A 55,899-nucleotide genomic window follows, 5' to 3' on the forward strand; every position below is an offset into this window, starting at 1 on the left:
AATGGACGGCCAACCCGATGTCGGTCGCCTGGTATGTCGTGCCCTGTTGCCTGCTCAGCGCGGGCGCGGCAATCGCGTTCAACGAGCGACGTGCTGAACGCTGAATATCGGAACGATGCGCCAGCATGCTCCGATGCCGACACGCTTCCCGCAAAAACCCGCACTGCGTAGCAACGCCCGAGTGCAAATTGGAGTGCCCTGCTTCGTAAGCGGTCGCAATCGCGGTAAATTTGCCTCGGACATCTCCTGAGGGGCACCCATGGCAGCGCGATCGACATCCTGAACTCGTATGGTCCAATCGCGGCGCCGACGATGCCGTTTATCTCCAACGCGCCTTGCTTGATCCTCGGTTCACCACGCTGCTCGACGCAGCTCAGGAATTCGGGATCGCCCGGCTCGAACAGGAATGGGACAAATTGGCGGCCTCGCCAAGCAAGGAGGTTCAACGCGCACAGCCAGCGACAATCCGTATGTTGAGGAACATTCGCCATGGATTCGAGCAAGCTTCGCGTTGATACGCGTGTGGTCCGGGAGCAATTGGATGGTCACCCGCTTCTCCCAAATCCCGAATGCAGCAGAGCCGGTTGCCTCATCAAAGCAACCGGCTCTTGCCCGAGTGAATAGCCGGCCCCCACGGGCCTCTGGCTGTGCGGTCAGTATCGATGCGGCTCGTCATCGTCGCGATGATGGCGAATGCGACGTTCGTGTTCGTGAAGCCAAGGGTCGCGATCGCGTGGGTGGTCGCGACGCCATTCGTCATGCGCCCAATAGCGGTGACCATCCCAGTACCGGTCGTTATGCACGCCAATTTCGATACTGGCACCGACCGGGATCAACCGCGCCTGACCATATGCGGATTGAAATGGTGAGTGTTGTGCGAACGCAGTTCCTGTAGCGAACGATGCCCCTGTAGCTGCGACCGAGATCAAAGCTGAATAAATGATGGAACGTGCTTTCATGATAGAGCCCTCCCTGTTCGTTTCAGCCCACCGACGCGCGCGGCCCCATCTGCAGATGGAATGCCCGTCGCCATGGCTTGCAATTCACTCTAGCGGCGATGGTTATGAGGACTTGTGCCAAGTTGTAAGGATAGATTTATCAGGTGCTTAGCCTTTGCGCATGTCTTATGTCCGCTACGTCGGAGCATAAGGGGCTACAGCCGATGCGAGAAGAGAAGTCCCACGGGCTCCGTTAATCCCCGGTTACATCCCCGTCCTTTTTCCCAAATGATGGGATGAAAGACATGTAAGGCGAACGTTAAAACGGCAGACATTCAGATCCGCTTTTTACCCCATGCCGGCGGACAAGCAATTGCAGCCATCCGCACGCAATTTGCAGGATTCCCTTACACGCGCAAACGTTAAAACGCAACGTTCGCGCGAATACAATTTCGTGCGGAACGAATTGTAACGGTTCACCTCGGCGCATTGTCTTGCGCTCAATAAAACGAAGTACAACAACAGGTGGGTGTGGCAATGACGATAAAAAGCAAATTAAGCTTCCTCTTTACTGGATTTCTCTTCGCCGCCGGATCCGCGCACGCACAGACGCTTGCGACGGGCGATAGCCGGGCGGTAACGGAGCCGACTTACCCTGTCGTCTGCAAGACGCTTTACGCGAATTTCTCCAGTTCGATGCGTTCATCGCCGCCGAGCACCGATGATACGAGCCGCATTCAGGACGCGTTAAGTGCATGCGCGGGTACGGGACAAAGCGTGGTGCTTGCACCGTCCGGCTCCGACGACGCCTTCTACACGGGAAGCCTGACGATCAAGGGAGCAGGCCTCGTCATCGGTTCCGGCGCAACGCTGATCGGGAACAACTATGCGAGCAAGGCTAACCTGCTGGCATTCTCGGGCACCAACGCATCGTTGATGGGACCGGGTACGGTCGATGGGCGCGGCGACATCATCTCCGGAACGCCGAGGCTCGTGCAGGCCAGCAAGATTTCTAACTTCATCGTCTATAACATCACGCTGACACAGGCCGCGCACCCGAACCTGTACGTCGAGGGCGGCAACGGGTTTACAGCGTGGGGCGTGTCTATCCGTACACCCGCGACGCGCAAGAACGCAGATGGTATCGACATCGATAGCCTGACCAACGCCACCGTGATCCATTCGACCATCGAAGCCGGCGACGACGGCATCGCCATCAAGACCAATTCCGGAAACATTTCGAACGTCACTGTATCCGACACGAGGCTGTACGGCACCCATGGTTTATCCGTCGGCAGCATCGACAAGAACACGGTCTCGAACATTCTGTTCAAGGACAATTACGTGTACGGCTACGACTTGAATGGCACGCTGTCGACGAACGACAACGGCATCAACGTCAAGACTGGACCGTGTTCGCTGACAGTGAAGAATGTGAGCTACGTCAATACATGCATGATCCATGTCAAGCACATGATCGTCATGGATACGAACTACAACAGTTGCACGACCGGCGGTAGTCCTGCGCTGTCGAACATCTTCGTCAATGGGGCTTACTCGATCCAATCGGTGTCGGGCGCGTATACGAAGATCGCCGGGCTCAACGCGAGTTACCCGGTCGGGGCATATCTGGCCAACGTCAATCTCGATGCCACTGCGCAAAGCGGGGATCAGTATGCCAAGGTTGGTTTATATAACTCGAACGACGTTCCAGCGGGAACGGGCGTGACTACGTCGAACTTTACGACGTCGGGCAGCGTGCCGAGTTGTTCGTTCTAATGCCGTTACTGCATCGGTGACGCTTCTGCAAACGTCATGAGGCGGCGCGGCGAGACGCATCGAAGCATTGCCGCTTCTACGTCGGACTCCCACCAGATTTGGGAGTGAGCAACACGCGCCGTCGACGTCGTATTTGCCGTAGCATTCGGATTCGTAGTTCTCGAATACGGCTTCATGGCTCCCGAACAGACGAACCTGCCTGCTTCAAACGACCGCCAGGCGCTCGAACGAGCGCTTGCCGAGCTGCAAGGATCGGCCTCGCAATTCAGCGCCAGCTGCATTCGCGACGCGCAGGCGCGAATGCGCTACGCCCATGACATTGCGGCAAGCTCAACGGAATTACGCGAGGCGGTCCGCGCCGGGTAGCATATGGCGCCGATGCGGGCTTCAGCGTGCTTTACCCTCGGCCCACGCGGTGACGATAGTGCGCGAACTACTGGACACCCAACGTCGAGCACCTGTGTGGGAAGCACTCGCCGAACTATTCGTCGGCCGGGAGTTACAGGAATACGATTACGTTGCAATTGCTCAGACGCTGCGTGCGTCGGGGTACGGACGCGAAGAACTCGAACGGATACTCAGAGATGAAGTCGCGCCGGCGTTGCGGGGCAACCTCTCGCCATGGGCCGTGCCGGAGATGGAAGGCTGGTCTCAAGAGACCGTGGTAGCAGTCGTACGCGGGTATATGGAACGTCGACCTGGCGGTCTGTCGAGACTGCTGAACCGCCTGTCGGGACGTCGTGCAGTGCCACAAGTTGCCCATGCTCGATGGCTTCGTGTGCTTGCGCGGCTGATCTAAGCGAATCGCCGCTTCGCGTATTCCATTGTCATTTCCAGCGGCCCGCGCGATAAGCTGGCAGATCGCATCGCGCCAGTAATCGGCAAACGCGGGACACTCCGTCCGTAGGATTCATCGCTGCGGTAGCGGCGCGCCTTGCGGCGAGCGCGCCGGACATACCGCCGACTCACTAGACGATCTTCTTGCTCACCTGGTTTTCCTGCTGGTTCAGCGTGCGCCGCTCCTGTTTGGTGATGTGGCCATTGTTCTGGCTTGCCATCATCCGCTCTTCGCGGCGAATTTTCCGGTCGTCCTTGTGGAGCTTGGCCGCCTGAGCGCGCGAGATGTCGCCTTCACGGACTTCATCATGGATGCGGCGATTCTGACCACGCGCGTGAGCGTTGTTGTGGAAAATACAACGGCAGTTGTGCAATCTACAACAGAGCTCGCAAAATCGGGGACGCAGGCGTTGTTGGTTTCAACGGGGGTGCCCAGGCCTCCTCAAATAGTCGTAGCCTTTCCCCTTCGATGAACCTTTCTCTGCATCCCCTATCAGGAGAATCGAAATGGCCAGCAAAAACACGATCTGTCTTTGGTACGACGGCACCGCGTTGGACGCCGCGAAGTTCTATGCCGAAACGTTCCCGGATAGCGCGGTGGGCGCAGTCCGTCGCGCTCCCGGCGACTACCCGGCTGGCACGCAGGGGGATGTATTGTTGGTCGAGTTCACGGTGATGGGCATCCCCTGCCTCGGCTTGAACGGAGGCCCGGGAATCAAGCACAACGAGGCATTCTCGTTCCAGGTTGCGACCGATGACCAGGCTGAAACGGATCGCTTATGGAATGCGATCGTTCAAAACGGTGGCCAGGAAAGCGAATGCGGCTGGTGCAAGGACAAGTGGGGAGTGTCATGGCAGATTACTCCACGCGTTCTGATGGCCGCGATCGCCGATCCTGATCGAGCGGCGGCCAAGCGCGCGTTCGACGCCATGATGGGCATGAAAAAGATCGATATAGCGACAATCGAAGCTGCTCGACGCGGCTGACGTTGCAGCCTCCAAACCGTCCGCACCCGAAGGGGTGCGGAGCAAGCAGTCGGCCAGTCGGCCAGTCAGCCGAAAGTGAAGGCAAATGCGCCGACGCCGGGATCAAGGAAACGAATGTCGAACACGTGTTCCTTCACCACGCCGGACTGGCGCACGAGCTGGTAAAGACGCGTCTGGGTAACAATGCCATTGCCTGCGGGATCGGTGTCCGAACCGTGATTTTCGCCGGGCGCATGTCCATCAATCCTGACTTTAAAACGCACTGGCGTGCGATCGGCACTGGGCCCGAGAACCAGGTGCAAGTCGCGTGCAGCGAACCGATAGGCGATGCTGCCGCCAGCCCGGTTCAGCGTCGTGCGTTCCGCGCCGACAGTCCAATTGCCACCGAGGCTCCATTCGTTCAATCCCGGATCGCTGATCGAGTACTCATAGGCAACGTCCCGCTTCAAGCCGCTACGCGAAACGAAGTTCGATGCTTGTTCGTAGCCGACATAGGTTTCCCCGGAACGCAGGTGCGCGATGTCGGGCGCGGCCTGTTCGCCGCTGGCCTGCGGGGTTGTCAATGCGCCCATCGCGTCGTGCTTGCCGGCTTCCGCCAACAACGATTGGATGATCTTCTCCGTCTTGTCATAGTTTCCTTCGCCGACGAAATGCGCCCGTATCTGTCCTTGCGCGTCGGCGATGTAGAACGCAGGCCATACGTTGTTGTGAAAGGTGTCCCAGACGCGATGCTCGGTGTCGACGGCGATCGGATAGTCGATCTTGAAACGCGCGATCGCCTTTTCGATATTCGCGGTGTCTTTCTCGAAACTGAATTCCGGCGTGTGCACGCCGATCACAACCAGACCCTGATCGCGGTATTTCTCGGCCCAGGCGCGCACATGCGGCAAAGTGCGGATGCAGTTGATGCAGGAGTAGGTCCAGAAATCGACCAATACCACCTTGCCGCGCAACTGTGCCGTATCGAGCGGCGGCGAGTTCAGCCATGTCGTCGCGCCTGCCAGCGAGGGAAGCGCGCCCAGAAAAGGCAGGCCGCTGCGATAGGCCTGGCTTGCGTTGAGACCGCCTCCGGCGGCGTCGGCTACCGGCATGTTCTGGAACGTTGCAGCACCCGCACCCAGTGCGACGAGAGTGGCACCGGCGACCCAACCAAGGCGCTCGCGAAAAAGCTTTCGGAGATAAGACATCATGATGAATTCCCTCGGACGAAGCAGACAAACCGATGCGATCGGCTCGATAACGAGTGACCCGGGCGGGCGGCGATCAGTGCTGCCCGCCCGCGTCATGCAGCGCCGCCGGCCACGGCTTGAATGCTCTTATTTGTTGTCAGCGGCCTCTTCGATCACCTTCGCCACCGCATCGGGGTGCGAGACCATGACCACGTGAGACGCGCCCTGCACTTCGACGACGTCCTTCGCGTGCGCGCGCTTGGCCATGAAGCGCATCGCGTCGGGCGGGATGTTTTTGTCGGCGGTGCCGTACACGAAATAGGACGGCAACTGCTTCCACGCGGAACCATTAGCCGCTTCATTGAGTGCAGCCACCGTCACCGGACGCTGCCCCGCGGCCATCAGCGCCGCATGTTGCGGCGATATGTCAGCGGCAAACTGCTGCGGGAACTGGTCCTGCCGGATATAGAGGTCCTTGCCGCCGTCAGCCAGCGGCACGGGATCGGCAAGCGCATCGCCAAGTGTACTGCCGGGGAACTTGCCCGCCAGGCCGGCGACGGTCTCTCCCGCGTCGGGAGCGAACGCGGCGACATAGACCAAAGCCTTCACTTCGGCATTGCCCTCGGCAGCCTTGGAAATGACCATGCCGCCATAGGAGTGGCCGACCAGCACGATCGGCCCCTTGACGGCACCGATCACGCCGGCCGTGTACTGCGCATCGTTGCCGACGCCGCGCAGCGGATTGGCGACGCTCAACACCGGATAACCTTTGGCGGTGAGGCGCTTCGCCACACCATCCCAACTGCTCGAATCGGCGAAAGCGCCGTGGATCAGCACGATGGTGGGCTTGGCAGCCGTGCCCTGGACGGCGGTGATGGGCATTTCCGCATGCGCCGCCGACGCGAGGGCGGCGAACGCTGTGGAAGTCGCGATCGACATCAGCCATTTCCCGACGTATTTCCTGACATTCATGATGGACTCCTTTCTCGCTTTGCGGTGGCGGCTTATGCCAGGCTGAGGGTCACGCCGATATTGCCGCGCGACATCTTCGAATAGGGGCAGATTTGATGCGCCGCCTCCATCAACTCTTGCGCAACATCGCGCGGCAGACCAGGCAGGCTTACGCTCAAGCGCGCCTGCAGAAGGAAGCCGCCAGCGCCGGTGCCCAGGTCGACTTCGGCATCGACGGCGACGCCGGGGGGCACGCTGATGTTCCGCTCTTTCGCGGCCCGTCCCATCGCGCCGATGAAGCAAGCCGACCACCCGGCTGCGAAGAGCTGTTCGGGATTGGTGCCGTCGCCTCGGCTGCCCGGACGAGACAGCTTGATGTCGAGACGGCCGTCGTCGCTTTTCGCCGCGCCTTCACGGCCGCCGGTGGTGTGTGTCTTGCCGGTGTAGAGGACGTTTTCGATTTTGCTCATGACGCTTCCTTTCAGACGATTGAGTGATTGATTCAGTGAGTCATGGAACGACAGAGTGCAAAGGGATGAATCGGTTGTGCGAGCGGCCCGGTAGGCGAGGCAACGCTCGCGCGCCCATCAGAGGTGATCGACTTCGATCACGGCATCAGCGAACGCGCGCGGCGCTTCCTGCGGAAGGTTGTGGCCGATGCCGCCGGTGATGAGTTCGTGCTTGTACTTGCCCGTGAAGCGCTTGGCGTAAGCTGCGGGCTCTGGATGCGGCGCACCGTTGGCGTCACCTTCCATCGTGATCGTTGGCACCGTGATGGACGGTGACTTGGCCAGGCGCGCTTCAAGCGGGTCGTACTTCGCTTCGCCCTTGGCCAGGCCGAGCCTCCAACGGTAGTTATGGATGGTGATGGCGGTCTGGTCCGGATTGTCGAGCGCGGCGGCGCTGCGCTCGTAGGTGGCATCGTCGAAGTGCCACCGCGGCGACGCGGTTTGCCAGATCAATTTGGCGAAATCGTGGTGGTTCTTTTCGTAGCCGGCGCGGCCACGCTCGGTAGCGAAGTAGAACTGGTACCACCACTGCAGTTCGGCGCTCGGCGGCAACGGTTGCTTGCCCGCATCCTGGCTGCCGATCAGATAGCCGCTCACGGAGACGAGACCCTTGACCCGCTCCGGCCACAGTGCCGCAACGATGTCCGCCGTACGTGCGCCCCAGTCATAGCCGGCGAGGATGGCCTTGTCGATCTTGAGCGCATCCATCAGCGCGACCACATCGGAAGCGAGCGCCGCGGGCTCGCCGTTACGCACGGCATTGGCATCGAGGAAGCGCGTCGTGCCGTAGCCGCGCAGGTACGGAACGATCACGCGATAGCCGGCCTTCGTCAGCATGGGCACGACGTCAACGAAGCTGTGGATGTCGTACGGCCAGCCGTGCAGCAGGATGACGACGGGGCCATCGGCCGGGCCTTCATCGACGTAGCCGACGTTGAGCACACCGGCGTCGATCTGCTTGATCGACTTGAAGGTCGCCCCCCCCTGGTTTGCCGGTACGGTCGCGCTCGGCGGGGCGCTTGCCGGTTGGGCTTGGGCCGTTCCCAGCAGGCCGAATTGCGTGCCCGCGAGGGCGAGGACGGCCGCAGCCAGGCGACTGACGGTGGTGTGCTTGCTCATTTGCTTTCCCTTGTGATGAGAGGTGGTGGTCGAGTGGTGTGGAACGATCGGAGCCATTTCTTATCGCGATAATCATTGTTGCGATAACTGTACACCGCCTCGCAGCCGTTTTCAAGTACGATAATCATTACTTCGATAACTATTTTTGGGGCGACCAGATGAGCACTCGATCCGACGCTCGCAAGCACACGGCCAAGCTCGGCGACTTCATGTGCTTTGCGATCTACTCGACCAACCTCGCGTACTCACGCGTCTACAAGTCCGTGCTGGAGGAGCTCGGCCTCACCTATCCGCAGTACGTCACCATCATTTGCCTGTGGGAAGAGGACAACCAGACGGTCAAGCACCTGAGCGAGAACCTTTTTCTGGAGCCGAGCACGATGACGCCCATGCTGAAGCGCTTGGAGGCGATGGGGTATGTGCACCGCGAGCGCGACACGGAGGACGAGCGCAGCGTGCGGGTGTCGTTGACGGAGGCCGGTCGTCAGTTGCGGGAAAAGGCGTTCGACTATCGCGAGGTGACGGCCAAGGCGGCGGGCCTGTCGCCGGAAGAATTTCGTGTGCTGCAAAAAGCCATCGTGAATCTGCGCACCAATCTATTGAATGCTGCGGCGTCGACCAACACCTAGGGGACTTCGCGAAGCCTGGCGCGCTCAAAGGACGGGCATTGAACGCGTTTGTATGCGATCGCCGGAGCAAACGCTTGCGACGGCTTGCACTAGGCAACGGGACCAAAGGTGAAGAAAATCGAGTGCTGAAACGCAAGTCTTATTGCAGCGGCGGGCGAGAACGGCTCGGGCAAGGGTATGAGGATTGGGGACTGAAGATTTTCCCAGCACTAGAAAGCGAAAAGCCCCGGTGAGACTCACCGAGGCCTAAGACGCCGACCGGGAACTCCCAGTCCACTTGGCTATCATTAGGGGGGTATCGAGCGCGGCTGACAAGCTCCTTGATCGTGCCGCCTGCCAACAACCCTGCGGGCCAAACCTCGCAGGCTCGCAGCCGGCCTCATGACCCATCTTTACGCCACAGGACGACGTTCCGCCTAGAACGGAATATCGTCGTCCATCTCATCCAACCCACCGCCGGCCGGCGCACTAGGACGACTTGCGCCCCCGCCGCTGCGCGCACCGCCACCACCGGCACCACCACCCGAACGCCCACCGCCTCGCTCATTGCTCTCGCGGCTGTATCCACCGTCATCGCCCATCCCACCGCTGCCGCCGCCCGCGCCACCGCGGCCACCCAGCATCTGCATCTGGTCAGCGACGATTTCCGTCGAATACCGATCCTGTCCATCGGTGCCCTGCCACTTGCGCGTACGCAAGCGACCTTCGACATACACGGCCGATCCTTTCTTCAGATATTCATTGACGATCTCGGCCAAGCGCCCAAAAAACACCACACGGTGCCATTCGGTGGCCTCCTTCATTTCGCCGCTCGTCTTGTCCTTGTAGCGATCGGTCGTTGCCAGCCTGATGTTCGCGATGGCGTCCCCGCTCGGCAGATAACGCACTTCCGGGTCGGCGCCCAGGTTACCGACGAGAATGACCTTGTTCACGGATGCCATGTGTTTCTCCAGTTAACTCACGCTTCGCCGCGGCCTGCGGCTTGTACCTTGCGCGGCGGCGTCTTCATATTGGCGGCGATTATAAGCCACCCAAGTACCAGCCCCGAGCACGCAAAGAAGACGGCGTTCGGCCCCGCCGACTTCATGAGCCATCCCCCCACGACACCCCCGAGCGCAAGCCCGATCGATTGCGTGGTGTTATAGACGCCCGCTGCCGCCCCCTTGCGCGTGCCCGGTGCCAGCTTCGACACGAGCGACGGCTGAGATGCCTCGAGAATATTGAAGCCGAGGAAGTAGACGAAGAGTATCGCCGCCACAGTCAGAATCGTATGCGGCGCGGCACCGAGCAGCAATTGGCCGATCAGGATAAGACCGATGGCACCCACGAGTACCGGCTTCATCTTGCCGCGCTTCTCGGCCGCGATGATGGCAGGCACCATCATGACGAACGACAGGCCCATCACCGGCAGATACACCTTCCAGTGCGATGCGACCGGCAGGCCACCGCCCTCGAGAATCCGGGGCACAACGAGGAACAGCGCCGTTTGCGTCGCATGCAGCACCAGCACGCCGAAGTTCAGGCGCAAAAGCTCGACGTTGCGCAGCACCTCCGCAAACGGTGCACGAACGTGCACGGGTTTCGGCGCATCGGGCACGATCCACAGCACCACGCCCACCGCAAGCACAGACAGCACGCCGACGAGCATAAACAGCCCGCTCATCCCCACCAAATGAAAGACGATAGGCGCGCCGACGATCGCAACGGCGAACGAGATGCCAATGCTGCCACCCACCATGGCCATGGCTTTCGTCCGATGTTCCTCGGCCGTGAGATCCGCGATGAATGCGATGACGGCCGACGACACGGCGCCCATGCCCTGAATCACGCGGCCCACGATGATCCAGGCCATCGAATGTCCGATCGCCGCGACGAAACTGCCGATCGCGAAAATCAGCAAACCGGCTGCAATGACAGGCTTACGCCCGAGCTTGTCCGATGCCCATCCATAAAAGATGTAGAGCATCGATTGCGTCACGCCGTATGCACCGAGCGCAATGCCGACGAGCAGCACGTTGTCGCCACCGGGAATCGTCTTCGCGTAGACGGAGAAGACCGGCATGATCATGAAAAGACCAAGCATGCGCAGCGCGAAAATGCCCGCGAGCGCCGCGGTCGCGCGCAACTCGGGCGCGCTCATGCGTGAGGAGGTAACGGAAGCGTTCGACATCGAAGGCGAGCCGGAGATCTGCAGGGGGTCTTGTCTGGGATTCGCCGAAAGCGACGGCATTCACGCCCGCCGGTAACACCTTCTCGCGCGCTGTAAGGACACCGTAACGGCGGTCTGGAAAAGTCGTTATAGTAGCAGGTTTGGCCTTCTCCCTCGCCAGGTTATGGAACAGATTCGCATCCGTGGAGCCCGCACCCACAACCTGAAAAACGTCAATCTCGACCTGCCGCGCCATCAGCTCATCGTGATCACGGGTTTGTCGGGTTCCGGCAAATCATCGCTCGCCTTCGATACGCTATACGCCGAAGGCCAGCGCCGCTACGTCGAGAGCCTGTCGGCCTACGCACGGCAGTTCCTGCAGCTGATGGAGAAGCCCGATGTCGATCTCATCGAGGGGCTGTCGCCCGCGATCTCGATCGAGCAGAAGGCGACCTCGCACAACCCGCGCTCGACGGTCGGCACGGTCACCGAAATCCACGACTACCTGCGCCTGCTTTATGCACGTGTCGGCACGCCCTACTGCCCCGATCACCATATCGCGCTCGAAGCGCAAAGCGTCTCGCAGATGGTCGACGCCGCCCTCGCACTGCCCGAGGAAACGAAGCTGATGATCCTCGCGCCCGTCGTGGCGAACCGCAAGGGCGAACATGCCGAGCTCTTCGAGCAGATGCAGGCGCAAGGCTTCATCCGCTTTCGGATCCGCTCGGGCGGCGGCACCGCCAACGAAGGCACCGCCACGATCTGCGATGTCGATTCCCTGCCAAAGCTGAAGAAGAACGACAAGCATTCGATCGACGTGGTCGTGGACCGCCTGAAAGTGCGCGCCGATATGAAGCAGCGCCTCGCGGAATCGTTCGAAACGGCGCTGCGGCTCGCCGACGGCCGTGCGGTCGTCCTCGAAATGGATACGGGACAAGAGCATATGTTCAGCTCGAAGTTCGCGTGTCCCGTCTGCTCGTATTCGTTGCCCGAACTGGAACCGCGTCTTTTCTCGTTCAACAATCCGATGGGCGCGTGCCCGGATTGTGACGGGCTCGGCCAGATCACATTCTTCGATCCGAAGCGCGTGGTGGCCTACCCGTCGATTTCGCTCGCGGCGGGTGCCGTCAAAGGCTGGGACCGTCGCAACCAGTTTTATTTTCAGATGCTGCAAAGCCTCGCGGCCTATTACGACTTCGATATCGATACGGCGTTCGAAGACTTGCCCGAGAAGACCAAGAAACTGATTCTTTTCGGCTCGGGCAAGGAGACGATCCCGTTCTCGTACATCAACGAGCGCGGCCGCGCGACCGTGCGCGAACACGTCTTCGAAGGCATCATCCCGAACCTGGAGCGGCGCTACCGCGAAACAGATTCGGCCGCGGTGCGCGAAGAGCTTGCCAAGTATCAGAACAATCAGCCGTGCCCGTCTTGCGACGGTTCGCGGCTGCGACGAGAGGCGCGATTCGTGCGGCTCGGCGCGGATGGCCAGGCACGCGCCATCTACGAAATCAGCGGCTCGCCGTTGCGCGATGCGCTCGGCTATTTCCAGACCCTCTCGCTCGAAGGCGCGAAACGCGAGATCGGCGAAAAGGTCATCAAGGAAATCGTCGCCCGGCTCATGTTTCTCAACAACGTCGGGCTCGACTACCTCTCGCTGGAACGCAGCGCGGATACGCTCTCGGGCGGCGAGGCACAGCGCATCCGCCTCGCGTCGCAGATCGGCTCGGGCCTCACGGGCGTCATGTACGTGCTCGACGAGCCGTCGATCGGCCTGCACCAGCGCGATAACGACCGGCTCATCGCGACGCTGAAGCATCTGCGCGATCTCGGCAACTCGGTCATCGTCGTCGAGCACGACGAGGATATGATCCGCATGGCCGACTATGTCGTGGACATGGGCCCCGGCGCGGGCGAGCACGGCGGCATGATCATCTCGCAGGGCACGCCCGACGAGGTGCAGGACGACGCGGCTTCGATGACGGGTCAATATCTCGCGGGTGCGCGCCGCATCGAATTCCCCGATGAACGCAAGGATCCGGACGAGCGGCACCTGCGCATCGTCGAAGCGCACGGCAACAATCTCAAGCAGGTGACGCTCGACCTGCCGGTCGGCCTGCTCACCTGCGTGACGGGCGTGTCGGGCTCCGGCAAATCGACGCTCATCAACGATACGCTCTACAACGCCGTCGCCCAGCATCTGTACGGATCGACGACAGAGCCCGCGCCTTACGAATCGATCGAGGGGCTCGAGCATTTCGACAAGGTCATCAACGTAGACCAATCGCCGATCGGCCGAACGCCGCGCTCGAACCCGGCCACTTACACGGGCGTTTTCACGCCGATCCGCGAGCTTTTTGCCGGCGTGCCTGCCGCCAAGGAACGCGGCTACGACCCGGGACGATTCTCATTCAACGTCAAAGGCGGACGGTGCGAAGCCTGCCAAGGCGACGGCGTGCTGAAGGTGGAGATGCACTTTCTGCCGGATGTCTACGTGCCGTGCGATGTGTGCCACGGCAAGCGCTACAACCGCGAAACGCTCGAAGTCCAATACAAGGGCAAAAACATCAGCGAAGTGCTCGATATGACGGTGGAGCACGCGCACGAGTTCTTCAACGCGGTTCCTGTCATTTCGCGCAAGCTGAAGACGCTGCTCGATGTGGGCCTCGGGTATATCCGCCTGGGGCAATCGGCCACCACGCTATCGGGCGGCGAAGCGCAACGCGTCAAACTATCGCTTGAACTTTCGAAGCGCGATACCGGACGAACGCTTTATATCCTTGACGAACCGACGACGGGCCTGCATTTTCATGACATTGCCTTGCTACTGGAAGTCATTCACCGGTTACGCGATCATGGCAATACTGTCGTAATCATCGAGCATAATCTCGATGTCATAAAAACCGCGGACTGGGTCATCGATCTCGGTCCCGAAGGCGGAGCGGGAGGCGGGCAGATCATCGCGCAGGGTACGCCCGAACAGATTGCGAGATCGAAAGCGAGCTTCACGGGGAAATATCTTGCGCCGCTGCTCGCACGCCGCTAGCGCGGCGTGTTGCGCTGCAACGCACAAGAAATAGGCATCGCGGCCTGAACTGGCTGGAGACGAAAGGCGTCATGGTCAAGCGCAACGAAGCACACGAAGACTTGCCCGTACGGGAGCAGCCGCCGCGTCATGTGCGGCTTACGAGCGACATGAGCCTGCCGAGGCTGTCGGCGGTGGAAATCGGCAGCTACGCCGTCGTGCTGTTCGGCATGTGGGCGGTGATCGAATGGAAGCTGCTGGGCGCGCTGCTCGCCGGCATGCTGGTGTACCAACTCGTGCACACCATCGCACCGGCGATCGAGCGGCATATGTCGAGCCAGCGGGCGCGCTGGCTGGCGGTCGTCATCCTCGCAGTGGTCGTCGTGGGCGGCCTGACGAGCCTGGCGATCGGCATGATCGAGCACTTCGAGCATACGGTGCCCAATATCCAGACTTTGCTCGATCAGGTGATGCAGATCGTGGAGCAGGCCCGCGGGCGCGCTCCCGAATGGATCTCGGCGATGCTGCCGGTCGATGCGGCGCAAATGAAGGAAAAGGCCGGCATGCTCGTGCATACGCACATGGGCCAGCTCCAGCAGGGCGGGAAAAGCGTCGCCCGCGGGTTCGGACATGTTCTCTTCGGCATGATCATCGGCGCGATGATCGCGATCACGACCGAGCGCCACGTTCAGCGGCTGCCGCTCGCGCGGGCGTTCGCGACACGCGTCGCCCGCTTTGCGGATGCCTTCAGACGCATCGTCTTCGCGCAGATCAAGATCTCGGCCATTAATGCCGTGTTCACGGCGCTTTACCTGCTGCTCGCCCTGCCCATCTTTCATCAACGGCTGCCGCTGTCGAAAACGCTTGTCCTCATTACGTTCATCGCGGGGCTTTTGCCCGTCGTCGGCAATCTGATCTCCAATACGCTGATCGTGGCTGTCTCGCTCTCCGTGAGCCTGCCGACGGCTATCGCCTCGCTCGGCTTTCTCGTGGCGATCCACAAGCTCGAGTACTTCCTGAACGCGCGCATCGTCGGCGGACAGATCGAAGCCCGCGCCTGGGAGTTGCTGCTCGCCATGCTGATCATGGAAGCCGCGTTCGGCATACCGGGGCTTGTCGCCGCGCCCATCTTCTATGCCTACATCAAGCGCGAGCTCATCTATTTGCGGCTGATCTGAGACGCTGGCAGCCGCTCACCGGAACACCACGGTCTTCGTCCCGTTGAGCACGATGCGGTGCTCGACATGCCACTTCACCGCACGCGCGAGCGTCACGCACTCCACGTCCCGTCCGATTGCCGTCAACTGGTCGGGCGTCATGCTGTGATCGACTCGCTCGACTTCCTGCTCGATGATCGGGCCTTCGTCGAGATCGGTCGTCACGTAATGCGCCGTCGCACCGATCAGCTTCACGCCACGGTCGAACGCCTGGTAATAAGGCTTCGCGCCTTTGAAGCTCGGCAGGAACGAATGATGGATGTTGATCGCGCGACCCGCGAGCTTCTCGCATAGCGCCGGCGAAAGAATCTGCATGTAGCGCGCGAGCACGACGAGATCGACGTCGCTTCGCTCGATCACTTCATAGACGCGCGCTTCCTGTGCGGCTTTCGCGGCGTCCGTCGATTCGGTCAACGGGAAATGATGAAACGGAATGTCGTAGCTCGCGGCCAGTTGATAAAAGTCCCGATGGTTCGAAATGATCGCGGGGATTTCGATCGGCAGTTGACCCGTGCGATAGCGAAACAGCAAATCGTTCAGGCAATGGCCGATCTTCGACACCATGATGACGACGCGCGGCTTCACCGTCGCATCGTGCACCTCCCAACGCATCGAAAACTGCTCGGCCAGTTCCGAGAAAGCGGTGCGCAGCGCGTCGAGCGCCGGGCCACCGCCCACCTGCTGGAAATGCACGCGCATGAAGAACTCGCCGGTATGGCTATCGCCGAACTGCGCCGAATCGAGGATATTGCTGCCGCGCTCGAACAGGAATCCGGAAACGGCGTGAACGATGCCGGGCCGGTCGGGGCAGGACAGTTTGAGGATGAAGCTGTGTTCGGTCGACATGACCTGCGAACTCCTTTGTTGATCCGATAGCGCGCAGCGCTAAACCGATGAGAGCGGCGGCACGACGAAGAGCGCGTCGATGCCCGCGCAGCTCTCTTCGTCGATCCAGCGGTGCCGCAAGAAACATTCGAGGCTGGCAAGGCTCGCATCCACCGTCATTGCACCTTCCTCGATCCACCGCGCGACTTCATCGACACGCGCGAGACGGTGCTCGCTGACTTCCCCGTCCTGATTGCGCGGCGAGAAGTCCAGCGGCAGCGTCAGGTCGTAGACGAAAATCTGCTCCGACTGCGTGCCCTCGGGAATCGTCTGCAGCACATGTACGCTGCGCCCCGCGACGGCGCGCGAGGCGAGCGCCTCGCCAATGCCGGCCTCTTCCCAGCACTCCTTGGCGAGCGTCGCCTCGATGCCGAGCCCCCACGCAATGCCGCCCGCGACCACGTTATCGAGCAGCCCGGGATCGGTCGCCTTGGTGTCGCTGCGGCGCGCGATCCAAAGCTGCGGCGCGCGATCCGGGTATTTTACGATGCCGTTCAGATGCACCGCATACGTCATCGTGCCGAAAAAGCGCGCGGCGGCGCGTTCGATATAGGCGAGCGGCGGCTCGTCGAACATGTTGCGCACTGCGTAAATCTCGTCGCGCCAGCCTACGATCCGGCCGGCGGCCGCCAGCGCACCGATGACGGCCCCGAGCGCAGCCGAACGCGTATCGGCGTTTTCGTCGAAGCGCGGGGCAAGCGTGACGCGCGCCGCGTCGAGCGCGAAAACGTCCGGCCAGCGCGCGAGCAGCGAGACGTCAGACTCGCGAATCCATCCGACCTGCCGCCCGGCGAGCCAGAACGGTCGATGAGCGCGCGCATCGAAACACCGCGCGGCGGCAATACAAGGCAAGCTCATGGTTCCTCCGTTGCCGCTCAATCGCGCAACGCGACGCGCAAGCCGAGCGCGACGAAAGTCGCACCGGCCAGCCGGTCGAGCCAGACGCCGATGCCAGGCCGGCGCTTGAGCCATGCGCCGATCGCCCCGGCCGATAGCCCGAAAAGCGAAAAGATCACAACCGTCTCGAGCATGAAAACGAGACCGAGCCCGATCATCTGCACGGCCACGCTCGTCGCCGCGCCAGGATCGACGAATTGCGGCAAAAACACGATGAAAAAGAGCGTGACCTTCGGATTGAGCATGTTGCCGAGCACGCTTTGCCGAAAGACGGTCGAAAGCCGCTGCGGCGGCCTCGTATGTGCCTCGCTCAGGCCGCGGCTCGTCAGCGCTTTGACGCCGATCCAGATCAGATATGCGCCGCCCGCAAGCTTGACGAGATGGAACGCGAACGGGGAGGCGCGCAGGAGCGCGGCAATGCCGAACGCGGCAAGCGTCGTATGGAAAACGACGCCGGCCGCAAAACCGAGCGCGGCAACCAACCCGGCCGCCCGCCCCTGCGAGACGCCGCGCGCAATGACTTGCAGATTGTCGGGGCCGGGCGCGACGGTGATGGCGGCCGAAGCCGCGGCAAAAAGCGCGATCTGGTTCATCCGTTGGCTTCCTGTCTAGGTGGAACAGTCGACGGGCGAAGCTGCGGCAGCACACGAGCTCGTGCGCCGAAGCCACGCCGCGCCGGCTCAATGGCCCGAGAATTCGGCAATCGTATAGAGCGGCAGCCCGTTATCGCGCAACAGCTTCGAGCCGCCGAGATCGGGCAGATCGATGATCGCGGCGCCTTCGATCACGTGCGCGCCAAGCCGCTCGAGCAGATTCTTGCCAGCCATCATCGTGCCGCCTGTTGCGATGAGATCGTCGACGATGACGACGCGATCGCCGGCCTTGCAGGCATCCTCGTGAATTTCCACGGTGGCCGTGCCGTATTCGAGCGAATACGATTCGGACACCGTACGAAACGGCAGCTTGCCGATCTTGCGGATCGGAATGAACCCCAGGTTGAGCTCATAGGCGACGATCGGCGCAATGATGAAGCCGCGTGCGTCGAGCCCGGCGATGTAGTCGAGCTTCGCTTCGACATAGCGCTCGATGAAGAGATCGATCAGCACGCGCAGCGTTTTCGGGCGCTGCAAAAGCGGCGTGATATCGCGGAACTGGACCCCGGGCATCGGCCAGTCGGGGATCGTGCGGATCTGGCTTTTGATGAACGCGGCAGCGTCGTGCGGCTCTTGCTCGGGCGGGTTGGACATGGAAACTCTCCGAAGGACGGCCCGCCTCGCCCGGCAGGCCTGATCGATCTAAAAACGAAAACGCGCTCGCCGGCGCCGCGCGTCAGGCGGTCGCCGCGCCGGCGCGGCGGTTCTTCGAGAGCCGCGCCTCGGCCAGCGCGAGCGCCTCGGGCACCCCTCGCAGCACGACGATGTCGGCCTCGCGCAGCTTGGTCTCGGGACCCGGCTCGACACCGCGAATGCCATGCCGCCGAATGGCCGTCACCTCGACGCCGAGCTCGCTCAAGCCAAGTTCCTCGAGCGTGCGGCCGACCGCCTCGGCGTTGCCGTCGACGGGCACCGATTGTAGCCGCACCTGCTCATGGCCGTCGTCATCGCCGGGATCGTCGGCGCCGCGGAAATAGCCGCGCAACAGGCTGTACCGCGCATCGCGCATTTCCTCGACGCGCCGCACGACGCGCCGCATCGGCACGCCCATCAGCACGAGCGTGTGCGAGGCGAGCATGAGGCTGCCCTCGACGATCTCGGGGATGACCTCCGTCGCGCCGGCGGCGAGCAGCCGTTCGAGGTCGGCGTCGTCGACGGTACGCACGATGATCGACAGCGCCGGCTCGAGCTCGTGCACGTTATGCAGTACACGCAGCGCGGACGATGTATTGGCGTAGGTGATCGCAACGGCCGCCGCGCGGTGAATTCCGGCCGCAACGAGCGATTCGCGGCGCGCGGCATCGCCGAACACGACCGACTCGCCCGCCGCGGCGGCGGCGTTCACACGATCGGGATCGAGATCGAGCGCGACATACGACAGCCCTTCGTGCTCGAGCATGCGTGCCAGGTTCTGCCCTGAGCGGCCGTATCCGCAGATGATGACATGGCCTTGCTGCCGCAGGCTTTGCGTCGCGATACGGGTCATCTGCAGCGACTGCTGCATCCATTCCGTCGACGAAAGCCGCAGGACGATACGGTCGGCGTTCTGGATGATGAGCGGCGCCGCAAGCATCGACAGCAGCATCGAAGCGAGAATCACCTGCAGCAGCACCGGATCGACGAGGTGCTTATCCTCGATCAGGTTCAGCAGCACGAAGCCGAATTCGCCGGCCTGCGCGAGGCCGAGCCCGGTGCGCATCGCCACGCCCGGTGTCGCGCCGAAAAGCCGCGTGAGCCCGGTCACCATGACCGCTTTGAGCAGCACCGGTCCGACGAGCAACGCCAGCACCAGCAAGGGATGCGAAATGAGCACACGCGGATTGAGCAGCATACCCGTCGTCACGAAGAACAAGCCGAGCAGCACATCGCGAAACGGCTTGATGTCTTCTTCCACCTGGTGCCGATAGGGCGTCTCCGCAATCAGCATGCCGGCGATGAACGCCCCGAGCGCAAGCGAGAGCCCGAACTTGTCGGTGATGAACGCAGCGCCGAGCGTCACGAGCAGCAGGTTCAGAACGAAAAGCTCCTGCGAGCGCCGGCGCGCCACCAGATCGAACCAGCGCGTCATGAACCGCTGCCCGACCATGAGCAAAACCGCGAGCGCGACCACGATCTTGAGCGCGGCCACGCCGAGCGTCACCGCAAGATCGCGGGAATCGCCGCCGAGCGCCGCGATGATGATGAGCAGCGGCACCACGGCGAGATCCTGAAAGAGCAGTACGCCGAAGATGTTGCGCCCATGCTCGGTCTCGATCTCTAGCCGCTCGGCGAGCATCTTGCTGACGATGGCCGTCGACGACATCGCAAGCGCGCCGCCGAGCGCAATACACCCTTGCCAGGGTACGTGCATCCAGCGCTCGAGTGCGAGCCCGCCCAGCAACGCAAGCGCGACCGTGCCGATCACCTGCAGCAGCCCCAGCCCGAAAACGAGCGTCTTCATCGCGCGCAGCTTCGTCAGCGAGAATTCGAGCCCGATCGAGAACATCAAGAACACGATGCCGAATTCGGCGAGATTCTGGGCCCGCTCCGTATTCGGTGCGATGCCGAGCGCATGGGGCCCGACGACGATGCCGACGGCCAGATAGCCGAGCATCGGAGGCATATTGAGATAGCGAAACAGCACGACTCCTGCCACGGATGCCAGGAGCAGCAAAAGCGTCATCTCGAGCGGGGATATCACGTGCGATGCGTCCTCTGGGTCTGCGGATGAGCGCCGCGCGTTGAGAAGGGCGTACCTGCGCCTCAGGACGGCCCACCCGCGTGCCGAGGTTCGCGCAGGCTGGCCGGGCGCGGCGAACGCCTTTGTTATACTCCGCGAATGATAGCGAAAATCAATGGCAACCGGGCATTGGCGCTCGCCCGGGAGGTGCTCGAGATCGAGGCTGACGCCGTACGCGCCTTGCGCGATCGCATCGACGAAAGCTTCGTCACTGCGATCGATCTGCTTCTGAGCTGCCGCGGCCGTGTCGTGGTCTCGGGTATCGGCAAATCGGGGCATGTGGCTCGCAAGCTCGCGGCCACGCTCGCGAGCACGGGCACGCCGGCGTTTTTCGTGCATCCGGCCGAAGCGAGCCACGGTGACCTCGGCATGATCGCGGCCGACGATGTCTTCATCGCGCTGTCGAACTCGGGGGAATCGGAGGAGCTCGTTGCCATCCTGCCGCTCGTGAAGCGCATCGGTGCCAAGCTCATCGCCATGACGGGCCGTCCCGAATCGAGCCTCGCCCGCCTCGCGGACGTTCACCTCAACGCGGGTGTCGCGAAGGAAGCCTGTCCGCTCAATCTCGCGCCGACGGCGAGCACGACGGCCGCGCTCGCGCTCGGCGACGCGCTCGCGGTGGCCGTGCTCGATGCGCGCGGCTTCGGCGCCGACGATTTCGCGCGTTCGCACCCGGGCGGTGCCCTGGGCCGGCGGCTGCTCACCTACGTGCGCGATGTCATGCGTACCGGCGACCAGGTGCCGAAGGTTCCGACAGCCGCGACCGTGCGCGACGCCCTGTTCCAGCTCACGGCCAAGCGCATGGGGATGACGGCGATCGTGGACGAAGACGACCGCGTCGCGGGCATCTTCACCGACGGCGATTTGCGCCGTGTGCTCGAACGCACGGGCGACTTCCGCGAGCTGCCGATCGCCGATGTCATGACCCGCTCGCCGCGCGCGATCGGTGCGGACCGCCTGGCCGTGGAAGCCGTGGAACTGATGGAGCGCCACCGCATCAATCAGATGCTCGTGATCGACGACGCCGGCAAGCTGATCGGCGCGCTCAACATGCACGACCTCTTTTCGAAGAAGGTGATCTGATGACCGCAACACCGCTGAGCGCTACCGAACGCGCGAGCCGCGTGAAGCTGATGGTGTTCGACGTGGACGGCGTACTGACCGACGGCGCCTTGCACTTCACGGCCGAAGGCGACTACATGAAGTCGTTCAATTCGATGGATGGCCATGGGCTGAAGCTGCTGCGCGAAGCCGGCGTCGAAACGGCCATCATTACGGGACGGCGCTCGGAAATCGTGGCACGGCGCGCTGAAGAACTGCGCATTTCGCATCTTTACCAAGGGGTCGGCGAAAAGGCCGCGGTGCTCGCCGAACTGCTGCGGACAACGGGGGTTTCGGCCGACGCTTGCGGCTATATGGGCGACGATTGGCCCGACCTCGCGGCCATGCTCCAATGCGGCTTCGCGGCCGCTCCGGCCAACGCGCATCCCGAGGTGATCGCCCGCGCACATTGGATCTCGAAGGCGCGCGGCGGCTACGGTGCCGCCCGCGAACTCTGCGAGACGATCCTGCGCGCACAGCACCGCTACGACGCGCTGCTCGCAGCGGCATGCGGAGCGCGCGGCGCATGAATGCTTCACGCTTCACGTCGATGGTTTCACTCGTCGCGATGGCGGCACTGGCCGGCGGCACTTACTGGCTGCTGCAGGCAACCCGCCCGCCCGACGCGGCCGGGACCGCGGCTCCGAAGACCCATTCGCCCGACTATTTCGCCGATAACTTCTCGGTATCCGAGCTCGATAACTCGGGCTTGACACAGTACCGGCTCACCGCCACGCGCATGGTGCACTACGAGGACGACGAAAACAGCGACCTCACGCACCCCGCGATCCGCGCCTTCCAGCCCGGCAAGCCCGTCGTGACGGCGACGGGCGAGCGCGGCACCGTGAACGCCGATGCCTCGGTCGTCGATCTTTACGACAACGCGCGGATTCTGCGCGCGGCCGGCATGGGCGACCCGGAAATGCAGGCCGATTCGTCGCACTTTCGCGTGCTCGTGAACGACGATGTGATCGAGACGGAAAAGCCGGTTAAACTGCGGCGCGGCCAGTCCGTCATGACGGCCAGCGCGATGAAGTACAACAACGTCACCCGGTTCATGCAGCTCTTCGGCAACGTACGCGGCGCCATCGCCCCGTCGGAACAGTCCGGCAGCGCGCCGAAATGACCGGTTGATCCCAAACGTAGCGTGACCGCATGAACCCATCGTTCTTTTTTTCCGAGTACCGCCGCGCGCGCGCCTTTCTCAAGGCCGTGCTGCTGGCCGCCGTCTGCGGCGTCGGCCTCGGCGGCGCGCCGCTCGCACATGCCGAGCGCGCCGATCGCGACAAGCCGCTCAATATCGAAGCGGACAACATGACCTACGACGACCTCAAGCAGGTCAACATCTTTACGGGTCACGTGGTTGCCACGAAGGGCACGATCATCATCAAGGCCGACCGCGTCGAAGTGAAGCAGGACCCGCAAGGTTACCAATATGCGACGGGCACGATGACGGGCCACGGGCTCGCTTATTTCCGCCAAAAACGGGATGGCGTCGACGAATACGTCGACGGCACCGCTGAACGCATCGACTATGACGGCAAGCAGGACTTGACGACACTGACGACGAATGCGACGGTAAGGCGCTTGCAGGGCCTCTCGACGGTGATGGATCAGGTGCATGGCAGCGTCATCACCTATGACGGCCAGAAAGAGTTCTATACCGCGCGCGCGGGCAAGGACGTCGCGGGACCGGGCAATCCGACCGGACGCGTGCGCGCGATGCTCTCGCCGCGCAACGGCGCGCCGGGGCCGCTCAACGGCAGCCCCGCCACGCTCGCGCCGGCCACGGGAATTCAAGGGACACCGCAGCAGTGAATACGCTTTCCACTACCGAGGCAGGGGCGAATGCCGCCGCGCACGCCACCGCGCCCGCAAAAACGAGCTCGCTCGTCGTGCGCAACCTCAGGAAACGCTACGGTTCGCGCACCGTCGTGAAAGACGTCTCGCTCGATGTGAAAAGCGGCGAGGTGGTGGGGCTGCTCGGCCCCAACGGCGCGGGCAAGACCACATCGTTTTACATGATCGTCGGTCTCGTGCCGCTCGACGCGGGCGACATCATGCTCGACGGCAACCCGATCAGCTTCATGCCGATCCACAAGCGCGCGGCGCTCGGTCTTTCCTATCTGCCGCAGGAAGCGTCGGTGTTTCGCAAGCTGACCGTGGAACAGAATATCCGCGCCGTGCTCGAACTGCTGCATGACGAGAACGGCAAGCGGCTCGGGAAACAAGCCATCGAGGCCCGCACCGAGGCGCTGCTCGACGAGCTGCAGATCGGCCATCTGCGCGAAAACCCGGCGCTCTCGCTGTCCGGCGGCGAACGCCGGCGCGTGGAGATCGCGCGCGCGCTCGCGACGAATCCGAGCTTCATTCTGCTCGACGAGCCGTTTGCCGGCGTCGACCCGATCGCAGTGCTCGAAATCCAGAAAATCGTCAAATTCCTCAAGCAACGCAACATCGGCGTGCTGATCACCGATCACAACGTGCGTGAAACGCTCGGTATCTGCGATCACGCCTACATCATCAGCGATGGCAGCGTGCTCGCCGCCGGCGCGCCGCGCGAAATCATCGAAAACGAGAGCGTGCGGCGCGTCTATCTCGGCGAGCATTTCCGCATGTAACGCGTTCGGGCCGGGGCGCAGCACCCTGTCGGCCCGATCGGCCAGGCCCTGTCCGTCCGCCTGCAATTTTTACCCCCTCCCGCGCCCCGGCGCGCGCGGCCCGGCCTCCATCGGGAAAAACCGCGCGCGGCGAGGTTTCGCGCTTGTGGCAAAGTCTCTACAATGAAACCCAACTTGCCATGAAAGCCAGCCTTCAACTTCGCCTGTCGCAGCATCTTGCGCTGACCCCTCAACTGCAACAGTCCATTCGGCTGCTGCAGCTGTCCACGCTCGAACTGCAGCAGGAAGTGGCGATGGCCGTCGCGCAAAACCCCTTGCTCGAGAGCGAGGAAGAATGGATCGCGAGTCCGTTGCGCGTGGCGGGCGACGGCTCGGTGATCGCCCAGACGCCCGGGCCGAGCGCGCCGGAGCCGATGAGCGGCAACGCCTCGGACGGCGCGTCGGAGCGCGCGGGAACGAGCGACTCGGGTCCCTCGGACGAGTACAACGGCATGTCCTCGTCGGACAGCGGCGATGCGTCGCAGTGGAACCTCGACGACTACGGCCGCTCGTCGACACCGTCGGATGACGACGATCTGCCGCCGCTGCAGATCCACGAGCCGACCACAACCCTGCGCGACCATCTGATGGCCCAGTTGCGCGTCACGCAGGCAGGCCTGCGCGACCGGGCACTGATCACCTTCCTGATCGAATCGCTCGATGACGATGGCTACCTCACCGCGTCGCTCGACGAAGTGATCGCCGATCTGCCCGAAGAGCTGGAAGTCGATCTCGACGAGCTGAACGCCGCGCTCGCGCTGTTGCACAGCTTCGATCCGGCCGGCGTCGGTGCGCGCTCCGCCTCCGAATGCCTGCGGCTGCAGTTGCTGCGGCTGCCCGATACACCGACACGCAAGCTGGCCCTCGAGATCGTGGGGCAGCATCTCGAGTTGCTGGCCGCGCGCGATTTCACGCGTTTGAAGAAACAGCTGAAGACGACCGATGACGCGCTGCGCGAAGCGCACGCGCTGATCCGCTCGCTCGAGCCGTTCCCCGGCGCGGCCTACGGCAAAGCCGAAGCCGATTATGTGGTGCCGGATATCATCGTGAGAAAGACCGGCCAGGGATGGCAGGCCGAGCTGAACCCGGAAGTGGTTCCCCGGCTGCGGATCAACCACCTCTACGCGAACATCCTGCGCAACAACCGGGGCGACCCGGGCAGCGGCTCGTTGCGCCAGCAACTGCAGGAAGCCCGTTGGCTCATCAAGAACATCCAGCAGCGCTTCGAAACGATCCTGCGCGTCGCGCAGGCCATCGTCGAGCGTCAGAAGAGCTTTTTCGTGCACGGCGAAATCGCCATGCGCCCCTTGGTTTTGCGGGAAATAGCTGATACGCTGGGCTTACACGAATCGACGGTCTCGCGCGTCACTACCGGCAAGTACATGCTCACCCCATTCGGGACGCTGGAATTCAAGTACTTTTTCGGGTCGCACGTCTCGACCGACACAGGGGGGGCCGCCTCATCCACGGCCATTCGCGCGCTCATCAAGCAACTGATAGGAGCAGAAGACTCGAAAACGCCTCTTTCAGACAGCCGCATAGCCGAACTGCTGGCCGAACAGGGCTTCGTGGTAGCGCGTAGAACCGTCGCCAAATACCGCGAAGCGCTGAAGATCCCGGCAGTCAACCTGCGCAAGTCTCTGTAGCTTTCCGCGTTTACGCGGAAGGCATTTTCCGGCCGCGATGCCATTGGCGCGAAGGCCGGCCGAGACGACCCGCCGCTCGTCAGTCACGCGGGGTGATGTTCGAGCGGGCCGCTTTCCGACCGGTTACGCCGCGCCCATGCGCGTGAGAAGGCCATTTGTTTGGAGAGCACTATGAATCTGAAGATCAGTGGACGCCATCTCGAAGTAACGCCGGCACTGCGCGAATATGTGGTTACCAAGCTGGACAAGGTGCTACGACACTTCGATCAGGTGATTGATGGCAACGTGGTCCTCTCGGTCGACAATCAGAAGGAAAAGGACAAGCGGCAAAAAGTGGAAATCAATCTCCACCTAAAGGGCAAAGACATCTTCATCGAAAGCGCCAACGGCGATCTGTACGCCGCTATCGATCTCATGATCGACCGGCTCGATCGGCAGGTCATGCGCCACAAGGAGCGCATCCAGGAACATCAACACGACGCCATCAAGCACCAGGAGGCGCCGCTGGGCGAACAGCCGCAGCCCTGAGTCGAGCGGGCGGCACGCAGGACGCGCGCCGCTCACCCCGCGAAGCCGCCCTGAAACGGGCGGTTTTTTCATGCGTACGCCGCACCGCCCGGACCGCTCGAATTGCGCGTTCGTCCGCACGTTTGCGCAGTGCAACACCCTATCCGGCTGATTTATAATGTGCCGGTCATTTGCGGGGCAGCCGGCCAAGTCGCCGTTCGAGGCACGGGCCACGAATCCGACCGGCCCGGTCGAAACCGACAACCCGTCAGTTGCCGCGAGGAGCGCCCAGGCGACGCGTTAGCCTGCCAACATGAATCGTTTAGCCAAATTCCTTCCCCTCGAAAACGTCGTCATCGAACTATCCGTCACGAGCAAGAAGCGCGTATTCGAGCAAGCGGGGCTGATTTTCGAAAACCAGAACGGAATCGCACGCAGCGCAGTGACGGACAACCTGTTCGCGCGCGAACGCCTCGGCTCGACAGGTCTCGGCGAAGGTGTCGCCATTCCGCACGGCCGGATCAAAGGCCTCAAGCAGCCGCTCGCCGCCTTCGTGCGCCTGGAGCAGCCGATTCCATTCGAAGCCCCGGACGGCCAGCCCGTTTCGCTCCTGATCTTCCTGCTCGTACCCGAGCAGGCCACGCAGCAGCACCTCGAAATCCTGTCCGAGATCGCCCAGTTGCTCTCCGATCGCGAAACGCGCGAACGACTGCATACGGAAGCAAGCCACGAGGAGTTGCATCGGCTGCTCACCCAGTGGCACCCTTGACACTATCGTGAACTCGCCCGGGAGGGCATTCGCACACGGCCCGGACGCGCAGCCTGTCGATCGGCGGCGCGCGTCGACGGCCGGCGGGTTGTAGCAGTCTATTTGGACGGAGTCAGGGATTCATGGATACTTCCAGCATCAACGCCCAGAGCATCTTCGACGACAACGCAGCCTCGCTCAAATTGAGCTGGCTGACGGGGCATGAAGGCTGGGAACGCGGCTTTTCGGCGGAGACCGTCGCCAATGCAACCTCGAGCGCGGATCTCGTCGGCCACCTGAACCTCATCCATCCGAACCGGATCCAGGTGCTGGGCGATGCCGAGGTCAATTACTATCAGCGGCAAACGGACGAGGACCGCTCGCGCCATATGGCGGAGCTGATCGCGCTCGAGCCGCCGTTTCTCGTCGTGGCGGGAGGAGTTGCCGCGCCGCCCGAACTCGTGCTGCGCTGTACGCGCTCATCGACGCCGCTTTTCATGACGCCGGTGTCGGCCGCCGCCGTCATCGACAATCTGCGCCTTTACATGTCGCGCATTCTTGCTCCGCGCGCGACGCTGCATGGCGTATTTCTCGACATCCTGGGCATGGGCGTATTGCTGACCGGCGACTCCGGTCTCGGCAAAAGCGAACTCGGTCTCGAACTCATCAGCCGCGGCCACGGACTCGTGGCCGATGACGCGGTCGATTTCGTCCGACTCGGCCCCGATTTCGTCGAAGGCCGTTGCCCGCCGCTGTTGCAAAACCTGCTCGAAGTGCGCGGCCTCGGCTTGCTCGACATCAAGACGATTTTCGGCGAAACGGCGGTGCGCCGGAAGATGAAGCTGAAACTGATCGTCCAGCTCGTACGCCGCCCCGACGGCGAGTTCCAACGGCTGCCGCTCGAAAGCCAGACGGTCGACGTGCTGGGCCTGCCGATCAGCAAAGTCACGATCCAGGTGGCCGCCGGGCGCAACCTCGCCGTGCTCGTCGAGGCCGCGGTGCGCAATACCATCCTGCAGTTGCGCGGTATCGACACGCTGCGCGATTTCATGGACCGCCAACGCCTCGCCATGCAGGATCCTGACAGCCAACTGCCCGGCAAGCTCATGTGATCGATGGCCGGACCGGCGCATGCCGCGCCCGGCCCATTGTCCGCTCGAACGAGGCCCAATGCTGGTGATATGATGAGATGAACGAGTCTTCTCCCATGCGTATAGTCCTGATCACCGGCATTTCCGGCTCCGGCAAATCTGTCGCACTGAACGCGCTCGCGGACGCGGGGTATTACTGCGTCGACAACCTGCCGCCGCGCTTTTTGCCGTCGCTCGTGCAATACCTGGCGACCGAGGACGACGGGCAGGAGCGGCTCGCGGTCGCCATCGATGCCCGTTCGAGCGCCTCGCTCGACGAGATGCCCGGCATCATCCGCGATCTGGCCAGCGAACACGATGTGCGCGTGCTGTTCCTCAATGCGAGCACCCAATCGCTGATCCAGCGCTTCTCCGAAACGCGGCGCCGTCATCCGCTTTCGGGCACGCCGGCGCACGATGCCGATGTCGGATTGCTCGCCTCGCTCGAAGAAGCGATCGAGCGGGAGCGGCACCTGGTTGCGCCGCTCGCGGAGTTCGGGCATCAGATCGATACGAGCAGCTTGCGCGCGAACGTGTTGAGGGCGTGGGTGACCCGCTTCATCGAAGATCAGCGCGAGGGCTTGATGCTGATGTTCGAATCGTTCGGGTTCAAGCGCGGCTTGCCGCTCGACGCCGACTTCGTATTCGATGTGCGCGCTTTGCCGAACCCGTACTACGATGACCGTCTGCGTCCGCTCACCGGACGCGATAAGCCTGTCATCGATTACCTCGATGCACTGCCGATCGTCCACGAGATGATCGACGATATTCATACCTTCGTGATGAAATGGCTGCCGCGGTTCCGCGACGACAATCGCAGCTACCTGACCGTCGCGATCGGATGCACGGGCGGGCAGCACCGCTCCGTGTTCATCGCGGAGACGCTCGCCGCGCGTCTTGCCCGCGAAGCGACGGTCATCGTGCGGCACCGGGACGCGCCGGTTCAAATCGGCGAATCGTCGAGACTAGTGGCTTAACCCGCCGCGCCCAAGGCAGCGGCTCTTTCGAAGCGTTGCGCCATGTCCTCCAATCCTGCCGTCTACGCCGATCTACCGCTCTTTCCCCTGCACACGGTACTGTTCCCGGACGGGGTTTTGCCGCTGAAGATTTTCGAGGCTCGCTATCTCGACATGGCACGAACGTGCTTGCGCGAGGATGCCCCCTTCGGCGTGTGCCTGCTGAAAAGCGGAAGCGAAGTGGCGCACGGCGACGAGCCCGCCGTGCCCGAAGCGGTCGGCTGTCTCGCGCGCATCGAGCATTGCGATGTCGACGAGTTCGGCATGCTACACGTTCGCGCCCGCGGCACCGGGCGCTTCCGGCTGCTCTCGCACCGGGTGGAACCGAGCGGTCTGCTCGTCGGCATGGCCGAGCCGCTCGCCCAGGACATTCCGCTCGAAGGCGCCGACGCCCTGGCGAAGTTCGGTGCCTGCGCGGAGGTGCTCGAACGCATCATCGAAACGCTTCGCGAGCGCGACCCGGAGTGTCAGCCGTTCGGCGAGCCGCTGCGTTTCGACGATCCCACGTGGGTCTCGAATCGCCTCTCGGAAGTGTTGCAAATCCCCTTGCGGGCGCGCCAGAGACTCATGGAGCTCGTCGACGTCAACGCGCGCATCGATTGCGTCCACCACTATATGCAGCAGCATCAGCTGCTCTAGCCGGCCGGAGGATGTTCGAACCGCGCTGTGCTATCGAATGGCTCGCTATGGGGCCCCTGCGTCATAGTAACGAGCCCTTGAGGCCCTTGAGCCCCTCGAGCAGCTTGCGCACCGGCGCCGGCACGCCGTAGGCGTCGAGTTCGTCCAGTGGCACCCATGCGCTCTCTTCGTCGCGCAGCTCGCGCGCACCTTGCGGCGCGCGCATATCGTAGTCGGCCACGCGCGGCTCGATATCGAGCTTGAAATGCGTGAACGTATGCGTGAGCGGCGCGAGGCGAGCCAGCGTGTTCGCCGCGCCGAGTTCGCCCGCGCGTACGGCGAGCGCGGCTTCATCGGCCGCTTCGGGCAAGCTCCATAGTCCGCCCCAGATGCCCGTGGGCGGACGCCGTTCGAGCAGCACGGCGGGCCCGTCGCGCAATATCAACATCCAGGTGCGGCGAGTCGGAATCGTCTTTTTCGGGCGCGCGACGGGCAGCTCGCGCTGCCGCCCCGTCAAGTTGGCCACGCATTCGGCGGCAAACGGACAGTGCGCGCAATCGGGTTTGCCGCGTACGCACAGCGTCGCGCCGAGATCCATCAGACCTTGGGTGTAGGCACTCACTTGGGCGCTGCTGGCGTCCGCGCCGGGCATCAGCGTCTCGGCCAGCGCCCACATGGCTGTCTCCACGCGTTTGTCGCCCGGAAATCCGTCGATGCCGAAGATGCGGGCGAGCACACGCTTGACGTTGCCATCGAGGATCGTCGCACGCGCGCCGAATGCGAACGAGGCGATCGCCGCCGCAGTCGATCGGCCAATGCCGGGCAATGTCGCGAGCGCGTCCGGCGACGCCGGAAATTCGCCGCCATGCTGTGCGACGACGACTTGGGCGCAGCGGTGCAGATTGCGTGCACGGGTGTAGTAGCCGAGGCCCGCCCAAAGCGCCATGACGTCGTCGACGTTCGCCGCGGCCAGCGCGGCGACATCGGGAAAGCGCGAGAGGAACCTGGCGTAGTAGGGAATCACCGTTGCGACTTGCGTCTGTTGCAACATGATCTCGGAGAGCCAGATTCGATAAGGGTCGCGCGTGTTTTGCCACGGCAGGTCGTGGCGGCCGTGCCGGCGCTGCCAGGCGATGAGGCGCTCGGCAAAGACGGCATGCATCCCGACTGGGGCAGGCGCCGTGCAATCGGGCGCGATGAGAGCAGGGTCGGACATGAGAGAAAATGTTGGGTTCAGCGCTGGCAATGCGCACAGAAATAGGTCGAGCGCTGCCCCTGCACGAGATGCCGGATAGGCGTGCGGCAAACGCGGCACGGCAAGCCGGCCCGGTCGTAGACATGGCAATCGAGCTGGAAGTAGCCGCTTTCGCCGTCGCTGCCGACGAAATCGCGCAGCGTGCTGCCGCCGCGCTCGATCGCCGCGGCAAGCGTGGCGCACACCGCTTGGGCAAGCCGCTCGCAGCGCGCGCTCGACAGGCGACCGGCCGCGGTCGTCGGCCGGATGCCTGCTCGAAACAGGCTCTCGGAAGCGTAAATGTTGCCGACGCCGACGACGATGTCCCCCGCCAGGAGCGCCTGCTTGATCGATACCTTGCGCCCGCGCGTGCGCTGGTGAATCAGCGCGCCCGTGAATTCGGGCGAGAACGGTTCGACCCCGAGGCCAGCCAACAGCGGATGAGTATCGATGCTGCCCGCGGTACGCGGATGCCAAAGGACGGCCCCGAAGCGGCGCGGATCGCGGTAGCGCAGCACGAATTCGTCGAAGACCCAGTCGATATGGTCATGTCTGGCTGGCGCCGGGATGCCGGCGTTCGGCAAAACGCGCAACGTGCCCGTCATGCCGAGATGGACGATGAACCAGCCGGCGTCGATCTCGAACAGCAGATACTTGCCGCGCCGCCCCACTGCCCTGATCTGCTGCCGGGCCAGCGTGACCGCCAGTTGCGCCGGAATGGGCCAGCGCAAAGCCGGCGTGCGCACGTCGACGCGCTCGACGCGGCGCCCGCGCACGTAAGGCTCGATACCGCGGCGGGTCACTTCGACTTCTGGCAGCTCTGGCATGTCAATTGGCTGTGAATCACTGGAGATAGGGCGCTACTTGCGCGGTCGAATCTGCGTGTATTGTAGCGAGCGCGTTACAATCGACCGAAACCCTCGAACGGATCTCCATGATTTTGTCCCTGAAGCTGCCTTCGACGCGCCCGGACAGCGTGCGCTCAGCCCGACGCGGCGCACCCGTCGGCCGGATCGCCGCGGGCCTTGTCGCCGCATTCGCGCTCGCCGCGTATCCCGCGTTCGCACAAGATCCGGCGCCGTCCGACGATTCGGCCACGGCCTCTTCGAGCACCGATCTTTTCTCGTCCTCGCTGCCCGAGGAAACGAAAGGTTTGCCGGACGTGCCGCTCACGAGCCAGATCGTTTTCCAGGTACTGGCGGCGGAAATCGCATTGCAGCGCAATGAACCGGCGCCGGCTTACCAGACGTATCTGGCGCTCGCTCGGGACACCCACGATCCGCGCATGGCGCAGCGCGCCGCCGAAATCGCCATTGCGGCACAAAGCCCGGCCGATGCGCTCGCCGCCGCGCAGCTGTGGCGGCAATACGCGCCCAGCTCCGAGCGCGCCGCGCAGCTCGACGCGTCGCTGCTCGTGCTGTCGGGCAAGCCCGACGAGGCCGAACCGATGCTCGCGGCCGAGTTGGCGAAGGTCCCCGCCGCGGAGCGCGGCAGCTCGATCCTCGCGCTCCAGGTCCTGCTCTCGCGCGGGCCCAACCGCGTGGGCGGATTGCATGTGCTGCAGGATCTGTTGAAGCACGACCTCGATCGGCCCGAGGCATTGACGGCGATCGGCCGCCAGCAATTGCTGGCCGACGACCAGCCGGGCGCTCGGACTTCGTTGGTGCAGGCGCTCAAGCTCAAGCCCGATTACCTGCCCGCGGCGCTCGCACTCGCTCAAATGGGCCCGGAGGCGCGCAACGACGCGATCGCCTCGTTCGAGTCGGTCGTGAAGCAAAACCCGAAATCGCACGATGCGCGGCTCGCGCTGGCGCAGCTCTATCTATCGAGCGAACGCGTCGAAGATGCCCAAAAGCAGTTCGAAGCGATGCATAGCCTCGATCCGCACGACCCCACACCGCTAATGGCGTTAGGTCTCATCAAAATCCAGCAAAAGCAGTACGACGCGGCTCGGAAATACCTGAAGCAGTACGCCGATCTGACGGAGAAGACGCCGGGTGCCGATGCCGGGCAGGCTTACATCTTTCTCGCGCAGTTGGCCATCGAGCAGAAAGACGAGGCGCAAGCCGCCAAGTGGCTCGACAAGGTCACGCCGGACAGCCCGCGCTATGTTTCGGCGCGTGTCACGCGCGCGCAGTTGCTCGCCAAGCAAGGCAAGACCGACGATGCGCGCAAGATGCTCGCCGATCTGCAAAGCCCCGATCCTCGCGCGCAGGCGCTCATCGCGCGCACCGACGCCGCGATCCTGTTCGACGCGAAGCGTTACGGCGAGGCCGAAGCGCGCCTCACGGCCGCTAACGACGCGTTCCCCGACGATCCCGAAATCCTCTACGACCTTGCCATGGCCGCGGAGAAAACCGGGCATTTCGACCTCATGGAGTCGAAGCTGCGCCAGCTCATCAAGGACCAGCCCGACAATCCCCAAGCTTATAACGCACTCGGTTATTCGCTTGCGGACCGCAATCAACATCTCGACGAAGCCGAAAAGCTGATCGAGAAAGCTTCCTCGCTCGCGCCGAACGATGCGTTCATCATGGACAGCCTGGGTTGGGTCAAGTACCGCCGTGGCGACACGAACGACGCTGCGCGGCTTTTGCGCAAGGCATACGATCTGCAGCCGAACGCCGAAATCGGCGCGCACCTCGGCGAGGTGCTCTGGAAGAGCGGAGATCAGGCCAAAGCGAAGGCCGCCTGGCGCGACGCCCGCAAGCTCGAGCCCGATAACGATACGCTCGTGAAGACGCTCAAACGCTTCCAGGTCAACACCAACGATCTCTGATGGCTTTTTGTTTCCCCCTTCGTTCTTCCCTTCGTTCGTTCGTCGCGGCGGCATTTGCGGTCGCGGCGATTTCCGGTTGCTCGGTCGCGCCGACGCGCGGGCCCTCTACGTCGAACGCGGCCACATCGCTTTCCACACAGACGAACCGCGCCTACCGGGGCCGCTTCTCGGTCAGGTACACCGATGTCAACGGCCGGCCCCGGAATGCGTATGGCAACTTCGACTGGCAGGAGCAAGGCGACACGGTCACGCTGCAGCTGCTGAACCCGTTCGGCCAGACGCTCGCGATCGTGACGTCGTCACCCTCCGCCGCGACGCTCGAGCTGCCGAATCGCCAACCGATGACGGCTGACGACGTAGGGACGCTGATGCGCAACGCGCTCGGCTTTTCGCTGCCGGTCGAAGGCCTGCGCTATTGGTTGCAACCGTCGCCGGCGCCGACTTCGCACGCGAAGACGGTGCCCGATCCGCAGGTCCAGTCGCGCCTCAAGGAGATCGACCAGGACGGTTGGACCATCCAGTACGTGAGCTACGCCGATGCACCGGAAACCGGCGTCAAACGCGTCGATCTGACGCGCCGCGAGCCGCCGCTGGACATCAAGCTGGTCCTGGACCGATGACATCTCCCCGCGCGAACCCTGAACGCGAAGCATGATCGAAACGACCGAATCGCTGCGGGACTGTCCGGCCCCCGCCAAGCTCAATCTGTTCCTGCATATCACGGGCCGTCGGCCGGACGGCTATCACGCGCTCCAATCGGTGTTTCAGCTGCTCGATTGGGGCGATACGCTGCATTTCACGCTGCGCGCTGACGGCGAGATACGCCGCCGGAACGCCATTGCCGGAGTGCCTGAGGAAAGCGATCTCGTCGTCCGCGCGGCGAAGCTGCTCAAAGCGCAAACGGGGACCCGCCTCGGGGTCGATATCGACATCGAGAAACGGCTGCCGATGGGTGCCGGCCTGGGCGGCGGCAGCTCCGATGCGGCAACGACGCTGCTCGCGCTGAATCGGCTCTGGAAGCTCCGCTTGTCGCGTGAAACGCTCTGCTCGCTCGGGCTCACGCTCGGCGCCGACGTTCCGTTTTTCGTCTTCGGCCGCAACGCGTTCGCCGAAGGCGTCGGCGAGGCCCTGCGGCCCGTCGCCCTGCCGTCGCGCTACTTCCTCGTCGTCACGCCTAAAGTCCATGTGCCGACCGCAGCGATTTTCTCCGACAAGTCGTTGACACGCAATTCGGAACCCGTCACAATTACGGACTTTCTCGCACAGCAAAGTTGCGATGCAAGATGGCCTGACAGCTTCGGCCGGAATGACATGCAGCCCGTTGTCGTGGGAAAATACGCGGAAGTCGCGCAGGTGCTGGAGTGGTTTGATCGCGTCGCACCCGCGCGGATGACTGGATCGGGTTCAAGCGTTTTTGCCGCCTTCACCAGCATCGCCGAAGCGGAAGCGGCACAAGCCAAACTGCCAGCAGGTTGGACGAGCGCCGTGGTACGGAGTCTGGATACGCATCCACTCCTCGCTTTCGCGTCATGAGTTTTCGCCTCGCCGGAGGTCAATCGCAATCCGGCGAAGCTCAGAGTCAGTGTAGGGGAGTCGCCAAGTTGGTCAAGGCACCGGATTTTGATTCCGGCATGCGAGGGTTCGAGTCCTTCCTCCCCTGCCAAACATTCCCGCAGTCCCCGCCTCCAGCAGCAGGTGCATGATGAGCAGCCATGACGGCCTAATGGTTTTTACTGGCAACGCGAATCCGGCGCTTGCGCAAGAAGTCGTCAGAATTCTCGGCATACCGCTCGGCAAAGCCATGGTCAGCCGTTTTTCGGACGGCGAGATCCAGGTCGAGATCCAGGAGAACGTGCGCGGCAAGGATGTCTTCGTGCTCCAGTCCACCTGTGCGCCCGCGAACGACAATCTGATGGAGCTGATGATCATGGTCGATGCGCTCAAGCGCGCCTCGGCCGGTCGCATCACCGCCGCCATCCCCTACTTCGGCTATGCCCGCCAGGATCGCCGCCCGCGCTCGGCGCGCGTGGCGATTTCGGCGAAGGTCGTGGCGAACATGCTGGAAATCGCCGGTGTCGAGCGGATCATCACGATGGATCTGCACGCCGACCAGATTCAAGGCTTCTTCGACATTCCGGTCGATAACATCTATGCGACGCCGGTGCTGCTGGGCGATCTGCGCAAGCAGAACTACGAGAACCTGCTCGTGGTATCGCCCGACGTCGGCGGTGTGGTACGGGCGCGTGCGCTCGCGAAACAGCTCAATTGCGATCTGGCCATCATCGACAAGCGCCGTCCTAAAGCGAACGTCGCCGAAGTGATGAACATCATCGGCGAAGTCGAGGGCCGGACCTGCGTGATCATGGACGACATGGTCGATACGGCCGGTACGCTGTGCAAAGCCGCACAGGTGCTCAAAGAGCGCGGCGCGAAGCAGGTCGTCGCTTACGCAACGCACCCGGTGCTATCCGGCGGCGCAGCCGAGCGGCTGACGAATTCCGAGCTCGACGAGCTCGTCGTGACGGACACGATTCCGCTCAGCGACGAATCGCGCGGTTGCGAGAAAATCCGCTCGCTCTCGTGCGCGGGGCTGCTGGCGGAGACGTTCTCGCGCATCCGCCGCGGCGATTCGGTGATGTCGCTGTTCGCCGAAAGCTGAGTATCGCAAACAAGACATGACTGAAGGCGCTGCTTCGTGCAGCGCCTTTGGCTTGAGAGGCACCTTCCTATCGGATGTGCCGCGTTACCATGGGGCTCATGCGCCAAATGCGCCAATGCCCCGTTTCACTGCCTGGTCGCGGGCAGTTATGGAGATTGAACATGAAAGTCGTCGCTTTCGAGCGCAACAAGCAAGGTACGGGTGCGAGCCGCCGCCTGCGCAATTCCGGCAAGACGCCGGGAATCGTGTATGGCGCCAACAGCGAGCCGCAACTGGTCGAACTCGATCACAACGCCCTCTGGCACGCCCTGAAGAAGGAAGCGTTCCACTCGTCGATCCTCGATCTCGAAGTGGCCGGCAAGTCGCAAGCCGTGCTGCTGCGCGATGTGCAATATCATCCGTTCCGTCAGATCGTGCTGCACGTGGACTTCCAGCGCGTCGATGCGAACAAGAAGCTGCATACGAAGGTGCCCGTGCACTTCATGAACCAGGAAACGAACCCTGCCGTGAAGCTCGGCGGCGCGGTGATCTCGCACGTCGTGACCGAAGTGGAAATCGAGTGCCTGCCTGGCGATCTGCCTGAATACGTGGAACTCGATCTCGCGAAGATCGAAGCGGGCCAGTCGCTGCACGCGAAGGACATCGTATTGCCCAAGGGCGTGTCGCTGACGGCTCACATCGAAGCGGAAAATCCCGTGATCGCCGCTGCTGCGGTGCCGGCCGGTGCCGTGTCGAGCGAAGCCGCTGCCGAAGGCGAAGGCGAGACGCCGGCAGCCTAAGGATTTCGTCGATCGATATCCTCTCGATCCGTTTCAATGGGACGGACGACGTGACCCGCCGCGGCATGCCCGGCGGGTTTTTTTTGTCATCTTTCGGCCGGTGGCTATAGCTGAGGGCTGATGGCTGAGACGAACCATGATCAAGCTGATCGTCGGGCTCGGTAACCCGGGCGCCGAATACACCGCGACACGCCACAATGCGGGCTTCTGGCTCGTCGATCAACTCGCGCGTGACGCCGGCGCCACGCTGCGCGACGAGCGGCGCTTTCATGGCTTTTATGCCAAAGCGCGACTGTTCGGCGAAGAGGTCCATCTGCTCGAACCGCAAACCTACATGAACCGCTCGGGTCAGTCGGTCGTCGCGCTCGCGCATTTCTTCAAGATACTGCCCGACCAGATCCTCGTCGCTCACGACGAACTCGATCTGCCGCCCGGCGCCGTCAAGCTCAAACTCGGCGGTGGGAGCGGCGGTCATAACGGCCTCAAGGACATTTCAGCGCATCTCTCGTCGCAGCAGTATTGGCGCCTGCGCATCGGCATCGGACATCCGCGCGACCTGATTCCCGAGGCTGCGCGCGCGGGCGCAAAACCCGATGTCGCGAACTATGTGTTGAAGCCTCCCCGCAAGGAAGAGCAGGAAGATATCGATACGGCGGTCGAACGGGCGCTAGCCGTCATGCCGCATGTGGTGAAAGGGGAATTGGAGCGGGCGATGATGCAGTTGCATCGCGCGGCGTGACGCGGTGCGTGTGGTGACGTCCCCTCGACTGCTGCGCGTGTAAGCGGGACGACACAAGCACACAAGCCGCGAATCAGCCGGCCTTGTTATCGGCGTCGTTCTCGTTCTTGTTTGCGCTGTTATCCCCGCTGCCGCCGCCATTCGGTGCAGCGGCTTTCGCTGCCTGCAGGTTGCGGTATTTGACGAGCAGTTCCTCGGCGCTTTCCATGTGTTGCGGATCGCGAGGAATGCATTCGACGGGGCAAACCTGCTGACATTGCGGCTCATCGAAATGGCCAACGCATTCGGTGCACTTCGACGGGTCGATCACATAGATCTCCGGTCCCATCGAGATTGCGTCGTTCGGGCACTCGGGCTCGCACACGTCGCAATTGATGCATTCGTCGGTAATAATCAGGGCCATACTGCCGCAACCTTCCTGAAAGATTCCACATTATAGCTTCGCCGTTCCAGGCCCGATCGACGGCGTAAGGCTGCGAGCGTCACGGCGCCGGGGAATGCGGCCCCATCTGGGCGACCTTCTCCTTGAGCCACTTTTCGACCGACGGGAACACGAACTTGCTCACGTCGCCGCCCAGCTGTGCAATCTCGCGCACGATCGTGCCCGAAATGAACTGGTACTGATCCGACGGCGTCATGAACATCGTTTCCACGTCAGGCAGCAGATAGCGGTTCATGCCGGCCATCTGGAACTCGTATTCGAAATCGGAGACCGCGCGCAGGCCTCGCACGATCACGCGTGCGTTGTTTGCCCGTACGAAGTCCTTGAGCAGCCCGCTGAAGCTCATGATCTGCACATTGGAATAATGCCCAAGCACCTCTTGAGCGATGTCCAGCCGCTCTTGCAGCGTGAAAAACGGCTTCTTGTTGCGGCTGTCCGCAACACCGACCACGAGCGTGTCGAATATGCTCGCCGCGCGGCGCACGAGGTCCTCATGACCCCGGGTGAGCGGGTCGAACGTACCCGGGTACACGGCGACTACCATGGACATCTCCTCTCGTTATCCGTCGGGGCGCCCCGCCATTCGCGGGCCGCTGCGGACCGGGAGCGGCTCCGTGCCCGCCCGGTATCGCGTTCGAAACGGGCATTATTCATCATTTTCGCGCTGCAGCAAATGATAGTGGACCGCGCCGGCCTTGCCGCGGCGGACAATGCTCCACCCGCCGAGCAGCGGCTCCTCTTCGTCGAGCGGCTCGCCCGACTCGACATACAGCCAGCCGTCGTCCGCGACGAGCGGCAGGGCGAGCTCCAACGCACGCGAGAGCATCCCCTCGCCGAAGGGCGGATCGAGAAAAACGACGTCGAACGAGCGCGGAGCGAGGCTCCCGGCCAGCTTCAGGCCATCGGCCTCGGCGATCTCGATCGCGCGAGCGGCCAAACGCGCCTGGTTCTCGCGTAGCTGCCTCGCGGCGCGCGCGTTGCGCTCGACCATCACGACCCGCTCGGCCCCACGCGATGCCGCTTCGAACCCCAGCGCACCGCTGCCCGCGAACAGGTCCAGGCAACGTTGACCGTCGAGCCGCTGGCCCAGCCAATTGAAGAGCGTTTCCCGGACGCGGTCGGGCGTCGGGCGCAGGCCTTCGAGATCGAGCACGGGCAACGGCGTGCGCTTCCAGTCGCCGCCGATGATACGGACGGTATGACCTTTGCCGCGGGCGGCTGATTGCTGCGGCGTGCGCGAATGAGAAGTGGAGCGAGGCATCGAACGGAACTCGAGTGAAACGGGCAAGCGCACACGACGACAGCGCCGCTCAGTACGCAACGGCGCCCACGTTACCACAGCATCTACCCTGACGCGCCGTTCGGCGCGGGCGACGCGAGCCGCCTCGACGGCGCCTGATAAAATAGCCATCTTTTGCCGCGCAGCGCGGGCGGCGTCATTTGCCCCGCCCGCGACAGGCGCCACCGCAAGCGTCGCGGCGCACCAAGCCCAATCCACCGTCCAGGCCATGTTCAGTTTTTTCAAGCGATTCAAGGGCTCGAAAGCGCCCGAAACCGTCGAGGCGCCCCCCGCGCCCGCCGCCGAAGAACCGGCCGTCGAGCCTGCGCCGGCACCCGCGCCGGCGCAGGTAACTCCTGGTACGCCCACCGTCGACGCTGTGCGCGCGCCGCAAGCCGAGCCGGGACCCGAGCCGCAGCCGGCTCAGCCGCCGCTGCACGCTGTCTCCGGCGCCGGGGCGCAACCAACCCCCGAGCGAACGGAGCCTTTGGACGAGTCCGCAAACGAGGTCGTCGAGATCGTCCCTCCCCCCGCCCCCGAGCCTGCCGCAAAGCAATCATGGCTTTCACGGCTGAAGGCCGGCCTGTCGAAGACGAGCGCAGGGCTGACCGGTATTTTCGTCGGGACGAAGATCGACGATGCGCTCTACGAGGAGCTCGAAACCGCGCTGCTGATGTCGGATGCCGGCGTCGAAGCGACGGAATACCTGCTCGGGGCCCTACGCGAGAAGGTCCGTGCCGAACGCCTCACCGATCCGCAGCAAGTGAAATGGGCCCTGCGTTCGCTGCTCGTCGAGCTACTGAGTCCGCTCGAAAAGTCGTTGATGCTGGGACGTGCGCAGCCGATGGTCATGATGATCGCCGGCGTCAACGGCGCCGGAAAAACCACGAGCATCGGCAAGCTGGCCAAACATTTGCAACGGTTCGAGCAGTCGGTGTTGCTCGCGGCCGGCGATACCTTCCGCGCTGCCGCCCGTGAACAACTCGCGATCTGGGGCGAGCGCAACAACGTGACCGTCGTATCGCAGGAAAGCGGCGACCCGGCGGCCGTGATTTTCGATGCGGTAAGCGCTGCGCGCGCTCGCAAGGTCGATATCGTGATGGCCGATACGGCAGGTCGTCTGCCCACGCAGCTTCATTTGATGGAGGAACTGCGCAAGGTCAAACGCGTGATCGGCAAAGCGATGGAGGGCGCGCCGCAAGAGGTGTTGCTCGTGATCGATGCCAACACGGGGCAGAACGCGCTCGCGCAAGTGAAGGCCTTCGACGATGCGCTTTCACTGACCGGCCTCATCGTCACGAAACTCGACGGAACCGCGAAAGGCGGCATTTTGGTCGCGATCGCGCGCCAACGGCCGGTGCCCGTCTACTTCATCGGCGTGGGAGAGAAAGTCGAGGACTTGCAGCCCTTCAGCGCAGAAGAATTTGCCGACGCCCTGCTCGGCTGAACATGCCGCCGGCGGTCGGCCGCGGCCTCACTCCGCGTCCGGCTGCGCTCCGGACGCGGCACGCGCAAACGCATCGAGCCCGCTTGCGTGCTCGTAAAGACGCTGCAACGTCGGATAGGGCGCGATATCGATCTTGAACCGCAGCGCGTTGAATACTTGCGGCACGAGGCAAACATCGGCGAGCGTCGCCGTATCGCCGAATACGAACGTGCCTGTACGCGGATCGGCCGATAGCCGTGCCTCCAGCGAAGCGAACCCGTTTTCGATCCAATGCCGGTACCAGCCGTTCTTGGCCTCCTCGGAAACGCCCATCTCGCGCACGAGATAGCGCAGCACGCGCAGATTATCGAGCGGATGGATCTCGCAGGCGATCTGCAAGGCAATGGCCCGCACATACGCGCGATCCGCGGCCGCCGCGGGCAAAAGCGGTGGATTCGGATGCGTTTCCTCGAGATACTCGATGATCGCGAGCGACTGCTGCAATACCACGTCGTCGCCGTCCACGAGCGTCGGCACGATGGCGTCCGGACTGAGCTTGCGGTAATCGGCCGTGAGCTGCTCGCCGCCCGCGCGCAGCAGATGAACGGGCATGTACTCGTACGGCAGGTTCTTCAAATTGAGCGCAATGCGCACTCGGTATGCGGCCGAACTCCGAAAGTAGCTGTAAAGCTTCATGGTCGACTCCGACGATGCGCACGGTCACACAACGCGTACGCTGAATTCTCCGAGACCCTCGATGCCGCCCCTCATCGAATCGCCCTTGACGATCGCGCCCACACCTTCGGGTGTCCCCGTAAAGATCAGATCGCCGGCGTTCAACTCGAACAACGTCGACAAATAAGCGATCGTTTCCGGTGTCGACCAGATCAATTGTGATACATCGGAGCGCTGTTTCTCGGTGCCGTTCACCTCGAGCCAGATGGCGCCCCGATCGATGTGGCCAACTCGCGCGACGGGGTGGATCGGGCCGATCGGCGCCGAACGATCGAAGCCTTTTGCGGTCTCCCAGGGCCGTCCCAGCTTTTTCGCTTCGGCCTGGAGATCGCGCCGCGTCATGTCGAGCCCGAGCGCATAGCCGTAGACGTGCTCGAGCGCGCGCTCGACGGGAATGTCTCGACCGGCCTTGCCGATCGCAACGACGAGCTCCATTTCGTAATGGACATTGGTCGAACACGACGGATACGGAAATTCGCCCGTTGCGCCCGGCGCCACGTTCAGGACCGCGTCGGCCGGCTTCGAGAAAAAGAACGGCGGCTCGCGGTCCGGGTCATGGCCCATTTCGCGCGCGTGCGCCTCGTAATTGCGTCCGACGCAATAGATGCGGCGCACGGGGAAGCGCCGGCCGGTGCCCGCAGCGGCGGTCGTTTCCGCGACCGGCACCGAGACGGTGGGCGCCGGAGCAAACACATAATCCATTCCCCTCTCCCTGCAATGAAAGAAAAGAGTTTAACGCGCGTGCAGGTGCCACGGCTTGCAAGATCGCGGCGAATGCGGTACTCAATGAGGTTGCACAGCCTACTTACTTCGACGGGTTCTCGTCGCACCCGCTTCCTGTCATGACTGAATCCGCCGCCTCGCCGGGCACCTTTGCCTGCGCCCGTTTCATCAAGGAAATCGGACGCGGTCCGAACGGAGCCCGCGCGCTCTCGCCCGAAGACACGCACGCGTTGTATAGCGCGATGCTCGATGGCCGCGTCTCGGATATCGAGCTCGGCGCGGTGATGCTCGCCTACCGGCTCAAAGGCGAGACGGCTGCGGAACTCGCCGCCATGCTCGAGGCCGCGCAAGCGTCGTTCGCGTTACTGCGCGTGCCGGCCGGTGAGAGCCGGCCCGTCTCCATTCCGAGCTACAACGGCGCGCGCAAGCAGCCCAACCTGGTGCCGCTGCTCGCGCTGCTGCTCGCGCGCGAGGGCGTACCGACGCTCGTGCACGGCGTGAGCGAGGATGCCGGGCGGGTGACGAGCGCAGAGATTTTCGCGAGGCTGGGCATCGCGCCGGCCAAGTCCCATCCCGAGATCGAGGCCCAATTGGCCAGCCGCGCGCTCGCCTTCGCGCCGATCGAGGTGCTGGCGCCGAAGCTCGCGCGCCTTTTGGCGCTGCGCCGGATCATGGGCGTGCGCAATTCGACGCATACGCTCGTGAAAATCCTGCAGCCGTTTTCGTCTCCGGGCCTGCGGCTCGTCAACTATACGCATCCGGAGTATCGCGAGAGCCTCGCCGAACTCTTCGCCGGCCATCCGGCAGCCGCCGTGGGCGGAGCGTTGCTCGCACGCGGCACCGAGGGCGAGGCTGTAGCCGACACGCGCCGCCAAGTCCAGATCGACTGGCTGCACGACGGCGTGGCCGAAACGCTCGTCGCGGCCGAGCGCAGTTCCTCCGAAGCGCAACCGGCCGCTCTGCCCGAATCGCGCGATGCGGACACGACCGCGGCGTGGACCCAGGCCGTGCTGGACGGCCGGCAGCCCGTGCCGCCGACGCTCGCGCGCCAGGTGGAGACGATCGTAAGGGTCGCGCGGCAGGATTAGCCGAACGGCGACGGTTGACAGCGTCGCCGTCGCTGACATACAGTGCGCTTCATGCGTTCCATTTCGAACACCCTCCGAATTACCTCCGGCCGACTAGCGCGGCCTCTATCGCTACGACTAGCGTAAGCCAGCCGTAGCGCCGCGTGTCGTTTGCGCGGTCCTCCTGCAGTTCCCGCAGTTCCGTTTCGCCCAAACCGCAGTTCCCTACAAACCGTAGTCGTCAGCATTCGGCCGAATACCGTTCGGGCGAATCGCGAAATGCGCCGGCGCGTTGTGCGCCCCGGCACGGCTGGCCAGCCGCCGAGCCTGCCTCGCGTTTCGCAGACGACGCAACGAACGAGGTTCGCCATGCTCCGCAATCCCGCCGGGAAGTACCGACCGTTTCAGCCTGTTCGCCTCGCCACGCGCAAGTGGCCGAGCCGGACGATCGAGTCCGCGCCGATCTGGATGAGTACCGATCTTCGCGACGGCAATCAGTCGCTGATCGACCCGATGACGATCGAGCAGAAGCTCGAGTTCTTCGAGATGCTCATTGCTATCGGGTTCAAGGAGATCGAGGTCGGCTTCCCGTCGGCATCGCAAACGGACTTCGACTTCGTACGCAGGCTGATCGACGAGCAGCGGATTCCTGAGGACGTGACGATCGAAGTCCTCGTGCAGTCACGCGCCGATCTCATCGCGCGCACATTCGAAGCGCTCGAAGGCGCCCCACGCGCCATCGTCCATCTGTACAACGCGATCTGCCCCTCGTTCAGGCGCATCGTGTTCGATGCTTCGAAGGAAGACGTCAAAGCGCTCGCCGTCGAGGGCACACGGCTCATCAAGGAAGAGGCGCAACGACGGCCCGGCACGCGGTGGACGTTTCAATACTCGCCCGAGACGTTCAGCATGACCGAGCTCGCCTTCGCGCGTGAAGTCTGTGACGCTGTCGCGCAAACCTGGGCGCCGACGCGCGAGCACAAGATGATCCTGAATCTTCCGGCCACGGTCGAAGCCGCCACGCCCAATGTGTTCGCCGACCAGATCGAATGGATGGATCGCAACCTTGCCTGGCGCGACAGCATCGTGCTCTCGGTGCATCCGCACAACGATCGCGGCACGGCAGTCGCAGCGGCCGAGCTGGCGTTGCTCGCGGGAGCCGAGCGCATCGAAGGGTGCCTGTTCGGCAACGGCGAGCGCACGGGCAACGTCGATCTCGTGACGCTTGCGCTGAACCTTTATACGCAAGGCATCGATCCGGGCCTCGATTTCTCCGATATCGACGCGGTGCGCCGCGTCGTGGAGCGTTGCAACGCAATACCCGTCCATCCGCGCCACCCCTACGCGGGCGATCTCGTCTTCACAGCCTTCTCCGGCTCGCACCAGGATGCGATTCGCAAAGGCTTCGCGCGGCGATCGGCCGAGGCGGTTTGGGAAGTGCCCTACCTGCCCGTCGATCCGGCGGACCTCGGTCGCAGCTACGATGCGGTCATACGCGTGAACAGCCAATCGGGCAAAGGCGGCTCGACATTCCTGCTCGAGCGCGGGCTCGGCTTTGCGCCACCGCGCCGCCTGCAAATCGAATTCAGTCATGTCGTGCAGCAAATCGCCGATGAATCCGGCGTCGAAGTCACGGGTGAAGCGATCTGCGAACGGTTCGCCCGCGAATATCTCGGCGTGCGGGGACCGGCCACGCGCACCGACGCCGCCACGGTGCGCTGGCAGCGTCGCGAAGTGGCCCGTATAGGCGAGGACCCGGCGCATGCGCAAGGCGATGCACTCGTCGAAGCGGTGGCGTGCGCGCTCAGCGCCGAGGCCGCCTGCCCGATCGATGTCTGCTCCTACGAGACTGCACGCACGGCCGACGGCGGCTGGGCCGCGTTCGTCGGCTGTCGTGCGGGCAGCGCGCCGCTGCGTTTCGGCGTCGGCGTGCATGCCGATGCCGCGACGGCCGCGGTGGACGCGCTCATCAGCGCGGTGAACAGGTTCGAGTGGAGCGACGACGAGCGTCAGGCCGCAGCGTGAGACGAATACGCTGCCGGTAAGGGAACGCGCGCGCGCTGACGCGTCATTCGAGCGCGCAGCGCGTCGCGTGCCACGCCACGAGACGCCATTGGCCGTCTTCTTGCGCCTGAATGGCCGTATAGGCGATCGGATAGAGCAAGGCGCCGTTGTTCGCTTCCATTTCGATCAGCGCGCGTCCCGTCACCACACAGGTCTCGCTGCCGACGGGCAACACGTCTTGCGATTGCACTTCGATTTGCCGGTAGCGCCGTCGGCCCGCGGAGATGGCGTCGATGAATTGCTGCTTCGTCTCGCGCTTGCCGTTGGTATGAACGAAGCTCACGTTCTCGGACAGCAACTCGTTGAGCATCGGCACGTCGCCGTCGACCATTGCGCGAAACCGGTCCCGCTCGAGTACGCGAATCGCTTCGATCATCTTTGCCGCCATCGCTCAGCTCCCATGCACCCGAATGCCGCACGGGACATTCGCGTCAGAAGTTGTATTGCAGATATAGCTGGCTGAAATTTATACCAGGATTCGGCTCTTTGATACCGGCATTCGAAACATGTTGAAATCGAAAGCCGGCCTGGTACTGCTGGTGGCCGCCGAATTGCGCGCCGACGCCGACGATCTCGGTGAACTGAAAGGCCGTGCCCATCGAGTACCCATCCTTGATCGTCACACGTGAGAGCCCGCGCACACCCGCGCCCGCCTCGATGAAGGGGCGGACGGCGCCGGCGCTTTTGATGAAGCGGACCATGGGCTGTACACCGAATGTGTAGACGTCATGACGCGACGTTCCGTTGCCCGGGTGCCAATAGTCCACATGGGCTTCGCCGACGAGAGAAAAATGCCAGCCGCCCATCTCCCACCAGTTGATGCCCGGGTCCCAGACGAGGCCCAGGTCGAGCTTGTTGACATCGTGCTCGCCAAATCCTCCTCCGAGCTGCACGCCGAAAGTATCGGCCCGCGCGAGACCCGGTGCTGCGGCAAGCATGGTGGCCGCCGCCAGTGCCGCTATGACGAAAACGCTCGAGGGACGTTGCCGGATCCGGTTCTTCTTTTTCATTCGCATACTCCGAAGGGGCTCGTTGATGATCGGGCCACTACCACGCGCCATGCGGCCCGAAGCGCGTCTATCTTACGGTATGGTTTTTCCGCGCGTCGTATCGTCTCGCGCAATACACAATCTCGGAAAAAGGGGATGCTTCAGTTCGAGTCAAGCCCCAATTCCTGCTCGCTTTCCCCCTTCGCGGCCCGTCCGCGACCAATAGGAGTAGAATTACCTATCGATTCAACGGAATCGATAGCTTCGCGGAACTTCCGGCGCCATTTGAGACTCCAACACTTAGCACTCGGCTTCCGGGAGTGCTAATATCCCCCGGAGTCGTACTTGTGACTGAGCGGTAGTCCGATTTCAAGGAGTTTCCTACGTGAGCAACGCAATGACCCTTCCGAGCCCTCTCGCCCCGGCGTCCGCCATGGCCGCTTCGGCAGGTGCTCTGACGCTCGCGCCAACGTCGATGCTGCCCGGCCAACTGGGCAACATCGACGCGTACATCCAGGCTGTCAACCGCATTCCGATGCTGACGGCGGAGCAAGAGCGCCGGTTCGCCACTGAATATCGCCTGCACAACAACCTCGATGCCGCGCGCCAGCTCGTGCTGTCGCACCTGCGTCTCGTCGTATCGATCGCACGCAATTATCTCGGCTACGGTCTGCCCCATGCGGATCTCATCCAGGAAGGCAACATCGGGCTGATGAAGGCGGTCAAACGGTTCGATCCCGAGCAAAACGTGCGCCTGGTGTCGTACGCGATCCACTGGATCAAAGCGGAGATCCACGAATACATCCTGCGCAACTGGCGCATGGTGAAAGTCGCGACGACGAAGGCTCAACGCAAGCTGTTCTTCAATCTGCGCAGCCACAAGCAAGGGCTGCAAGCGTTCTCGCCCGACGAGATCGAAGGCCTCGCGAAAGAACTGAACGTCAAGCGCGAAGAAGTCACCGAGATGGAAACGCGGCTCTCCGGTGGAGACATCGCGCTCGAAGGACACGTCGAAGACGGCGAGGAGTCGTACGCGCCGATCGCCTATCTGGCGGACGCGCACAGCGAGCCGACGGCTGTGCTGGCCGCCCGTCAACGCGACAAGCTGCAAACGGACGGCATCGCCGAAGCGCTCGATTCGCTCGACGCACGCAGTCGCCGCATCATCGAAGCGCGGTGGCTCAACGTCGACGATGACGGATCGGGAGGCTCGACGCTGCATGAACTCGCCGCCGAGTTCGGTGTATCGGCCGAGCGCATTCGTCAGATCGAAGCGAGTGCGATGAAAAAGATGCGCAACGCGCTGGCCGCGTACGCTTGAGTTTCGTCGGCCCGCCCGTTCGGCGGACTAAAAGAAAGAGCGGCATCAGGTCACCCTGGCCGCTCTTTTTCATTGCCTGAACCGAGTTCAGGCGCGCATCGACCTCAGACGGGCTGTGGCGAGACGCCCGCCGCCGGCGGGAGGCGCGTGGCCAGTTGCCTGGCGTAGCGCTGCGCGGCAGTGCCGCAGACGATGTGGAACGTATCGGCCGATACCCAGGCAACATCGAGCTCGCCGAGCCGCTGGCGATCGACGGCGCCCGGATCGCGTACGACTACGCGCAACCGCGTGGCCGCCACGGCATCGAGTGCCGCGACGTTCGTCGCACCGCCGAAAACGGCAAGCCAGCGCATCGGATCGGGATCGAGCGGTCCGCTCGGTCCTTGCGCGGCGCCGGCAGCGGCCGGCGCGGCCTGCCCTGCCGGACCAGCCATGGCCGCACGGATTTCGTCGGCGATCATGTCGGCTTCCGGCCCGATGACGACCTGCACGTTGCGCGCGTCGCGCTTGAGTACGCCGCGTGCGCCGATGGCCTTCAACTGTGGCTCCGAAATTTTTTCGGCATCGACCACTGAAAGACGCAGGCGCGTGGTGCAGGCGTCGACGAGCGTCAGGTTCGAAGCACCGCCGAGCGCAGCGATGTAGCGCACGGCACGCGGCGCGGCGGCGCCCGCCGTCGGCGCCACATAACCGCCAGCCCCGAACGATTCGATCTGGGCGTCGGTCGTCGCGGGTTCGCGGCCCGGTGTGGCCATGTTGAACTTGCGGATGAAGAACCGGAACAGCCCGTAGTAGACCGCCGCATAGACGAGTCCGATCGGAATCGCGAGCCAGCCTTTCGTCGACAACCCGTAGTTCAGTACGTAGTCGATCGCGCCGGCGGAGAACGTGAAGCCCAGATGGATGCCTAGCGCCTGACAGATCGCGAGCGAAAGGCCGGTGAGCAACGCGTGGATCACATAGAGCACCGGTGCGAGGAACATGAAGCTGAACTCGACGGGTTCCGTCACGCCGGTCAGAAACGATGTCAGCGCCATCGAAAACAGCAGGCCACCCACCATCGCGCGGCGCTCCTTCGGCGCTTCGTGCAGCATGGCCAGGCACGCCGCCGGCAGGCCGAACATCATGATCGGGAAAAAGCCCGTCATGAAGCCGCCCGCGGTGGGATCGCCCGCAAAGAAGCGATGCAGATCGCCCGTCACCGCGGCGCCGCCGCCCGGAGGCGTGAACGTGCCGAATACGAACCAGGCGAGCGAATTGATGATGTGATGCAGACCCGTCACGAGCAGCAATCGGTTCAGCGTGCCATAGACGAATACGCCGATCGCGCCGGCCGTCGTCAGCCAGTGGCCCGTCGCGTCGATGGCCGCCTGCACGGGTTGCCAGACGTACCCGAAGACAACGCCCAATACCACACAGGCCAGCCCGGTCACGATCGGCACGAAGCGCTTGCCGCCGAAGAACGCCAGATAATCGGGCAGCTTGATGTCCTTGTAGCGGTTATAGAGCATCCCCGCCACGATCCCCGCGATGATCCCCGACAGCACGCCCATGTTGAGCTTGTCGTTGATGTCCTTCATCACGGCGATTTCGATCAGATAGCCGATCGCACCCGCCAATGCGGCAACGCCATTGTTGTCCTTCGCGAAGCCCACCGCCACGCCGATCGCGAACAGCAACGGCAGATTGTCGAAGATCGTGCCGCCGGCGTCGGCAATCATCTTGATGTTGAGCACGTCGGCCTGGCCGAGGCGCAGCAAAATGCCCGCGACCGGCAGCACCGCAATCGGCAGCATCAGCGCTCGCCCTAGCCGCTGGACCTTCATAAATGGATTTCCGTCCATGAGTGCCTCCAATGTCTTCTCGTCGTCGATGCTTGTTTGAGTGCGATGCCGACTCGCTCGAAAAAGCGCGGTGCGCCTAGTCGAGCGGCCAGATTTCGCGGCTTGCTGCTCTTACCGCCTGCGCCGAGTCGAGCTCCAACGCATCCAGCGCGCGTTGGCGGCACAGTTGATAATCGAGTCGGCGCACACGCGCCTTGATGCCCGGTACGGCAACCGGATCAACCGAAAGCTCTGTCACGCCGAGGCCGACGAGAAGCGGCACGGCAAGCGGATCGCCCGCGAGCGCCCCGCAGACGCCGACCCACTTGCCGTACTTCGCGGCACCGCGCGTCGTCGCCTCGATGAGACGCAGCACGGCCGGATGCAGGCCGTCCGCCTGCGAGGCGAGATCGGGCTGGCAGCGATCCATCGCCAGCGTGTATTGCGTGAGGTCGTTCGTGCCGATCGAGAGGAAATCGGCGTGGCGTGCGAGCTGGTCGGCGAGCAACGCCGCGGACGGCACCTCGATCATCACGCCCACTTCGATCGGATCGGTACGTCCCGCGGCACGGCCGAGCTCATCGATATGGGCACGCAGGCGCATCAGCTCGTTGGCGTCGGTCACCATCGGCAACAGAATCCGCACCGAGCCATGAGGCTCGACCTCGATCAGGCCGCGTAATTGATCGTCCAGGAGATCGGGCCGCAATTGCGCGAGGCGTACGCCGCGCAGCCCGAGCGCCGGATTCGCTTCGGGCGGCAGCGTCAGATAAGGCACTTCCTTGTCGGCGCCGACGTCGAGCGTGCGGATGATGGCGCGGCGCCCTTGCAAGGCATCGACGATCGCCTGATAGCTTGCGCAATGCTCGCGAGCGCTCGGCGCCGTCTCGCGATGGATGAAAAGCAGCTCGGTTCGCAAGAGGCCAACGGCATCGGCTCCGTTTTCGATCGCGGTGCGCGCATCGTCGATCGTGGCGATGTTGGCGGCGACCTCGATCGCCCGACCGTCGGCCGTCGACGCGGCTTCCTGCGATACGCGACGGTTGGCCTCGCGCACGCCGGCCAGACGCTGCCGCTCGAGACGCGCGCGCTCGACGTCGAGCGCCGTCGGTGCGTACTCGATGCGTCCCGCGCTGGCGTCGACGACGACTTGTGTGCCGTCGGGAATCGCATGCAGCGCGTCGCCGACAGCGACGAGCGCCGGAATGCCAAGCTGCCGAGCGATGATGGCCGCATGCGAGGTCGCACCGCCGCCGGCCATGACGAGCGCCGCCACGCGCTTTCTGTCGAGCGACGACAGATCCGACGGCGTGAACTCGGTGGCAGCGAGCACGGCATCGTCGGGCAACGCGCGTGCATTCTGCTGCCCGTAGCCGAGCTCGCGCAGCACGCGCTTTTCGATATCGCGCAAATCGGCTGCGCGCTCGGCGAGCAGCATGTCTTCGACGTTCGCGAGCACGCCGATCTGTGCGCGAATGGCCTCGCGCCACGCGAAGCCCGCGCTTTTACCGAGACTGATGAGATCGCGCGCGGTATCGATCAGCGTCGGGTCCTCGAGCAGCACGCGATGCACGGCGAAGATGCCTGCTTCGCCGACGGCGCCGCGTTGCGAGGCGTCGCGCACCGTTGAGTTCAATTGCGCGTCGACGGCCGCCAACGCGCGATCGAGCAGGCGGCTTTCGGCCGCGGGCGTCCCGCTCCCGGCCTCGGGCAGATCGAATTGCGTATCGTCCCAGCGCGTGAGCGTGCCCACGGCAATGCCCGGCGCGGCGCACACGCCGGCGAGCGTGTTCGGATCGGCCGGCGCGCCGGCTATGACCGCCGCGGGGCGCGGCGCGGGGGAAGCAACGCGCGCGGGCGTCTCCTCCAGCTCGCCGTGTACTTCGCGCAGCAGCTCGCGCACGACCGCATCCACGGCCGCGGCCGCATCGGCGCCGACGGCGCGCACTTCGACGGCCGCGCCCTCGCCGGCGCCCAGCCCCATGAGTCCGACGACGCTCTCTATGCTCGCGCACCGCGTGCCATGGCAGACTTCGATCCGGGCATCGAGGCCGCGTGCGGCCTCGCGCGCACGCGCCGCGGGACGCGCATGGAGCCCGCCCGCGACCGCCAGCGTGATTTCGCGCGATGCTTGCGGTACGTCTGCCGCGTGCAGGGCTTCCGCCTGCGCGCGAGCCTTCGACGAGCCCGACACCGCGGTTTTCGAGCGCAGCACGAGTAGCGGCTCCCCGGTCCGAATCATGCCGCGGCGGGTTTCGCCGGGCCGCTCGACGATCTCGAAGACATCGGTATTCGCCACGGCGACGATCGATATGAGACTGGGCGCTCTGGTCGCAACGAAGTCCTGATCGAATTCGATCAGGATGTCGCCGGCTTTCACGCGCGCGCCTTGCGCCACTTTCGCAGCAAACCCCTGTCCATTCAGATCGACGGTGTCGATGCCGATATGGAGCAGGATTTCCGCACCCTGCGCCGTTTGCAGGGTCAACGCATGGCCCGTGCGAGCGAGATGCGTCACCACACCTTCACAGGGCGCGACGAGCTTTCCCTCGAGCGGATCGATACCAATGCCGTCGCCGAGCATGCCATCCGCGAAGACGGGGTCGGGCACGTCGGCAAGCGGCACGACCAGGCCGGTCATGGGCGCGAGCAGGACGATCGAGTCCTGGGTCTCGCTCTTCAATCGGGACTCTTGCGCAAGTTCCATGCGGATTTCTCGCTAGTGGGTTTCGGTGATCTTGTTGAGATAGCGGGGCTGATCGGCGTCGCGCCCGCGCGCGACGGCGAGTCCCGCAGCCATGACGTAAAAGGTCTGAATCGCGGCGATGGGATCGAGCGCCGGATGCCGCGTCGTCGCGAGCGGCAGCGTGGCCTCGGCCACATCGCCTGGCGCCGCCAGCAACACGCGCGCGCCGCGCGCACGCATATCGGCGGCAAGACGCACGAGCCCGGCTTGTTCGGGTCCGCGCGGCGCGAATATCAGCAGCGGATAGTTCTCGTCGATGAGTTCCATCGGGCCATGACGCACCTCAGCGCTCGAAAAGGCCTCGGCCTGTATCCCGGATGTCTCCTTCAGCTTGAGCGCCGCCTCCTGCGCGATCGCGAGTCCGAGGCCGCGGCCGATCACGAACATGCGCTCGGCACCGACCAACGCTTCGATCGCGCGCGACCAGTCGAGATGCGCGCTTTCGTCGAGCGCGTCGGGCAACGCGCGCAGCGCCTCGAGCAATGGCTCATCGCGCTCCGGGCGTTGCCAGAAGGCGACGAGCTGCGCCGAAAGCGAGAGCATGGCGATATAGCTCTTCGTCGCCGCGACCGAGCGCTCAGGCCCCGCGAGCAGCGGCAATTGCCACTCGCATGCGCTCGCGAGCGGCGAATCGGGCGCGTTGACACATGAGACGGTGAGCGCACCCGCGCGCCGCAGGGTCGTCATTGTTTCGACGAGATCGGGGCTTTTGCCCGATTGCGAGAATGCGATGGCGAATTCGCCGGCCACGCGAAGCGGCGCGGCCTGCAGCGTTGCAATCGACATCGGCAGCGATGCGACGGGCACGCCGATGCGGCTCATCGCGAGGCTCGCGAAATAGCTGGCCGCATGGTCCGAGCTGCCGCGCGCGACCGTCAGCGCGACATGGCGCGACTTTTCGGCCAGTGACGCGGCCAGCGCCTCGACGCGGCCGCTGTCGGCGCACTGCGCGGCAACCGCATGGCGGGCGGCAAGCGCCTCGTCAAGCATATTCGACAATCTGCTCTCCTTCGACATAAGTCGCTGCGAGCGTGAGATCGCGCTCGAATACGACGACGTCCGCCCATGCGCCCCGCACGAGCCGCCCGCGGTCTTCGAGGCCCAGGTAATCGGCGGCATGGCGCGACATGCGATCGGACACATCCGCCAGCGGCAAGCCGAGCGAAACGAGGTTGCGCAGTGCATCGTCCATCGTGAGGGTGCTGCCAGCCAGCGTGCCATCCGACAACCGTACGCCGCCGAGGCACTTCGTCACCTGCTGGCTGCCGAGCCGGTATTCGCCGTCCGGCATGCCCGTGGCCGACGTGCTGTCCGTCACCACATATAGGCGCGGAATGGCACGCAGCGCCGCCCGGATCGCGCCGGGGTGGACGTGCAGCAAATCGGGAATGATCTCGGCGAACTCGGCATGTGCGAATGCCGCGCCGACGAGCCCCGGGTTGCGGTGATGCATCGGCGACATGGCGTTGAACAGATGCGTGAACCCGCACGCGCCGTGCTTGAGCGCCGCGACCGCGTCGTCGTAAGTCGCGAGCGAGTGGCCCAGTTGCACACGTACGCCGCGTGCGGCCATCTCCGAGATGATCTCCATGTGACCCGCGATCTCGGGAGCCAGCGTGACCACGCGAATCGGCGCGATCGACAGATATTTGAGCACTTCGTCGAGCGCGGCCGAGACAGCCGCATCGGGCTGTGCCCCGAGCTTGCCCGGGTTGATGTACGGCCCTTCGAGATGCACGCCGAGCACGCGCGAACCGCCGGGCGTGCGGCGGCGCGTGATATCGTCGAGTCCGGCCACCACGGCCATCAGCTCCGCGCGCGGGGCCGTCATCGTCGTGGCCAGCAGGCTGGTCGTGCCGTGACGGGCATGCGTGCGCGCGATCGTCTCGATGGCGCGACCGCCCTCCATGACGTCGGCACCGCCACCGCCATGGACGTGCAGATCGATGAAGCCGGGCAGGATATAGCAGCTGTCGTTCGTCGACGGATCGACGCGCGCACCGTCGAGCACTGTAATGCGGCCGTTTTCGAATTGGAGCGCACCGTGAATCCAACCGTCGGGCGTCAGGATGTTTCCATTGAGCATGGGATCTTCGATTTCGATATTGCGGGGAACAGCGGACGTGGGCGCACGATCCAGGCCAGCGCGAACATCGGCGGTTCGAGAGCAGTAAGCTGCACTGGCACGTGCGTGGCTGGGCTGCGAATTGGAGCCCATTATATAACCACAATAATACCAGTCAATTCGCGCGTGCCGAACCCCGACAAACTGTCGAAAGCCTTGCCTGAAAAGGGTTTCAGGCCCACGACTGGTCCGTTCGCGGCCATGAACGGGCATCGGGATTTACCCGAACTCGGAGCCCAGTTGACGTGTGAGCGGCGCAGCGACGGTCACGTATTGCCGTCGTAAACGAAACAAGCCAGCCCGGATGAGGGCTGGCTTGCTCAGAGCGTCGGATCGACGCGCGCGGCTTAGAACGACGGCACGACCGCACCCTTGAATTCGCTGTTGATGAACTGGCGCACTTCCGGCGATTGATACGCCGCCACGAGCTTTTTCACCCAAGGCTTGCTCTTGTCCTGCGTGCGCACTGCGATGAGGTTCGCGTACGGACTATGCACATCCTCCCGCGCGATCGCGTCCTTCGCCGGCTGCAGCCCTGACGAGAGGGCATAGTTGGTGTTGATCGCGGCCGCATCGACATCGTCGAGCGAGCGCGGCAACTGCGCGGCGTCCAATTCCACGAGCTTGATCTTCTTCGGGTTGGATTCGATATCGAGCGGCGTCGCGTTGCTGCCGTTCGCACCGGCTCCCGCCTTCAGCTTGACGACACCTTGCGTTTGTAGCAGCAGCAGTGCGCGGTTTTCGTTCGACGGGTCGTTGGGCAGCGATACCTTCGCGCCCTGCGGCAGGTCCTTCAGCGACTTGAGCTTCTTCGAATAGATGCCCAGCGGAGAGATATAGGTCAGGCCCACGTTGACGATCTTGTAGCCCCGTTGCCTGATCTGGCTGTCGAGATAAGGTTGATGCTGAAACGCATTGGCGTCGAGATCGCCCGCGTCGAGCGCCGCATTCGGCTGCACGTAATCGTTGAATTCGACGAGTTTGATATCGAGCCCTTCTTTCTGTTTCGCCACCTTTTTGACGACCTGCCAGGTCTGCGAATCGGGGCCTGCGATTACACCGACCTTGATCGGCTTGTCT

At 63.5% G+C, this 55,899-nt stretch carries 52 protein-coding genes, 1 tRNA gene and 2 pseudogenes (1 of these 55 only partly in view); 28 read left to right on the plus strand and 27 right to left on the minus strand.

The features are described 5' to 3' along the window. Nucleotides 1–653 precede the first annotated feature (653 nt). Nucleotides 654–959 carry a hypothetical protein gene (locus tag VGL01_RS11130; protein ID WP_331569222.1) on the minus strand — a complete coding sequence of 102 codons (306 nt, stop codon included), beginning with the start codon at nucleotides 957–959 and terminating at the stop codon, nucleotides 654–656. Between the two features lie 516 nt (nucleotides 960–1,475). Between VGL01_RS11130 and VGL01_RS11135 the strand changes: the two genes are divergently transcribed. After that, entirely contained in the window at nucleotides 1,476–2,717 is a 1,242-nt protein-coding gene (locus VGL01_RS11135; protein ID WP_331569224.1) for a glycosyl hydrolase family 28 protein, read from the plus strand. A gap of 313 nt (nucleotides 2,718–3,030) precedes the next feature. Then, nucleotides 3,031–3,516 carry a DUF7079 family protein gene (locus VGL01_RS11140; protein WP_422664590.1) on the plus strand — a complete coding sequence of 162 codons (486 nt, stop codon included), beginning with the start codon at nucleotides 3,031–3,033 and terminating at the stop codon, nucleotides 3,514–3,516. Nucleotides 3,517–3,685: 169 nt separating this feature from the next. On the opposite strand, the pseudogene VGL01_RS11145 reads toward VGL01_RS11140, so the two are convergent. Further along, nucleotides 3,686–3,883, minus strand: a pseudogene (locus VGL01_RS11145) (hypothetical protein); the annotation flags it as partial. A 178-nt stretch (nucleotides 3,884–4,061) separates the two neighbouring features. On the opposite strand from VGL01_RS11145, the gene VGL01_RS11150 reads away from it, so the two are divergent. Next, nucleotides 4,062–4,541: a VOC family protein gene (locus VGL01_RS11150; protein WP_331569228.1), complete on the plus strand. Its 480-nt coding sequence runs from the start codon at nucleotides 4,062–4,064 to the stop codon at nucleotides 4,539–4,541. 65 nt (nucleotides 4,542–4,606) lie between these two features. Here VGL01_RS11150 and VGL01_RS11155 read toward each other — a convergent pair whose 3' ends face one another. The 4 genes from VGL01_RS11155 to VGL01_RS11170 form a co-directional block, all read right to left on the minus strand. Beyond that, nucleotides 4,607–5,731, minus strand: coding sequence for a thioredoxin family protein (locus tag VGL01_RS11155; RefSeq protein WP_331569230.1), 1,125 nt, complete (start codon nucleotides 5,729–5,731; stop codon nucleotides 4,607–4,609). A gap of 126 nt (nucleotides 5,732–5,857) precedes the next feature. Then, nucleotides 5,858–6,649 (minus strand): alpha/beta hydrolase, encoded by a 792-nt coding sequence (locus VGL01_RS11160; protein WP_331569232.1) that lies wholly within the window; start codon nucleotides 6,647–6,649, stop codon nucleotides 5,858–5,860. A 65-nt stretch (nucleotides 6,650–6,714) separates the two neighbouring features. Further along, complete coding sequence (locus tag VGL01_RS11165; protein ID WP_331569234.1) at nucleotides 6,715–7,131, minus strand: organic hydroperoxide resistance protein; 417 nt, start codon at nucleotides 7,129–7,131, stop codon at nucleotides 6,715–6,717. Nucleotides 7,132–7,248: 117 nt separating this feature from the next. Further along, entirely contained in the window at nucleotides 7,249–8,289 is a 1,041-nt protein-coding gene (locus tag VGL01_RS11170; protein ID WP_331569236.1) for an alpha/beta hydrolase, read from the minus strand. Between the two features lie 158 nt (nucleotides 8,290–8,447). Between VGL01_RS11170 and VGL01_RS11175 the strand changes: the two genes are divergently transcribed. Next, on the plus strand, nucleotides 8,448–8,918 hold the full coding sequence (locus VGL01_RS11175; RefSeq protein WP_331569238.1) for a MarR family transcriptional regulator: 471 nt from the start codon (nucleotides 8,448–8,450) through the stop codon (nucleotides 8,916–8,918). Nucleotides 8,919–9,334: 416 nt separating this feature from the next. Here the strand turns inward: VGL01_RS11175 and VGL01_RS11180 are convergent, their stop codons facing one another. After that, entirely contained in the window at nucleotides 9,335–9,859 is a 525-nt protein-coding gene (locus tag VGL01_RS11180; protein WP_331569240.1) for a single-stranded DNA-binding protein, read from the minus strand. 17 nt (nucleotides 9,860–9,876) lie between these two features. Next, on the minus strand, nucleotides 9,877–11,088 hold the full coding sequence (locus VGL01_RS11185) for an MFS transporter (protein WP_331569242.1): 1,212 nt from the start codon (nucleotides 11,086–11,088) through the stop codon (nucleotides 9,877–9,879). A gap of 163 nt (nucleotides 11,089–11,251) precedes the next feature. Between VGL01_RS11185 and uvrA the strand changes: the two genes are divergently transcribed. Both uvrA and VGL01_RS11195 read left to right on the plus strand, forming a co-directional pair. Beyond that, complete coding sequence (gene uvrA, locus VGL01_RS11190; protein WP_331569244.1) at nucleotides 11,252–14,113, plus strand: excinuclease ABC subunit UvrA; 2,862 nt, start codon at nucleotides 11,252–11,254, stop codon at nucleotides 14,111–14,113. A gap of 71 nt (nucleotides 14,114–14,184) precedes the next feature. Continuing rightward, nucleotides 14,185–15,270 (plus strand): AI-2E family transporter, encoded by a 1,086-nt coding sequence (locus tag VGL01_RS11195; protein WP_331569246.1) that lies wholly within the window; start codon nucleotides 14,185–14,187, stop codon nucleotides 15,268–15,270. A gap of 15 nt (nucleotides 15,271–15,285) precedes the next feature. Here VGL01_RS11195 and purU read toward each other — a convergent pair whose 3' ends face one another. From purU to VGL01_RS11220, 5 genes are all read right to left on the minus strand, one after another. Next, nucleotides 15,286–16,155 (minus strand): formyltetrahydrofolate deformylase, encoded by an 870-nt coding sequence (gene purU / locus VGL01_RS11200; protein WP_331569248.1) that lies wholly within the window; start codon nucleotides 16,153–16,155, stop codon nucleotides 15,286–15,288. A gap of 39 nt (nucleotides 16,156–16,194) precedes the next feature. Next, the gene (locus VGL01_RS11205; RefSeq protein WP_331569250.1) at nucleotides 16,195–17,052 is read right to left on the minus strand and encodes an NUDIX hydrolase; all 858 of its coding nucleotides are present in this window, start codon (nucleotides 17,050–17,052) and stop codon (nucleotides 16,195–16,197) included. 17 nt (nucleotides 17,053–17,069) lie between these two features. Further along, nucleotides 17,070–17,684, minus strand: coding sequence for a LysE family translocator (locus VGL01_RS11210; protein ID WP_331569252.1), 615 nt, complete (start codon nucleotides 17,682–17,684; stop codon nucleotides 17,070–17,072). Nucleotides 17,685–17,771: 87 nt separating this feature from the next. Further along, nucleotides 17,772–18,338: an adenine phosphoribosyltransferase gene (locus VGL01_RS11215; protein WP_331569254.1), complete on the minus strand. Its 567-nt coding sequence runs from the start codon at nucleotides 18,336–18,338 to the stop codon at nucleotides 17,772–17,774. A gap of 82 nt (nucleotides 18,339–18,420) precedes the next feature. Next, nucleotides 18,421–20,424 (minus strand): cation:proton antiporter, encoded by a 2,004-nt coding sequence (locus VGL01_RS11220; protein WP_331569256.1) that lies wholly within the window; start codon nucleotides 20,422–20,424, stop codon nucleotides 18,421–18,423. A gap of 138 nt (nucleotides 20,425–20,562) precedes the next feature. Between VGL01_RS11220 and kdsD the strand changes: the two genes are divergently transcribed. The 11 genes from kdsD to VGL01_RS11275 all read left to right on the plus strand — a co-directional run bounded on the left by kdsD (nucleotide 20,563) and on the right by VGL01_RS11275 (nucleotide 29,910). Next, nucleotides 20,563–21,546: an arabinose 5-phosphate isomerase KdsD gene (gene kdsD, locus VGL01_RS11225; protein ID WP_331569258.1), complete on the plus strand. Its 984-nt coding sequence runs from the start codon at nucleotides 20,563–20,565 to the stop codon at nucleotides 21,544–21,546. Beyond that, nucleotides 21,546–22,094 (plus strand): HAD family hydrolase, encoded by a 549-nt coding sequence (locus tag VGL01_RS11230; RefSeq protein WP_331569260.1) that lies wholly within the window; start codon nucleotides 21,546–21,548, stop codon nucleotides 22,092–22,094. Before kdsD ends, VGL01_RS11230 begins: the two co-directional genes overlap by 1 nt. Beyond that, the gene (gene lptC, locus VGL01_RS11235) at nucleotides 22,091–22,690 is read left to right on the plus strand and encodes an LPS export ABC transporter periplasmic protein LptC (RefSeq protein WP_331569261.1); all 600 of its coding nucleotides are present in this window, start codon (nucleotides 22,091–22,093) and stop codon (nucleotides 22,688–22,690) included. Before VGL01_RS11230 ends, lptC begins: the two co-directional genes overlap by 4 nt. A gap of 29 nt (nucleotides 22,691–22,719) precedes the next feature. Next, nucleotides 22,720–23,382 carry a lipopolysaccharide transport periplasmic protein LptA gene (lptA, locus tag VGL01_RS11240; protein ID WP_331569263.1) on the plus strand — a complete coding sequence of 221 codons (663 nt, stop codon included), beginning with the start codon at nucleotides 22,720–22,722 and terminating at the stop codon, nucleotides 23,380–23,382. 77 nt (nucleotides 23,383–23,459) lie between these two features. Beyond that, a complete protein-coding gene (lptB, locus tag VGL01_RS11245; protein ID WP_173255154.1) occupies nucleotides 23,460–24,185 on the plus strand; it encodes an LPS export ABC transporter ATP-binding protein in 726 nt (241 codons plus the stop codon). A gap of 179 nt (nucleotides 24,186–24,364) precedes the next feature. After that, nucleotides 24,365–25,870, plus strand: a complete 1,506-nt coding sequence (locus VGL01_RS11250) for an RNA polymerase factor sigma-54 (RefSeq protein ID WP_331569265.1) — start codon at nucleotides 24,365–24,367, stop codon at nucleotides 25,868–25,870. 171 nt (nucleotides 25,871–26,041) lie between these two features. Then, complete coding sequence (gene hpf / locus VGL01_RS11255) at nucleotides 26,042–26,398, plus strand: ribosome hibernation-promoting factor, HPF/YfiA family (RefSeq protein WP_173255078.1); 357 nt, start codon at nucleotides 26,042–26,044, stop codon at nucleotides 26,396–26,398. Between the two features lie 292 nt (nucleotides 26,399–26,690). Further along, on the plus strand, nucleotides 26,691–27,146 hold the full coding sequence (gene ptsN, locus VGL01_RS11260) for a PTS IIA-like nitrogen regulatory protein PtsN (protein WP_331569267.1): 456 nt from the start codon (nucleotides 26,691–26,693) through the stop codon (nucleotides 27,144–27,146). A 122-nt stretch (nucleotides 27,147–27,268) separates the two neighbouring features. Next, complete coding sequence (gene hprK / locus VGL01_RS11265) at nucleotides 27,269–28,237, plus strand: HPr(Ser) kinase/phosphatase (RefSeq protein ID WP_173255076.1); 969 nt, start codon at nucleotides 27,269–27,271, stop codon at nucleotides 28,235–28,237. Nucleotides 28,238–28,332: 95 nt separating this feature from the next. After that, on the plus strand, nucleotides 28,333–29,232 hold the full coding sequence (rapZ, locus tag VGL01_RS11270; RefSeq protein ID WP_331569269.1) for an RNase adapter RapZ: 900 nt from the start codon (nucleotides 28,333–28,335) through the stop codon (nucleotides 29,230–29,232). A gap of 42 nt (nucleotides 29,233–29,274) precedes the next feature. Next, the gene (locus VGL01_RS11275) at nucleotides 29,275–29,910 is read left to right on the plus strand and encodes an LON peptidase substrate-binding domain-containing protein (protein WP_331569271.1); all 636 of its coding nucleotides are present in this window, start codon (nucleotides 29,275–29,277) and stop codon (nucleotides 29,908–29,910) included. Nucleotides 29,911–29,971: 61 nt separating this feature from the next. On the opposite strand, the gene mutY is transcribed toward VGL01_RS11275, so the two are convergent. Continuing rightward, the gene (mutY, locus tag VGL01_RS11280; protein WP_414720227.1) at nucleotides 29,972–31,105 is read right to left on the minus strand and encodes an A/G-specific adenine glycosylase; all 1,134 of its coding nucleotides are present in this window, start codon (nucleotides 31,103–31,105) and stop codon (nucleotides 29,972–29,974) included. A gap of 17 nt (nucleotides 31,106–31,122) precedes the next feature. Next, nucleotides 31,123–31,950 carry a bifunctional DNA-formamidopyrimidine glycosylase/DNA-(apurinic or apyrimidinic site) lyase gene (gene mutM / locus VGL01_RS11285; RefSeq protein ID WP_331569273.1) on the minus strand — a complete coding sequence of 276 codons (828 nt, stop codon included), beginning with the start codon at nucleotides 31,948–31,950 and terminating at the stop codon, nucleotides 31,123–31,125. 107 nt (nucleotides 31,951–32,057) lie between these two features. Here mutM and VGL01_RS11290 point away from each other — a divergent pair, with 107 nt between their 5' ends. The 7 genes from VGL01_RS11290 to pth all read left to right on the plus strand — a co-directional run bounded on the left by VGL01_RS11290 (nucleotide 32,058) and on the right by pth (nucleotide 38,079). Further along, a complete protein-coding gene (locus VGL01_RS11290) occupies nucleotides 32,058–33,902 on the plus strand; it encodes a tetratricopeptide repeat protein (RefSeq protein ID WP_331569275.1) in 1,845 nt (614 codons plus the stop codon). Then, a complete protein-coding gene (lolB, locus tag VGL01_RS11295; RefSeq protein WP_331569277.1) occupies nucleotides 33,902–34,522 on the plus strand; it encodes a lipoprotein insertase outer membrane protein LolB in 621 nt (206 codons plus the stop codon). Before VGL01_RS11290 ends, lolB begins: the two co-directional genes overlap by 1 nt. A 31-nt stretch (nucleotides 34,523–34,553) precedes the next feature. Next, complete coding sequence (ispE, locus tag VGL01_RS11300) at nucleotides 34,554–35,435, plus strand: 4-(cytidine 5'-diphospho)-2-C-methyl-D-erythritol kinase (RefSeq protein WP_331569279.1); 882 nt, start codon at nucleotides 34,554–34,556, stop codon at nucleotides 35,433–35,435. A 53-nt stretch (nucleotides 35,436–35,488) separates the two neighbouring features. Further along, nucleotides 35,489–35,565, plus strand: a tRNA-Gln gene (locus VGL01_RS11305). Between the two features lie 39 nt (nucleotides 35,566–35,604). Next, a complete protein-coding gene (locus VGL01_RS11310) occupies nucleotides 35,605–36,561 on the plus strand; it encodes a ribose-phosphate pyrophosphokinase (RefSeq protein ID WP_331569400.1) in 957 nt (318 codons plus the stop codon). 161 nt (nucleotides 36,562–36,722) lie between these two features. Next, complete coding sequence (locus tag VGL01_RS11315) at nucleotides 36,723–37,340, plus strand: 50S ribosomal protein L25/general stress protein Ctc (protein ID WP_331569281.1); 618 nt, start codon at nucleotides 36,723–36,725, stop codon at nucleotides 37,338–37,340. 136 nt (nucleotides 37,341–37,476) lie between these two features. Continuing rightward, a complete protein-coding gene (gene pth, locus VGL01_RS11320; RefSeq protein ID WP_331569283.1) occupies nucleotides 37,477–38,079 on the plus strand; it encodes an aminoacyl-tRNA hydrolase in 603 nt (200 codons plus the stop codon). 148 nt (nucleotides 38,080–38,227) lie between these two features. On the opposite strand, the pseudogene VGL01_RS11325 reads toward pth, so the two are convergent. The 3 genes and pseudogenes from VGL01_RS11325 to rsmD all read right to left on the minus strand — a co-directional run. Further along, nucleotides 38,228–38,482: pseudogene (locus VGL01_RS11325) on the minus strand (YfhL family 4Fe-4S dicluster ferredoxin); the annotation flags it as partial. 79 nt (nucleotides 38,483–38,561) lie between these two features. Continuing rightward, nucleotides 38,562–39,065, minus strand: coding sequence for a pantetheine-phosphate adenylyltransferase (gene coaD / locus VGL01_RS11330; RefSeq protein WP_331569285.1), 504 nt, complete (start codon nucleotides 39,063–39,065; stop codon nucleotides 38,562–38,564). Between the two features lie 102 nt (nucleotides 39,066–39,167). Next, nucleotides 39,168–39,782: a 16S rRNA (guanine(966)-N(2))-methyltransferase RsmD gene (gene rsmD / locus VGL01_RS11335; RefSeq protein WP_331569286.1), complete on the minus strand. Its 615-nt coding sequence runs from the start codon at nucleotides 39,780–39,782 to the stop codon at nucleotides 39,168–39,170. A gap of 247 nt (nucleotides 39,783–40,029) precedes the next feature. Here rsmD and ftsY point away from each other — a divergent pair, with 247 nt between their 5' ends. After that, the gene (gene ftsY, locus VGL01_RS11340; protein ID WP_331569288.1) at nucleotides 40,030–41,247 is read left to right on the plus strand and encodes a signal recognition particle-docking protein FtsY; all 1,218 of its coding nucleotides are present in this window, start codon (nucleotides 40,030–40,032) and stop codon (nucleotides 41,245–41,247) included. A gap of 27 nt (nucleotides 41,248–41,274) precedes the next feature. Here the strand turns inward: ftsY and maiA are convergent, their stop codons facing one another. Continuing rightward, nucleotides 41,275–41,922 carry a maleylacetoacetate isomerase gene (maiA, locus tag VGL01_RS11345; RefSeq protein ID WP_331569290.1) on the minus strand — a complete coding sequence of 216 codons (648 nt, stop codon included), beginning with the start codon at nucleotides 41,920–41,922 and terminating at the stop codon, nucleotides 41,275–41,277. A 24-nt stretch (nucleotides 41,923–41,946) separates the two neighbouring features. After that, nucleotides 41,947–42,663 carry a fumarylacetoacetate hydrolase family protein gene (locus VGL01_RS11350; protein WP_331569292.1) on the minus strand — a complete coding sequence of 239 codons (717 nt, stop codon included), beginning with the start codon at nucleotides 42,661–42,663 and terminating at the stop codon, nucleotides 41,947–41,949. 140 nt (nucleotides 42,664–42,803) lie between these two features. On the opposite strand from VGL01_RS11350, the gene ybiB reads away from it, so the two are divergent. Together ybiB and leuA are read left to right on the plus strand one after the other, a co-directional pair. After that, nucleotides 42,804–43,772, plus strand: coding sequence for a DNA-binding protein YbiB (gene ybiB / locus VGL01_RS11355; protein WP_331569294.1), 969 nt, complete (start codon nucleotides 42,804–42,806; stop codon nucleotides 43,770–43,772). Between the two features lie 348 nt (nucleotides 43,773–44,120). Beyond that, nucleotides 44,121–45,776, plus strand: coding sequence for a 2-isopropylmalate synthase (leuA, locus tag VGL01_RS11360; RefSeq protein ID WP_331569295.1), 1,656 nt, complete (start codon nucleotides 44,121–44,123; stop codon nucleotides 45,774–45,776). Nucleotides 45,777–45,819: 43 nt separating this feature from the next. Here leuA and VGL01_RS11365 read toward each other — a convergent pair whose 3' ends face one another. Then, nucleotides 45,820–46,203: a nuclear transport factor 2 family protein gene (locus VGL01_RS11365; RefSeq protein ID WP_331569296.1), complete on the minus strand. Its 384-nt coding sequence runs from the start codon at nucleotides 46,201–46,203 to the stop codon at nucleotides 45,820–45,822. 43 nt (nucleotides 46,204–46,246) lie between these two features. Then, entirely contained in the window at nucleotides 46,247–46,831 is a 585-nt protein-coding gene (locus VGL01_RS11370) for an acyloxyacyl hydrolase (RefSeq protein ID WP_414720228.1), read from the minus strand. A 358-nt stretch (nucleotides 46,832–47,189) separates the two neighbouring features. Here VGL01_RS11370 and rpoH point away from each other — a divergent pair, with 358 nt between their 5' ends. Continuing rightward, on the plus strand, nucleotides 47,190–48,125 hold the full coding sequence (gene rpoH, locus VGL01_RS11375) for an RNA polymerase sigma factor RpoH (protein ID WP_331569299.1): 936 nt from the start codon (nucleotides 47,190–47,192) through the stop codon (nucleotides 48,123–48,125). A gap of 104 nt (nucleotides 48,126–48,229) precedes the next feature. Here the strand turns inward: rpoH and nagE are convergent, their stop codons facing one another. From nagE to VGL01_RS11400, 5 genes are all read right to left on the minus strand, one after another. Further along, nucleotides 48,230–49,969: an N-acetylglucosamine-specific PTS transporter subunit IIBC gene (gene nagE / locus VGL01_RS11380; RefSeq protein ID WP_331569301.1), complete on the minus strand. Its 1,740-nt coding sequence runs from the start codon at nucleotides 49,967–49,969 to the stop codon at nucleotides 48,230–48,232. A gap of 76 nt (nucleotides 49,970–50,045) precedes the next feature. After that, on the minus strand, nucleotides 50,046–52,655 hold the full coding sequence (gene ptsP / locus VGL01_RS11385) for a phosphoenolpyruvate--protein phosphotransferase (protein ID WP_331569303.1): 2,610 nt from the start codon (nucleotides 52,653–52,655) through the stop codon (nucleotides 50,046–50,048). 12 nt (nucleotides 52,656–52,667) lie between these two features. After that, nucleotides 52,668–53,684 (minus strand): SIS domain-containing protein, encoded by a 1,017-nt coding sequence (locus VGL01_RS11390; protein ID WP_331569402.1) that lies wholly within the window; start codon nucleotides 53,682–53,684, stop codon nucleotides 52,668–52,670. Then, nucleotides 53,677–54,780 carry an N-acetylglucosamine-6-phosphate deacetylase gene (gene nagA, locus VGL01_RS11395; RefSeq protein ID WP_331569305.1) on the minus strand — a complete coding sequence of 368 codons (1,104 nt, stop codon included), beginning with the start codon at nucleotides 54,778–54,780 and terminating at the stop codon, nucleotides 53,677–53,679. Before nagA ends, VGL01_RS11390 begins: the two co-directional genes overlap by 8 nt. Nucleotides 54,781–55,166: 386 nt before the next feature. Beyond that, nucleotides 55,167–55,899: the 3' portion of a MetQ/NlpA family ABC transporter substrate-binding protein gene (locus VGL01_RS11400; RefSeq protein WP_331569307.1), read on the minus strand. 95 nt of this gene lie beyond the right edge of the window; the window shows 733 of its 828 coding nt (coding positions 96–828); its start codon lies beyond the right edge, outside the window; the stop codon is at nucleotides 55,167–55,169.

This window comes from Trinickia sp. (genome assembly GCF_036503415.1).
Classification (GTDB): Bacteria; Pseudomonadota; Gammaproteobacteria; order Burkholderiales; family Burkholderiaceae; genus Trinickia.

Excerpts from the sequence above, each read along its gene's own strand:
- VGL01_RS11130 (WP_331569222.1), bottom strand. The coding sequence starts at position 959 with ATGAAAGCACGTTCCATCATTTATTCAGCTTTGATCTCGGTCGCAGCT.
- VGL01_RS11135 (WP_331569224.1), top strand. The coding sequence starts at position 1,476 with ATGACGATAAAAAGCAAATTAAGCTTCCTCTTTACTGGATTTCTCTTC.
- VGL01_RS11140 (WP_422664590.1), top strand. The coding sequence starts at position 3,031 with ATGACATTGCGGCAAGCTCAACGGAATTACGCGAGGCGGTCCGCGCCG.
- VGL01_RS11150 (WP_331569228.1), top strand. The coding sequence starts at position 4,062 with ATGGCCAGCAAAAACACGATCTGTCTTTGGTACGACGGCACCGCGTTG.
- VGL01_RS11155 (WP_331569230.1), bottom strand. The coding sequence starts at position 5,731 with ATGATGTCTTATCTCCGAAAGCTTTTTCGCGAGCGCCTTGGTTGGGTC.
- VGL01_RS11160 (WP_331569232.1), bottom strand. The coding sequence starts at position 6,649 with ATGTCGATCGCGACTTCCACAGCGTTCGCCGCCCTCGCGTCGGCGGCG.
- VGL01_RS11165 (WP_331569234.1), bottom strand. The coding sequence starts at position 7,131 with ATGAGCAAAATCGAAAACGTCCTCTACACCGGCAAGACACACACCACC.
- VGL01_RS11170 (WP_331569236.1), bottom strand. The coding sequence starts at position 8,289 with ATGAGCAAGCACACCACCGTCAGTCGCCTGGCTGCGGCCGTCCTCGCC.
- VGL01_RS11175 (WP_331569238.1), top strand. The coding sequence starts at position 8,448 with ATGAGCACTCGATCCGACGCTCGCAAGCACACGGCCAAGCTCGGCGAC.
- VGL01_RS11180 (WP_331569240.1), bottom strand. The coding sequence starts at position 9,859 with ATGGCATCCGTGAACAAGGTCATTCTCGTCGGTAACCTGGGCGCCGAC.
- VGL01_RS11185 (WP_331569242.1), bottom strand. The coding sequence starts at position 11,088 with ATGTCGAACGCTTCCGTTACCTCCTCACGCATGAGCGCGCCCGAGTTG.
- uvrA (WP_331569244.1), top strand. The coding sequence starts at position 11,252 with ATGGAACAGATTCGCATCCGTGGAGCCCGCACCCACAACCTGAAAAAC.
- VGL01_RS11195 (WP_331569246.1), top strand. The coding sequence starts at position 14,185 with ATGGTCAAGCGCAACGAAGCACACGAAGACTTGCCCGTACGGGAGCAG.
- purU (WP_331569248.1), bottom strand. The coding sequence starts at position 16,155 with ATGTCGACCGAACACAGCTTCATCCTCAAACTGTCCTGCCCCGACCGG.
- VGL01_RS11205 (WP_331569250.1), bottom strand. The coding sequence starts at position 17,052 with ATGAGCTTGCCTTGTATTGCCGCCGCGCGGTGTTTCGATGCGCGCGCT.
- VGL01_RS11210 (WP_331569252.1), bottom strand. The coding sequence starts at position 17,684 with ATGAACCAGATCGCGCTTTTTGCCGCGGCTTCGGCCGCCATCACCGTC.
- VGL01_RS11215 (WP_331569254.1), bottom strand. The coding sequence starts at position 18,338 with ATGTCCAACCCGCCCGAGCAAGAGCCGCACGACGCTGCCGCGTTCATC.
- kdsD (WP_331569258.1), top strand. The coding sequence starts at position 20,563 with ATGATAGCGAAAATCAATGGCAACCGGGCATTGGCGCTCGCCCGGGAG.
- VGL01_RS11230 (WP_331569260.1), top strand. The coding sequence starts at position 21,546 with ATGACCGCAACACCGCTGAGCGCTACCGAACGCGCGAGCCGCGTGAAG.
- lptC (WP_331569261.1), top strand. The coding sequence starts at position 22,091 with ATGAATGCTTCACGCTTCACGTCGATGGTTTCACTCGTCGCGATGGCG.
- lptA (WP_331569263.1), top strand. The coding sequence starts at position 22,720 with ATGAACCCATCGTTCTTTTTTTCCGAGTACCGCCGCGCGCGCGCCTTT.
- VGL01_RS11250 (WP_331569265.1), top strand. The coding sequence starts at position 24,365 with ATGAAAGCCAGCCTTCAACTTCGCCTGTCGCAGCATCTTGCGCTGACC.
- hpf (WP_173255078.1), top strand. The coding sequence starts at position 26,042 with ATGAATCTGAAGATCAGTGGACGCCATCTCGAAGTAACGCCGGCACTG.
- ptsN (WP_331569267.1), top strand. The coding sequence starts at position 26,691 with ATGAATCGTTTAGCCAAATTCCTTCCCCTCGAAAACGTCGTCATCGAA.
- hprK (WP_173255076.1), top strand. The coding sequence starts at position 27,269 with ATGGATACTTCCAGCATCAACGCCCAGAGCATCTTCGACGACAACGCA.
- rapZ (WP_331569269.1), top strand. The coding sequence starts at position 28,333 with ATGCGTATAGTCCTGATCACCGGCATTTCCGGCTCCGGCAAATCTGTC.
- VGL01_RS11275 (WP_331569271.1), top strand. The coding sequence starts at position 29,275 with ATGTCCTCCAATCCTGCCGTCTACGCCGATCTACCGCTCTTTCCCCTG.
- mutY (WP_414720227.1), bottom strand. The coding sequence starts at position 31,105 with ATGTCCGACCCTGCTCTCATCGCGCCCGATTGCACGGCGCCTGCCCCA.
- mutM (WP_331569273.1), bottom strand. The coding sequence starts at position 31,950 with ATGCCAGAGCTGCCAGAAGTCGAAGTGACCCGCCGCGGTATCGAGCCT.
- VGL01_RS11290 (WP_331569275.1), top strand. The coding sequence starts at position 32,058 with ATGATTTTGTCCCTGAAGCTGCCTTCGACGCGCCCGGACAGCGTGCGC.
- lolB (WP_331569277.1), top strand. The coding sequence starts at position 33,902 with ATGGCTTTTTGTTTCCCCCTTCGTTCTTCCCTTCGTTCGTTCGTCGCG.
- ispE (WP_331569279.1), top strand. The coding sequence starts at position 34,554 with ATGATCGAAACGACCGAATCGCTGCGGGACTGTCCGGCCCCCGCCAAG.
- VGL01_RS11310 (WP_331569400.1), top strand. The coding sequence starts at position 35,605 with ATGAGCAGCCATGACGGCCTAATGGTTTTTACTGGCAACGCGAATCCG.
- VGL01_RS11315 (WP_331569281.1), top strand. The coding sequence starts at position 36,723 with ATGAAAGTCGTCGCTTTCGAGCGCAACAAGCAAGGTACGGGTGCGAGC.
- pth (WP_331569283.1), top strand. The coding sequence starts at position 37,477 with ATGATCAAGCTGATCGTCGGGCTCGGTAACCCGGGCGCCGAATACACC.
- coaD (WP_331569285.1), bottom strand. The coding sequence starts at position 39,065 with ATGGTAGTCGCCGTGTACCCGGGTACGTTCGACCCGCTCACCCGGGGT.
- rsmD (WP_331569286.1), bottom strand. The coding sequence starts at position 39,782 with ATGCCTCGCTCCACTTCTCATTCGCGCACGCCGCAGCAATCAGCCGCC.
- ftsY (WP_331569288.1), top strand. The coding sequence starts at position 40,030 with ATGTTCAGTTTTTTCAAGCGATTCAAGGGCTCGAAAGCGCCCGAAACC.
- maiA (WP_331569290.1), bottom strand. The coding sequence starts at position 41,922 with ATGAAGCTTTACAGCTACTTTCGGAGTTCGGCCGCATACCGAGTGCGC.
- VGL01_RS11350 (WP_331569292.1), bottom strand. The coding sequence starts at position 42,663 with ATGGATTATGTGTTTGCTCCGGCGCCCACCGTCTCGGTGCCGGTCGCG.
- ybiB (WP_331569294.1), top strand. The coding sequence starts at position 42,804 with ATGACTGAATCCGCCGCCTCGCCGGGCACCTTTGCCTGCGCCCGTTTC.
- leuA (WP_331569295.1), top strand. The coding sequence starts at position 44,121 with ATGCTCCGCAATCCCGCCGGGAAGTACCGACCGTTTCAGCCTGTTCGC.
- VGL01_RS11365 (WP_331569296.1), bottom strand. The coding sequence starts at position 46,203 with ATGGCGGCAAAGATGATCGAAGCGATTCGCGTACTCGAGCGGGACCGG.
- VGL01_RS11370 (WP_414720228.1), bottom strand. The coding sequence starts at position 46,831 with ATGCGAATGAAAAAGAAGAACCGGATCCGGCAACGTCCCTCGAGCGTT.
- nagE (WP_331569301.1), bottom strand. The coding sequence starts at position 49,969 with ATGGACGGAAATCCATTTATGAAGGTCCAGCGGCTAGGGCGAGCGCTG.
- ptsP (WP_331569303.1), bottom strand. The coding sequence starts at position 52,655 with ATGGAACTTGCGCAAGAGTCCCGATTGAAGAGCGAGACCCAGGACTCG.
- VGL01_RS11390 (WP_331569402.1), bottom strand. The coding sequence starts at position 53,684 with ATGCTTGACGAGGCGCTTGCCGCCCGCCATGCGGTTGCCGCGCAGTGC.
- nagA (WP_331569305.1), bottom strand. The coding sequence starts at position 54,780 with ATGCTCAATGGAAACATCCTGACGCCCGACGGTTGGATTCACGGTGCG.